Source organism: Streptomyces antimicrobicus, from assembly GCF_020532625.1.
Classification (GTDB): Bacteria; Actinomycetota; Actinomycetes; order Streptomycetales; family Streptomycetaceae; genus Streptomyces; species Streptomyces antimicrobicus.
Window position 1 is genome coordinate 1 of sequence record NZ_JAJAUY010000002.1, and the last position, 56092, is coordinate 56092.

At 71.5% G+C, this 56092-nt stretch carries 54 protein-coding genes and 3 pseudogenes (1 of these 57 cut by a window edge); 21 read left to right on the forward strand and 36 right to left on the reverse strand.

The features are described from left to right. The first annotated feature begins 378 nt into the window (after positions 1 to 378). Complete coding sequence (locus LG632_RS00685) at positions 379 to 633, forward strand: hypothetical protein (RefSeq protein ID WP_226724318.1); 255 nt, start codon at positions 379 to 381, stop codon at positions 631 to 633. A 1119-nt stretch (positions 634 to 1752) separates the two neighbouring features. On the opposite strand, the gene LG632_RS30070 is transcribed toward LG632_RS00685, so the two are convergent. From LG632_RS30070 to LG632_RS00710, 6 genes are all read right to left on the reverse strand, one after another. Next, complete coding sequence (locus LG632_RS30070) at positions 1753 to 1875, reverse strand: hypothetical protein (protein WP_264201253.1); 123 nt, start codon at positions 1873 to 1875, stop codon at positions 1753 to 1755. 29 nt (positions 1876 to 1904) lie between these two features. Continuing rightward, positions 1905 to 2162, reverse strand: coding sequence for a transposase family protein (locus LG632_RS00690; RefSeq protein WP_226724319.1), 258 nt, complete (start codon positions 2160 to 2162; stop codon positions 1905 to 1907). Then, the gene (locus tag LG632_RS00695) at positions 2159 to 2539 is read right to left on the reverse strand and encodes a hypothetical protein (RefSeq protein ID WP_226724320.1); all 381 of its coding nucleotides are present in this window, start codon (positions 2537 to 2539) and stop codon (positions 2159 to 2161) included. The genes LG632_RS00690 and LG632_RS00695 overlap by 4 nt, the downstream gene beginning before the upstream one ends. Before the next feature lie 319 nt (positions 2540 to 2858). Continuing rightward, entirely contained in the window at positions 2859 to 3239 is a 381-nt protein-coding gene (locus LG632_RS00700; protein WP_226724321.1) for a hypothetical protein, read from the reverse strand. 974 nt (positions 3240 to 4213) lie between these two features. Beyond that, positions 4214 to 6163 (reverse strand): serine/threonine-protein kinase, encoded by a 1950-nt coding sequence (locus tag LG632_RS00705; RefSeq protein ID WP_226724322.1) that lies wholly within the window; start codon positions 6161 to 6163, stop codon positions 4214 to 4216. Next, entirely contained in the window at positions 6124 to 6681 is a 558-nt protein-coding gene (locus LG632_RS00710; protein ID WP_226724323.1) for a helix-turn-helix domain-containing protein, read from the reverse strand. Before LG632_RS00710 ends, LG632_RS00705 begins: the two co-directional genes overlap by 40 nt. Between LG632_RS00710 and LG632_RS00715 the strand changes: the two genes are divergently transcribed. Continuing rightward, positions 6608 to 7279 (forward strand): hypothetical protein, encoded by a 672-nt coding sequence (locus LG632_RS00715; protein WP_226724324.1) that lies wholly within the window; start codon positions 6608 to 6610, stop codon positions 7277 to 7279. The genes LG632_RS00710 and LG632_RS00715 overlap by 74 nt on opposite strands. On the opposite strand, the gene LG632_RS00720 is transcribed toward LG632_RS00715, so the two are convergent. From LG632_RS00720 to LG632_RS00750, 8 genes and pseudogenes are all read right to left on the reverse strand, one after another. Next, positions 7260 to 7529: a DUF559 domain-containing protein gene (locus LG632_RS00720; RefSeq protein WP_226724325.1), complete on the reverse strand. Its 270-nt coding sequence runs from the start codon at positions 7527 to 7529 to the stop codon at positions 7260 to 7262. The two genes, LG632_RS00715 and LG632_RS00720, sit on opposite strands and share 20 nt — an antisense overlap. A gap of 827 nt (positions 7530 to 8356) precedes the next feature. After that, positions 8357 to 8986 (reverse strand): hypothetical protein, encoded by a 630-nt coding sequence (locus LG632_RS30670; protein WP_374203371.1) that lies wholly within the window; start codon positions 8984 to 8986, stop codon positions 8357 to 8359. Positions 8987 to 9056: 70 nt separating this feature from the next. Next, positions 9057 to 9398, reverse strand: coding sequence for an FAD-binding protein (locus LG632_RS00730; protein WP_226724326.1), 342 nt, complete (start codon positions 9396 to 9398; stop codon positions 9057 to 9059). Between the two features lie 17 nt (positions 9399 to 9415). Beyond that, entirely contained in the window at positions 9416 to 10447 is a 1032-nt protein-coding gene (locus LG632_RS00735; protein WP_226724327.1) for a serine hydrolase domain-containing protein, read from the reverse strand. Further along, positions 10444 to 10770 (reverse strand): carboxyvinyltransferase, encoded by a 327-nt coding sequence (locus LG632_RS30075; RefSeq protein ID WP_264201258.1) that lies wholly within the window; start codon positions 10768 to 10770, stop codon positions 10444 to 10446. Before LG632_RS30075 ends, LG632_RS00735 begins: the two co-directional genes overlap by 4 nt. Before the next feature lie 85 nt (positions 10771 to 10855). Then, positions 10856 to 11470 (reverse strand): annotated as a pseudogene (locus tag LG632_RS30675) (carboxyvinyltransferase); the annotation flags it as partial. Between the two features lie 363 nt (positions 11471 to 11833). Continuing rightward, on the reverse strand, positions 11834 to 12151 hold the full coding sequence (locus LG632_RS00745) for an NHLP-related RiPP peptide (RefSeq protein ID WP_226724328.1): 318 nt from the start codon (positions 12149 to 12151) through the stop codon (positions 11834 to 11836). 69 nt (positions 12152 to 12220) lie between these two features. Beyond that, positions 12221 to 12385: a hypothetical protein gene (locus LG632_RS00750; RefSeq protein ID WP_226724329.1), complete on the reverse strand. Its 165-nt coding sequence runs from the start codon at positions 12383 to 12385 to the stop codon at positions 12221 to 12223. Between the two features lie 42 nt (positions 12386 to 12427). Between LG632_RS00750 and LG632_RS00755 the strand changes: the two genes are divergently transcribed. Beyond that, the gene (locus LG632_RS00755; protein ID WP_226724330.1) at positions 12428 to 13633 is read left to right on the forward strand and encodes a putative peptide maturation dehydrogenase; all 1206 of its coding nucleotides are present in this window, start codon (positions 12428 to 12430) and stop codon (positions 13631 to 13633) included. A gap of 1036 nt (positions 13634 to 14669) precedes the next feature. On the opposite strand, the gene LG632_RS00760 is transcribed toward LG632_RS00755, so the two are convergent. Together LG632_RS00760 and LG632_RS00765 are read right to left on the reverse strand one after the other, a co-directional pair. Next, on the reverse strand, positions 14670 to 15188 hold the full coding sequence (locus LG632_RS00760; RefSeq protein ID WP_226724331.1) for a COG1361 family protein: 519 nt from the start codon (positions 15186 to 15188) through the stop codon (positions 14670 to 14672). Positions 15189 to 15475: 287 nt separating this feature from the next. Continuing rightward, positions 15476 to 16030 carry a hypothetical protein gene (locus tag LG632_RS00765; protein WP_226724332.1) on the reverse strand — a complete coding sequence of 185 codons (555 nt, stop codon included), beginning with the start codon at positions 16028 to 16030 and terminating at the stop codon, positions 15476 to 15478. A gap of 424 nt (positions 16031 to 16454) precedes the next feature. On the opposite strand from LG632_RS00765, the gene LG632_RS30420 reads away from it, so the two are divergent. The 3 genes and pseudogenes from LG632_RS30420 to istB all read left to right on the forward strand — a co-directional run bounded on the left by LG632_RS30420 (position 16455) and on the right by istB (position 20516). Continuing rightward, a complete protein-coding gene (locus LG632_RS30420) occupies positions 16455 to 18068 on the forward strand; it encodes an NACHT domain-containing protein (protein WP_226724333.1) in 1614 nt (537 codons plus the stop codon). Between the two features lie 126 nt (positions 18069 to 18194). Then, a pseudogene (istA, locus tag LG632_RS00775) lies at positions 18195 to 19728 on the forward strand (IS21 family transposase). Beyond that, positions 19725 to 20516: pseudogene (gene istB / locus LG632_RS00780) on the forward strand (IS21-like element helper ATPase IstB). Before istA ends, istB begins: the two co-directional pseudogenes overlap by 4 nt. Before the next feature lie 34 nt (positions 20517 to 20550). Here the strand turns inward: istB and LG632_RS00785 are convergent. Further along, positions 20551 to 20961 (reverse strand): hypothetical protein, encoded by a 411-nt coding sequence (locus LG632_RS00785; protein ID WP_226724334.1) that lies wholly within the window; start codon positions 20959 to 20961, stop codon positions 20551 to 20553. A gap of 297 nt (positions 20962 to 21258) precedes the next feature. On the opposite strand from LG632_RS00785, the gene LG632_RS00790 reads away from it, so the two are divergent. The 3 genes from LG632_RS00790 (at position 21259) to LG632_RS00800 (ending at position 25589) form a co-directional block, all read left to right on the forward strand. Beyond that, positions 21259 to 22128 (forward strand): hypothetical protein, encoded by an 870-nt coding sequence (locus LG632_RS00790; RefSeq protein WP_226724335.1) that lies wholly within the window; start codon positions 21259 to 21261, stop codon positions 22126 to 22128. A gap of 35 nt (positions 22129 to 22163) precedes the next feature. Further along, on the forward strand, positions 22164 to 23264 hold the full coding sequence (locus tag LG632_RS00795; protein WP_226724336.1) for a hypothetical protein: 1101 nt from the start codon (positions 22164 to 22166) through the stop codon (positions 23262 to 23264). A gap of 918 nt (positions 23265 to 24182) precedes the next feature. Further along, complete coding sequence (locus LG632_RS00800; RefSeq protein ID WP_226724408.1) at positions 24183 to 25589, forward strand: phospholipase D-like domain-containing protein; 1407 nt, start codon at positions 24183 to 24185, stop codon at positions 25587 to 25589. A gap of 463 nt (positions 25590 to 26052) precedes the next feature. On the opposite strand, the gene LG632_RS00805 is transcribed toward LG632_RS00800, so the two are convergent. The 5 genes from LG632_RS00805 to LG632_RS00825 all read right to left on the reverse strand — a co-directional run bounded on the left by LG632_RS00805 (position 26053) and on the right by LG632_RS00825 (position 29674). Then, a complete protein-coding gene (locus tag LG632_RS00805) occupies positions 26053 to 26358 on the reverse strand; it encodes a hypothetical protein (protein ID WP_226724337.1) in 306 nt (101 codons plus the stop codon). Positions 26359 to 26720: 362 nt separating this feature from the next. Beyond that, the gene (locus LG632_RS00810; protein WP_226724338.1) at positions 26721 to 27356 is read right to left on the reverse strand and encodes a hypothetical protein; all 636 of its coding nucleotides are present in this window, start codon (positions 27354 to 27356) and stop codon (positions 26721 to 26723) included. A gap of 256 nt (positions 27357 to 27612) precedes the next feature. Beyond that, complete coding sequence (locus LG632_RS00815) at positions 27613 to 28026, reverse strand: hypothetical protein (RefSeq protein WP_226724339.1); 414 nt, start codon at positions 28024 to 28026, stop codon at positions 27613 to 27615. A gap of 82 nt (positions 28027 to 28108) precedes the next feature. After that, positions 28109 to 28702, reverse strand: a complete 594-nt coding sequence (locus LG632_RS00820; protein WP_226724340.1) for a TetR/AcrR family transcriptional regulator — start codon at positions 28700 to 28702, stop codon at positions 28109 to 28111. 81 nt (positions 28703 to 28783) lie between these two features. Beyond that, on the reverse strand, positions 28784 to 29674 hold the full coding sequence (locus tag LG632_RS00825) for an SDR family NAD(P)-dependent oxidoreductase (RefSeq protein WP_226724341.1): 891 nt from the start codon (positions 29672 to 29674) through the stop codon (positions 28784 to 28786). Between the two features lie 998 nt (positions 29675 to 30672). On the opposite strand from LG632_RS00825, the gene LG632_RS00830 reads away from it, so the two are divergent. Continuing rightward, on the forward strand, positions 30673 to 30879 hold the full coding sequence (locus tag LG632_RS00830) for a hypothetical protein (RefSeq protein WP_226724342.1): 207 nt from the start codon (positions 30673 to 30675) through the stop codon (positions 30877 to 30879). A gap of 136 nt (positions 30880 to 31015) precedes the next feature. Next, complete coding sequence (locus tag LG632_RS00835; RefSeq protein ID WP_226724343.1) at positions 31016 to 31198, forward strand: hypothetical protein; 183 nt, start codon at positions 31016 to 31018, stop codon at positions 31196 to 31198. 285 nt (positions 31199 to 31483) lie between these two features. Here the strand turns inward: LG632_RS00835 and LG632_RS00840 are convergent, their stop codons facing one another. Next, the gene (locus LG632_RS00840) at positions 31484 to 31933 is read right to left on the reverse strand and encodes a hypothetical protein (protein WP_226724344.1); all 450 of its coding nucleotides are present in this window, start codon (positions 31931 to 31933) and stop codon (positions 31484 to 31486) included. Between the two features lie 781 nt (positions 31934 to 32714). Between LG632_RS00840 and LG632_RS00845 the strand changes: the two genes are divergently transcribed. From LG632_RS00845 to LG632_RS00855, 3 genes are all read left to right on the forward strand, one after another. Then, a complete protein-coding gene (locus LG632_RS00845; protein WP_226724345.1) occupies positions 32715 to 32945 on the forward strand; it encodes a DUF397 domain-containing protein in 231 nt (76 codons plus the stop codon). Positions 32946 to 33235: 290 nt separating this feature from the next. Beyond that, a complete protein-coding gene (locus LG632_RS00850; protein ID WP_226724346.1) occupies positions 33236 to 33610 on the forward strand; it encodes a hypothetical protein in 375 nt (124 codons plus the stop codon). A 777-nt stretch (positions 33611 to 34387) separates the two neighbouring features. Beyond that, complete coding sequence (locus LG632_RS00855; protein ID WP_226724347.1) at positions 34388 to 34909, forward strand: GNAT family N-acetyltransferase; 522 nt, start codon at positions 34388 to 34390, stop codon at positions 34907 to 34909. 209 nt (positions 34910 to 35118) lie between these two features. Here LG632_RS00855 and LG632_RS00860 read toward each other — a convergent pair whose 3' ends face one another. Continuing rightward, complete coding sequence (locus tag LG632_RS00860) at positions 35119 to 35736, reverse strand: TetR/AcrR family transcriptional regulator (protein WP_226724348.1); 618 nt, start codon at positions 35734 to 35736, stop codon at positions 35119 to 35121. Positions 35737 to 35831: 95 nt separating this feature from the next. Between LG632_RS00860 and LG632_RS00865 the strand changes: the two genes are divergently transcribed. Beyond that, on the forward strand, positions 35832 to 37325 hold the full coding sequence (locus tag LG632_RS00865) for a carboxylesterase/lipase family protein (RefSeq protein ID WP_226724349.1): 1494 nt from the start codon (positions 35832 to 35834) through the stop codon (positions 37323 to 37325). Between the two features lie 286 nt (positions 37326 to 37611). Here LG632_RS00865 and LG632_RS30775 read toward each other — a convergent pair whose 3' ends face one another. The 4 genes from LG632_RS30775 to LG632_RS00885 all read right to left on the reverse strand — a co-directional run bounded on the left by LG632_RS30775 (position 37612) and on the right by LG632_RS00885 (position 41115). Beyond that, positions 37612 to 37839: a 4Fe-4S binding protein gene (locus LG632_RS30775; RefSeq protein WP_308107722.1), complete on the reverse strand. Its 228-nt coding sequence runs from the start codon at positions 37837 to 37839 to the stop codon at positions 37612 to 37614. Between the two features lie 92 nt (positions 37840 to 37931). Continuing rightward, complete coding sequence (gene ctaC / locus LG632_RS00875; protein ID WP_226724350.1) at positions 37932 to 38900, reverse strand: aa3-type cytochrome oxidase subunit II; 969 nt, start codon at positions 38898 to 38900, stop codon at positions 37932 to 37934. Positions 38901 to 39290: 390 nt separating this feature from the next. Next, positions 39291 to 40484, reverse strand: a complete 1194-nt coding sequence (locus tag LG632_RS00880; RefSeq protein ID WP_226724351.1) for a hypothetical protein — start codon at positions 40482 to 40484, stop codon at positions 39291 to 39293. 142 nt (positions 40485 to 40626) lie between these two features. Then, positions 40627 to 41115: a hypothetical protein gene (locus LG632_RS00885; RefSeq protein WP_226724352.1), complete on the reverse strand. Its 489-nt coding sequence runs from the start codon at positions 41113 to 41115 to the stop codon at positions 40627 to 40629. 201 nt (positions 41116 to 41316) lie between these two features. On the opposite strand from LG632_RS00885, the gene LG632_RS30430 reads away from it, so the two are divergent. Further along, a complete protein-coding gene (locus LG632_RS30430; protein ID WP_308107724.1) occupies positions 41317 to 42186 on the forward strand; it encodes an ASCH domain-containing protein in 870 nt (289 codons plus the stop codon). A gap of 125 nt (positions 42187 to 42311) precedes the next feature. On the opposite strand, the gene LG632_RS00900 is transcribed toward LG632_RS30430, so the two are convergent. The 5 genes from LG632_RS00900 to LG632_RS00920 are packed head-to-tail and all read right to left on the reverse strand — an operon-like array spanning position 42312 to position 47965. Beyond that, complete coding sequence (locus LG632_RS00900; protein ID WP_226724353.1) at positions 42312 to 43514, reverse strand: 3-hydroxybenzoate 6-monooxygenase; 1203 nt, start codon at positions 43512 to 43514, stop codon at positions 42312 to 42314. A gap of 23 nt (positions 43515 to 43537) precedes the next feature. Beyond that, positions 43538 to 45499, reverse strand: a complete 1962-nt coding sequence (locus LG632_RS00905; protein ID WP_226724354.1) for an anthranilate synthase family protein — start codon at positions 45497 to 45499, stop codon at positions 43538 to 43540. Beyond that, complete coding sequence (locus LG632_RS00910) at positions 45496 to 46287, reverse strand: isochorismatase family protein (protein ID WP_308107726.1); 792 nt, start codon at positions 46285 to 46287, stop codon at positions 45496 to 45498. The genes LG632_RS00905 and LG632_RS00910 overlap by 4 nt, the downstream gene beginning before the upstream one ends. A gap of 38 nt (positions 46288 to 46325) precedes the next feature. After that, a complete protein-coding gene (locus LG632_RS00915; RefSeq protein WP_226724355.1) occupies positions 46326 to 47138 on the reverse strand; it encodes a 2,3-dihydro-2,3-dihydroxybenzoate dehydrogenase in 813 nt (270 codons plus the stop codon). After that, positions 47135 to 47965 (reverse strand): arylamine N-acetyltransferase family protein, encoded by an 831-nt coding sequence (locus LG632_RS00920; RefSeq protein WP_226724356.1) that lies wholly within the window; start codon positions 47963 to 47965, stop codon positions 47135 to 47137. Before LG632_RS00920 ends, LG632_RS00915 begins: the two co-directional genes overlap by 4 nt. Before the next feature lie 259 nt (positions 47966 to 48224). Between LG632_RS00920 and LG632_RS00925 the strand changes: the two genes are divergently transcribed. Continuing rightward, on the forward strand, positions 48225 to 48551 hold the full coding sequence (locus LG632_RS00925) for a hypothetical protein (RefSeq protein WP_226724357.1): 327 nt from the start codon (positions 48225 to 48227) through the stop codon (positions 48549 to 48551). Between the two features lie 388 nt (positions 48552 to 48939). On the opposite strand, the gene LG632_RS00930 is transcribed toward LG632_RS00925, so the two are convergent. Both LG632_RS00930 and LG632_RS00935 read right to left on the reverse strand, forming a co-directional pair. Further along, entirely contained in the window at positions 48940 to 49563 is a 624-nt protein-coding gene (locus LG632_RS00930) for an HAD family hydrolase (RefSeq protein WP_226724358.1), read from the reverse strand. Between the two features lie 58 nt (positions 49564 to 49621). Then, positions 49622 to 50884, reverse strand: a complete 1263-nt coding sequence (locus LG632_RS00935; RefSeq protein ID WP_226724359.1) for an MFS transporter — start codon at positions 50882 to 50884, stop codon at positions 49622 to 49624. A 71-nt stretch (positions 50885 to 50955) separates the two neighbouring features. On the opposite strand from LG632_RS00935, the gene LG632_RS00940 reads away from it, so the two are divergent. Both LG632_RS00940 and LG632_RS00945 read left to right on the forward strand, forming a co-directional pair. Beyond that, the gene (locus LG632_RS00940) at positions 50956 to 51717 is read left to right on the forward strand and encodes a DeoR/GlpR family DNA-binding transcription regulator (protein WP_226724360.1); all 762 of its coding nucleotides are present in this window, start codon (positions 50956 to 50958) and stop codon (positions 51715 to 51717) included. A gap of 206 nt (positions 51718 to 51923) precedes the next feature. Continuing rightward, positions 51924 to 52409 carry a septum formation family protein gene (locus LG632_RS00945; RefSeq protein ID WP_226724361.1) on the forward strand — a complete coding sequence of 162 codons (486 nt, stop codon included), beginning with the start codon at positions 51924 to 51926 and terminating at the stop codon, positions 52407 to 52409. Between the two features lie 139 nt (positions 52410 to 52548). On the opposite strand, the gene LG632_RS00950 is transcribed toward LG632_RS00945, so the two are convergent. Then, on the reverse strand, positions 52549 to 53478 hold the full coding sequence (locus tag LG632_RS00950) for an EamA family transporter (protein WP_226724362.1): 930 nt from the start codon (positions 53476 to 53478) through the stop codon (positions 52549 to 52551). A gap of 80 nt (positions 53479 to 53558) precedes the next feature. On the opposite strand from LG632_RS00950, the gene LG632_RS00955 reads away from it, so the two are divergent. After that, on the forward strand, positions 53559 to 54479 hold the full coding sequence (locus tag LG632_RS00955) for a LysR family transcriptional regulator (protein WP_226724363.1): 921 nt from the start codon (positions 53559 to 53561) through the stop codon (positions 54477 to 54479). A 134-nt stretch (positions 54480 to 54613) separates the two neighbouring features. After that, positions 54614 to 56092, forward strand: partial view of a chymotrypsin family serine protease gene (locus LG632_RS00960; protein WP_226724364.1) — the 5' portion only. It continues 138 nt past the right edge of the window; only the first 1479 of its 1617 coding nucleotides appear in the window; its start codon is at positions 54614 to 54616; its stop codon lies off the right edge, out of view.

The following is a 56092-nucleotide window of genomic DNA, read 5'->3' on the forward strand; positions in this document are numbered from 1 at the left end:
GGGGCTCGGCTTCGCCGAGCCAGGGCCGGCCTTCGGCCGGAGTCCTTCGCTTCGCTCCGGACAGGTTCGGGTTCCGCTGCGCTCCACCCGAACGGCCTCTCCGCAGGCCTGGGTGACCCCGTTTCACGGGGTCCGCGCCTACGGCCCGTTGGGTGGGTCCGCTCCGCTCCCCCGCCCAGGTCCTTCCGGCTCCGCCTCCAGGCCCAGCCCGCTTCGCGGGCCGCCGGCAGCGGGGCCAAGCTGAGCTGAGGATGGAAAGGGTCCTCGATCCACAGCGCAGGCTTACCCAGGCCTGTCCTCAAGCAAAGACAGTCCTCACGGAGCTTCCCTCACCGGCATGATGAGGTGCGCCACTGACATCAGGAGAGCGGGGGCACCGTGAGTCGGGTCAAGCGATGGGCACTCATCAGCGGGGGGCTGTGCCTGGTCACCTGGACGATCGCCGCAGCAATTGCACTCATCCCGGCCGCCCAGGACATCCAAGACGCCTTCGGTAAATGGCTTAAAGCCCTCGCTGCCACCCCCGCAATCATCGCGGTCATCGGCTTCTGGGTCCTCGGCGCAAGCGGCGGACCCCCAGACGGCACCTGGGGCAGCAATCCAGGCGGCTACCCAAACGGCATCGACATCTGACCAACTCCCGAAACGGGTAGTGCTTCAAAAGCCTGGCTCGATGAACTCTGGGATCCGCTGCGCATGGGCATCCCACGCCCCTGCCAGCTGCTGTCGCGGATCAGTGGGACTGCGCACTGAGGGGTGTCAGCTGCCCAGCTTGCTGAAGGCCCAGCGGAGCACCTCCTGGTCAGGGCAGTCGCGGCCTGTCCGTTCGAGCGCGGTCACAGTGGGGGGCTGTTAGCCGGGCCCAGTTACGGAAGTTGCCATGCGCCGCGTGGCGGTCGGCGAAGGCGACATCTACGGGATCGGTCCGTGCCCAGACGGGATGGGAGCGGGATGGCTTGCTGAACTTCCTCCAGGGTGAGCTTGGTGACGTGCTGCCAGATGAAGATGCGGGAGGAGAGCATCGGCTCCTTCCGCAACACCGTGTGCACTCCCTCGCCGCCGGCGAACATGATCGCGATCTGCGAGTATGGGTAATTCCAGACGAACCGGAAGTATTCGAACGTCTCTCGATTGAGCCACTGAGCTTCATCCACGACCAGCGGACGCGGGTGGGCCGCCAGCGAGTGCAGAAGCAGCCGATCGAACTCGGACGGACAACGCGGAGGTTCTCCGGCAGACCGAGCCCAGCGAAGAGCTCGTGGCGCACCGCTCGAGCTGTGGGGCGGGCGCGAAAGGCGACGCGGCAGACCTCCTCGCCACGGGTCCGCTCCAGCTCGCGCAGGCAGACGTTGGCGGCGAGGGTCGTGACGACCGCCGCGTCCGCGAGCTGGGTGTAGTGATCGGTCTCCCGCGGCGGCAGCTGGCTCGTCATCTCTTCTCCTCTCGGACGCGTGGCGCAGGGAGGCCGGGGTGTTCCAGTCACCGGGCGGCGGGGCGGGCGGGACGAGGTCCGGCAAGGCCAACTCCGGCCTGCCATCCACGCACCGAGGTAGGCCCGGCCGCGCCAACGCACGCCGTGGCTGCTCAGCTTCCGCATCCGGCCGTCGTCCTCCAGCATCAGCCCCCACAAGGCGGCCTCGGGAATGTCCGGGAGCTGACGTGGGGTCGGCCTGCCAGGCCTCCAAGGGAGTCCGGCCGGCCAGGTCTGCGGGACGGTGCTCGGTGTTCCACCACCGCGGCCACTCCAGCACCTCAAGCGGTGAACTCGGCGAAAGCCAGCGGTACCGGCTCCTCAGGGGCGGGCTTCTTCCTGGAGCGCCGGGGCTTGGGGGTGAGGGTGTAGCCGGGCAGGACGGCGAAGGGCATGCGGTCCACACACCGATCGAGGTTCTCCACCGTGCCCTTCAGATGCGGCTGTAGGCAGGGAGGTCCTCGGTTTCGGAGTTCAGGACGGCGCCGAACGCGCCCAGGACCGCCTTCGACAGGAAGTCCCGGCCGCGGTCGACCCGCACGTGCTCAGGAATGCCGCCCGCGGGCCCGTACGGGCCGGTGCGCAGCACCGCGGCGCGCAGAGCTGCCAGGATCGAGGCCCTCGAGGGATGGCCTGGAGTGACCGCCGTGCCGGTGATGGTCTTCGTCGCGACGTCGATGAACCACGTCACCCACGGCGCACCAGCACCCCGTCCGCGTCTACCACAAGCGGCGCCTGGACGTGGTCGGACTCCCAGGTCTGGTTCCGCCACAGCCTCGGCCTGCGCCCGAACACATCGTGAACCCGGGCCGCCTCCGGCCCCCAGGCCAGACCCGCGCGTTCACCCGCGGTCAGATCACGGCACACCCCAAGCAGGAACGTCGACAACGACGGCACCGGATCCAGCAGCGGCACCGACTCCGTCGGCGCCCCGCCCGGCACCGCGGTGACCGGCTCACCGGCAGCCGTCTTCGCACGGGCCACCAGCTGCCGGTGGACCGCCGAGGCGTTTCCCCGCCAGTACGCAAGCAGCACCCGCACCTGCGACGTCACCTCGAACCGGTCCACCGGTCTCGCCCCCAGGCGGGCCGCCGTACAGGGCTCGGCTTCGGCCTGCGCGAGCCACCGCCACACCGTCCGCTCCGACACCCCCAGGCACTCCCCTGCCAACCGCACATGCCCCCGTGAAAGCCGCCTCTGGGCCCGCAGCGGCAGCAGCCGCTGAACCGCAGGACCGCGCAACGCGGCGAGCCCCGGACCCCGGATCTCAGGCACCGGCTCTGGCACGTCCAACGGTGCCGACGCTCCCGCCTCGGATGAACTGATCACGGAACCGCTCCCTACCGCCCACTGTCGGTCTCCCTTTTCGATCCTGTGCCGCCAGCCGTTACGGACAGGGGCCAAGCCGGGCGCAGGCCTGCTCGATCACCGCACGGTCCACGCGTACGTCCCTGCCTCGCTTGGACAGGGCGTAGACGCGGGAGGTGATCTTCGCCCAGGTTCGGAAGGTGCCCCGCGCCACCGTCGCATCCGCCCATCCCACCTTCGCCGGATCGACGCCCTCCCACACGTCGTGGAACATCGCCAGCGTCTCCGAGAGCCGCTCCTGATCCAGCCCGGGGACCTGGTACCAGGTCAGCACCCGCGACCTCAACGCCGGCGCCCGCGCGACCACCCGCTCCGCACCCGCCCCGCACAGCAACAGCGCGGCAGCGGTCCCCGGCTCGTCCCACAGCAGCCGCAGGTAGCCTGGCAGCAGCGGGGACAAGCGTTGCGCGCCGTGGAGGAACAGCACCCCATGCCCGGCGCAGCGCCTCCCTCAGAGCGCGGTCGGCCGGCTGCGCGCGGTGCGAGAGAGAACCCGCCGCCAGTCCTAGCGCCTCCAGCAACGAAGCCCGCATCTGCGGCAGCCCCGGCTTCACCCCGACCACCGCCCGCCAGACCGGAACCCGATCAGGCAACAGGTGCAGCGCCTGCTGCACCGCCACCGTCTTCCCCACCCCCGGGCTCCCCGAACACACACCCAATCCCCCGCGCGGCAGCCGTGTGCCCCACCGCTTCCACCACCGCAGCAACGCCGGCCGTCGACACCACCCGGGCGCCCGGCACGAACAACCGCACCCCACCCCGCCACGGCCCGCGTCCTCCTCGCCGACCGTCCCAGGCCCCGGCGCGGGCACCGGTTCCGCGTCGACCACCGGCAAGCCCTCACCCGCCCGCTGCAACTTCAGCTCGGCCAAGACCCGGTCATAGCGGCTGGCCTTGGCCCGGTTCCTGGACGGCCTCGCCACCTCCAGCACCCGCCCCGCACGCAGATCCCGGAGCACCGCACGCTGCAACGTCCCCAACGACGGCACCCCCACAGCCGAAGACGAACCATCGGCCGTCATCCGCCGGTGCAACGCCGCGACGTTCCCACCACCTCCGCCAGGCCAGCCCACAACCCGTCATCCAACCGACGCACCACCACACCCCGCCCCAACCGACCCTCCTCACCCATACCCACCAGCACACCCGGCCACCACGGCAACAAACACTGGAATGAGCCAACCCATGACAGCCACCCGCCCTGCCGCTAAGCACCCCGCGGCAGCAACCTGGTCACGCAGTGGCAGCCAAGATCAGCATCAATCCCCGATGAGAACAGCGACGACCACGCGGACCCGGCTGACGCCCAACCAATGCCACCCACCCACCCATTCACACCCGGACAGGGCCGGTGGGGCGTACGCTGACGTGTGGTCAGGGGGTGGCGATCAGTCGGCTCGGGCGGTTCAGGAGTGTCCTGCCCACCGGTTCCGGCAGGGGTCGTCCCAGGCAGTCGGCGGCCAGGTCGAGCAGCCTGTGCGCACGTTCGCGGGGGTCCGGTGTGGCAGCGATCGTCGATGCCCGGGCGCGCGCGGTCGGGGCGTCCAGCGGTTCGGTCGTCCCGTCGGCCGTCGCGCCGGGGGCGGTCGCGATCGCCTGTTCCGCATCCTGCAGCTGACGGGCCAACTCGCGGGTGGAGTTCTGTTCCCCGCCGGAGATCATGTCCATGGCGTCGCTGAAATCGATGTCCGCGATGGCGATGCGGACTTGGACGGTGCGATGGTCGATGGGTCGCTGTGCGAGGCCGGCTGCCTCGTACCGTTCGAACTCCTCCCGGGCGGTGGCGAGGAAGTGGCGCCCGCCCCTGGGATCGCCGGCCGCCGCCAGGGCCTTGGCGACGCCGCACAGGGCGTCGATCCGCGTGTGCGGGGTGCCGATCTGCCCGAGCGCGCGCAGGACCGCGTTCATGTGGGCCGGGGCCATGGTCGTGGCAACCCGGCTCAGCGCCAGGTCGCGGGTTCCGGGCACGCCGATCTCGTCGGCCCAGGCGAGTGCGCGTTCCGGAACGCTGTGGGCGGCGGCCTCGGCGAGGCGCATCCAGGCGACATCGGCCCAGATGGCCGGGAGTCCACGGGCGATCTCTTCGGCGCGCGCGGATTCCACGGAGGCCATGGCCCCGGCGAGCCCAGCCCGCAGCTGGTCCCCGACCGGGAGTTCGGTGCCGGCCGAGTCCAGCGTCCGCAGCGCGTGTGCCAGGAGGCTCGCGACACGCAGGGGTGCCAACTCGGTCCACTCCCGGGTCAGGTGCAGGCAGGAGAGAACTCCTTCCGCGGTGTCGGAGGCGAGCAGGGCGAGGGCCCGGGTCTCGGACTCCTCGGCCAGTGTGAGGGCGAGGGCGGGGTCGATCCGGGCGGCCAGGGACACGGCACGGGACTGTGTCACGGCGTCGCCGGCGCGGGTGGCGCCCCACAGCAGCTCCTCCATCAGGACCCGGTCGACCGTGGGAGGGTGGGGACGGTCGGAGCGCGTGGACGTGGACCCGGGCCGCAGTGCGCCCCGCGCGTGCGCGTCGCGGAGCCGGACCACCTCGGCCGCCACCTCACGGGCCGTGCCCGGACGCCGTGCGGGCTGCTTCTCCAACAAGGCCTCGACGAGGAGCTCCAGATCCGGGGGCACGTCCGGACGCTGGGACCGCAACGGCTCCGGCACCTCCTCGACGTGGCGGCGCAGCAGCTCGTGGTACCCGCCCGAGAACGGTGGACGTCCCAGCAGCAGGGCATACAGGACGCACCCCAGCGCGTACAGATCGCAGCGCCCGTCGACGTGGTCGCCGCGCCACTGCTCGGGGGCCATGTACGCGGGAGTGCCGAACGGTCGTCCGGTGACAGTCAGGCCGGCCGTGGCCTCGGCGAAGCGCGCTATGCCGAAGTCGCAGACCTTGACCCGGCCGTCGGGGAGCAGGAAGAGGTTGCTCGGTTTGATGTCGCGGTGGACGATGCCCTGCCCTTCGGCGGCGGCCAGCACGTCGGCCGCCTGCGCGGCGATGCCGAGGACGTCACCGAGGGGCAGCCCCTCCGGGTGGTCGCGCAGGACGGTGCCGAGGTCGGATCCCTCCAGGAGTTCCATGACGAGGAAGAACCGACCGCCGTCGTGGCCGACGTCGTGCACGACCGTGACCCCCGGATGACGCAGGCGGGCGGTGATGATCGCCTCACGGCGGAACCTGCCGACGGCCTCGTCGCCCGCCGAGGAGTCGAGGAGGAGCTTCACGGCCACGGGGCGGCGCAGTGACAGGTCCTCGGCCTCCCACACTTCGCCCATCCCGCCCCGGCCGATCACCGTGTTCAGCCGGTACCTCCCGACGAGCCGGTCCCCCTGTCGCACTGCTCCCCCTCTGCACGGTGATGCGAACGGCTGTCATTGTGTCCCAAGTCGAACGGCGAACGGGCGCGGTTCGGTGCGCTCTGTACGGGGAGTTCGTCCTCCTCAGCCGCCGCGGCGTGCAAGGCCGGCGGGGGTCGGCTCTGGCGGCTGGTGGGGGGTCGTTCGGTTGCTCCGCCGGTGCGGGGCGGGGGCCGGCAGCGGTGGCGGCGCCCTTCTCGTGGCGTGAGGCCGTACGCCGCTCGGAACCGGCGGGTGAAGTGGCTGGGGCTGGTGAACCCGGAGCGTGCCGCCACGGCCGACACCGGGAGGGCCGCGTGCTGCGGGGAGGCGAGGAGGAGGCAGGCCGCTTCGAGACATTCGGAGATGGCCCACTGTTCGAGTCTGATCCCGGCCCGGCCGAGGATCTCGTACAGGCGGCGTCGGGAGATGCGGTGGGCGCGGGCGATGCTGTCCGCGTTCGTCCTGCAACTGCTGGTCAGCTGGTTCGCCTTCGGGGGCCGCGACGTGGTGGCCGCCACCCTGATGGCCCGTTTCTCGGGCCTGTGGCTGGCCTCCGCCCTGAACGCGGTGCTGGAGCTGCCGGGCGCGAGTCGGGTCCACACGGACACCGAGTACGACGGCGCCGGGCGCGTCACGGCCGTCATCGCCAAGCGGTTCGGCGACGAGACCAAGCGCACCACCACGCTGCACACCGACTACGAAGAGCTCGGCCGGAAGACCGCGCCGCCAGCGCATCGAGGACGCCCACTACACCTACGACCCGGCCGGCAACCTGACCGCGCTCTCGACGTCGTGCGGGCAGGACGCCGCGCGCACCACCGACACCCAGGGCCTGCGCCTGGACGGACTGCGCCGCGTCACCGAGGCCTGGACCGACCGGAACCCCGCCTGCTCGGCCGCACCATCGAAGACCCTGTGACCCTTCGGGCTGTACGGAGGGTCTCTCTCGGGCAGACCGGAGAGGTCAGTTTCACCAAGGCGGAGTTCGCCGCTGAAGCCCAGCTTCAGATCTCAGCAGGCCAGGGCCCCAGGCTGACTCCCGGCACTGCTGGCGACGGCACCCAATGGTCCGTGACGTCGCTGCGGAGTGATCTCGTCAGGCTGATCCAGCGCTGATCTCGAAGCGCTGGAACAGTGCCGGCAGGAACTGTTCCATGAGGGCTTGGGCGTCGCGGGCTTCTTCGAGTTCGTCATGGCCGAACCGGAGAACCTCGTACCCCCTGAGCTTGAGATCGCGGTCGGCGGCCACCATCTCGGCGTACTTCGCGGTGTCGGGGCGCCGACCTTCGTCGCGGGTGAAGTGCTGGGACCCGTCGACCTCCAGAACGATGCGCTGTCCGTGCGGAAGCAGGAGCAGGAAATCCATGCGGGAGCGGAGGAGGGCCTGGGGGCCGCGTTCGCGGACCGTGCGGGGATCCCAGTGGAGCCACACTTCGGGGAGCAGCACTGTCAGGTCGTGGACCCTGTCACTGAGGACATGGTGGTAGGCGCCGAAGAGGTTCCGCTGGCCCGGCGGGTTGGCAGGCAGACAGCGGTGCAGCCGCGACTGGGCAGCCCACGGGATTTCTGCTAGGGCACTCGATGGAGTGGAGCTGACCCAGGGCGAACCGGGCGACCCGAGCGGGGGTTCGCCGGTCATGGACGACGAAGGCCTGATCACGATCGAGATCCGCGGCAGCGAGAAGGCTACGGTCGAAGCAGCGCAGCGGATCGCGGACCTGTTCCTGTCGAGCGGGCCTTGTCGGCTGAAGCGGGTGCGCGTGTGTACGCGGACGTGGCCCGGGGGCCGATGGACGGCGGCTATCCCGACCCCGGGTGAGACCGCTCAGGCGGCCGGGTGCTGCTCCGTACCGACGCGGAGCACGAGCCGGAACGCAGATGTGGACGCGCGATCTCCCATCTCGCGGGGCGGACCTCGTCCTTCCACCTGGGGCGCATGTGGGAGCCCAGCTCGCTGTTGATCCACCGCCTGTTCGATCCGCCTTCAAAGGGCATCCACACCTGAAGCCGCTCGCCACCGCCCACAGGGCGTCGCACCCACGGAATCGTCAGCCGTTCCCCCCTCCGCGCCGTGTCTTCACACCTTTGATCACGATAGAACGCCGCTCGCTCAGTTTGTCGGCCAACCAGACAAGCCAAGGTCGAGATGCCGGTTGTGTCGGAGGAGCCGGACGCCGAGCCCGGACCAACCGGTCAGACGGCCACCGGCTCTGGGTGCAGGGCGATTCCCGAGGCCTCGTACACGCTCGCGGCCATCGTCTCCAGGGCGGCCCGGAATCCTGACGCGGTGGCTTCGGCCTGGGCGGTGAGGGCCAGGGTGCGGCGCGTCGAGCAGCGGACGCCGCGGGTGACCTCGGTGGCGGGCCGGTAGCCGCAGGCCTCCAGCAGCCAGGCCGCGCTGGCCCGCCAGGCCTGCGCGCGCGTGCGGTAGAGGGGGGCGCCCTGGCTGCGCAGGGTGCGGGCCTGGTGGTCGGTGACGGTGGGGTTGAGGAAGCAGGAGCCGGCCTGGCGGTGGTCGTGACCTGCCTCGGGCAGGAGGAGGCCCCGCTCGGCGCGGTCGTGCAGTACTGCGGCCGCAGCTTCTGCAAGTGGGGGCCTGCTGTCCAGTGGTGCCTGGAGTGCTGTGGCGAGGTGCTGGTAGGTGATGGGGGCCGCCGTGGTGGAGGGGGTCAGGTGGAGGGTGAGGGAGAGGATCGTCCACCTGCCGGGCTGCTGCTTGTACCGGCTGGTGCGGTAGGCGAACCCGCACTCGGCCGCGGGGATGCGGGTGGTGCGGCCGGTGGTCCAGTCGTGGGCGGTGACTGCCGTGAGGCGGTCGCCGATTTCCTGGCCGTACGCTCCGGCGTTCTGGACCGGCGCGGCGCCCGCGGTGCCGGTCCGTGCCCGTGGCCCGCTAGATGCCGCCGAGGTACTCGATGCCGGACAGGCCTTCGGCGACGGTGTGGGCGACGAGTTCGGCGAGCGGGTGCCCTGCGGCGACGGTGACCTCGACCCGCCCGTCGAGGCGGTGGCGGGTTCGGATGCCGCGGGTGGCCATGTGGATGACCAGCCGGGTGGTGCCCTGGTCGGGGGCGAGGGTGTTGCTGCCGCCGCCGAGGGTGAACGACGACTCGGCGTGCGCGGCGGCGGTGCGGGCGAGGTCGGGCCAGTCGGCGTCGGTGGTGTGGCTGAGCCAGAGCGGCGCGGGGCCGCCCAGGCGCAGCGTGGTGTGGTCGGACAGCTGGTGCTGTCCCATGGTGGGCCTCCCGGGTGTCAGGTGGCGGTGATGGTCTTGAGGGCGAGGGCGCGCAGCGGGGCGATCTTCTTGCGGGCTTCGCCGTGGTAGACCGCGTTGGTGCAGATGGTGAGGTAGCGGCCGGTGGTGGGGGCGAGGTAGAGGCTGGTGCCGGTGAAGCCGTGGTGGTAGGCCACGTTGCCGGGGGCGCAGATCCAGGACAGGCCTCGGTCGAGGCCGGGCTCGATCGGGGCGAAGGGCAGGGTGGAGGCGCGGATCCAGCCGTGGAGGCGGGTGGCGGGGTCGATGAGGTACTCGGCGTAGCGGGCGAGGTCGCGGGCGGTGGAGAAGGTTCCGGCGTGGCCGGCGACGCCGCCGAGGAGGGCGGCGTTGTCGTCGTGCGGGGTGCCCCAGATCCGGGGGGCGCCGGGGATCCGCTGCTCGGTGGGGGCGACCTGCGGGCCGCGCGCGACGGGTCCGTAGGTGGTGGTGGTCATGCCGAGGTCGTCCCACAGGGCGCGGGCGAGTTCGTCGAGGGGGCGGCCGTGGGCGTGGGCGAGGGCCAGGCCGAGGAGGATGTACCCGCGGTTGATGTACCGGTGGCTTCCGGGCTCGGCTTCGAGGGGCTCGCGGCAGAGGAGTTCGTGCAGGGGCGTTTCGGTGCCGCGGTAGTGGTCCAGGCGCGTGGAGGCCTTGAGCCCGGCGGTGTGGGTGAGGAGCTGCTCGATCGTGGCTTCGCCGCTGGGCGCCGGTCCGTCGATCGCGGGCAGGAAGTCGCGGACCGGGGCGGTCCGGGAGAGGACGTCTGCGTCGAAGGCCTGGCAGACGAGCGGCCAGGTGGCGACCACCTTCGTCAGGGACGCGATGTCGTAGACGGTGTCCGGGCCGGGGGCGGTGTCGCCGAGTTCGTCGGCGATCCGGCCGGCCTTCAGGAAGCGCGGGGGCTCGCCGAGGGTGCCCAGCGCGATGACGCCGCCGGGGGTGGCGCCGTCGGCGACGGCCTGGTCGAGGGCCTCGGCGAGGCGGGCGGTGTCGGCGGACGTGAACGGGACGAGCGTCATCGGCTTCATGCCTCCGCGGCGGTGGTGGTGATGTCGGCACCCAGCGCGGCCAGGTTGGGCAGCAGGCGGCCGTAGCCGCGGGCCAGGTGGTACATGCCGCCGATCGTAGAGGTGCCGTCGGCCACCAGGGCGGCAATCAGCAGGGCGGTCACCGCCCGGATGTCCGCCGCCTGCACGTCGGCCGCCCGCAGCCGGGCCGGGCCGTGGATGCGGATGTCCTGCCCGTCGGCGGTGACGTCGGCGCCGAAGGCGCGCAGCGGTACGACGTGGGTGTCGCGCTGGGGGTAGACGGCCTCGTAGACGTGGCTGGTGCCGGCTGCTTGGGTGAGCAGGGCGGCGAGTTGCGGGGCAGTGTCGGTCGGTGGGCAGGCCGGGGTGCGGGCCGGTACGGGCCAGCACCGCGCGGAGGCCGTCCGGTCCGACGGCGGCCCGGATGCCTCCGGCGTGGGAGGTGAGGGTGAGGCCGGCGTCGGCGAGGACCTGGCGCTGGCTCTCGGGGAGTTCGGGCAGGGTGATGCCGTCGAGGTCGATGCTGCCTCCGGTCGCGGCGGCGGCCATGATCATGGTCGCGGCCTCGATCCGGTCCCCGGCGACCGTGAACTCGCCGCCCTCGATCCGGTCGGTGCAGTGGAGGTGGAGGCCTTTGTCGTCCCAGGCGGCCCGCACGCCGCGCTCGGTGAGGAATCGCAGGGTTTCGGTGACCTCGGGCTCGATGCTCGCGCTGGTGATGAGGGACTCCCCCGGGATCCGGGCGGCCAGGAGCACGGCGGTGACCGTCGCGCCGAGGGAGGGCACGTAGGGGGTGGAGACGTCCACGCGGAACGGGTGCAGGCGGCGGCCGGGCGGGACAGCGGCGCAGATGGTGCGGCCGTGCTCGTCGACGCTGACCTCGGCGCCGGCGGCCTCCACCGCGGCGAGGTCGCGGTGGATCAGGCGGGGGCAGAAGGCGTCCCCGCCCGGAGTGGGGAAGTCGAACAGTCCGGCGCGGGCGAGGACAGCGGCGGCCAGGACCGCGGTAGTGCGGACCCTCACTCGCTCCTGAGCCGGGTTCGCGCCGTGCGGGGCGCGCGTCCGCAGTCCCCGCCGGGCGATCAGGGCGTGTCAACGGTGGCCGGCGCCCCCGGCCAGGCCGTAAACGCCTGACCGGGGCCCTCGGGACCGAACCCGCAGCGACCGAAGCGACAGGGCCTCCCGCACGGCCGCGGGGGAGCAAGCCGCCGCAGCCGTGCGGGACCGGGGCCCGGGCCGGGCGGCGGTGGGCCGCGGCGGCCCTCCCGGATCCGCCGAGTGGTGGCGCGCCCGCGCAGGCCGGCGGCACCGCCGGCGGCCCCCCGCACGGCCCCCGCACCCGGCCTGCGGTGCGCTCCGGGGCCGAGCGGTCGGGAGGGGGCACGGTCAGCCCGCGCGCAGCACCCTGTGCACCGGATCGGCGTCGAGGGCGAAGACCACGGTGTGCGTCCCGGCGCCCAGCAGGTAGCCGCGCAGCTGGTCGCGGGCTTCGGCGATGGCCTCCTTGTCGGCGAGCTGATCCACCATCAGGCAGGCGAACGACGAACCCGACCGCAGCTGCTCCTCGGACAGCTCGTGGCCGGCCCGGACCAGGGCCGCGTGGCGGTCGGCCACGAACAGCGCGCGGAACTCGTCGTCGGTGGCGAGCAGATCGAGCAGTCGGTCCACGACCTTCGGCGGGATCGGCATTTTGGTGTCGGGCACGGTCGACGGCATGGTGTCCCCCCGGACGGGTAGGTGCGGCGCGGCGCGCCGCGGCGTGGTCCGATGTGATCAGTGGCGCAGTACTGCGTTCCCGCCCCCGGCTTCGAAGGCGTGCGGCTTGCTGTACGCAGCGTCGGACGGAAGGTGCGTGCGCAGCTCCTCGCGGGCGGCCGCGATGGCGTCCTCGCCGGCCGGAAGGTGCAGTTTCTCTTCCCCCGCTGAATGAGTCTGCATGATAAGAACCCTAGCCGACTTTCACGTGAAACGGACGATCCCATGCGCATCCGCCGTTGTGCCGTGCTGTTCCTGGAGCCCCGCGAGGACGTGGCCTTCGATATGGAGTCGCTGCTCACCGGCGGTGCCGGCCTGAGCCGCACCCGACGCTGGCTGGCCCTGGCCGCCCACCTCGACGCCGAGGTCGAAGTCGATGCGCAGCAGCGCGAGTTGCTCGGACGGCTGAGCCCAGGCGAATGGCTGGACGCCGCATCGCTCGACCCCGGCGATGCGGCCCTGGTGGCCGAACTGGCCGACAGCGGGCTGGTGATCGCCGACGACGGCCGGCACGACGCCCACCGCGAACGCGACAACGCGCTGCGCGCCGCCCACTGGTGGCCGCCCGCGGCGATGGCGCACCGGCTCGCCCGCTGGCAGGGCATGGACAGCGTCACCAGCATGGAAGCCAACGAGCTGACCACCGCCGCCGACCTGCGACGCAAGCTCGGGCCGCCGCCCACGCACGCCCCCGAGCGCGGCGGCGCACCGGACCGGGTGCCCCTGCCGCGCATCGAGGGCAACGCGTTCGACGCGCTGCTCGCCCGCCGCGCGACCTGCCGCAACTTCGACGGCACGCGTCCGCTGCCGCTGGCGACCTGCGCCCACATGCTGCAACGCGTCTTCGCCGCGCAGGCGCTGGTGCGCGTCGACGAGGACACCGTGTTCCTCAAGAAGCACACGCCGTCCGGGGGCGGCCTGCACCCCACCGAGGCCTACCTGATCGTGCAGAACGTCGACGGCCTCGCCCCCGGCCTGTACCACTACCACGCGGTCGACCACGCCCTGGAGCCCCTGCCCGCCCCGGACGAACCGCTGGAGCAGTTCGCGCGCCGCGCCCTGGCCGGCCAGCACTGGTTCTCCAACGCCCCCGTGCTGGCGGTCCTCGCACCCCGCTACGCCCGCAGCTTCTGGAAGTACCGCCAGCACGCCAAGGCCTACCGCGCCCTGGTCCTCGACAGCGGACACCTGTCGCAGACCCTGTACCTGAGCGCGACCGAACTGGGCCTCGGCGCCTTCGTGACCTCGGCGGTCAACGAGGTCGACATCGAGCGGGGCTTCGGCCTGGATCCGCTGGCCGAAGGCCCCCTGGCCGTCTGCGGCTTCGGCCTGCGGGCCCCGGCGATGAACACGAGCGAATTCGATCCCGCCGAGGAGGTCTGGCTGCGGGCACCCGATCCGGCCGACGGGGAAGCCGCGGCTGCTCCGTGACGGGGGCGAAGCGCGCGGCCGGGACCTCGCCCGGGACGAAGCCGGAGTCGAGGCGGAGCCGGAGTCGAGGCGGAGCCGGAGCGTGACGGGCTGCCGGGCCGTGGTCGGCGCAAACTGCTGCTCGGCGGCCGCCACCAGGTCCGGCCAACGGTCCTGGACCAGCGACCCCCGCCGGGTCTGCACCAGCACCCGCCCACCCGGGCCGGCCGGGTGAACAGCAACGCCCGGTGGCCGTCCGGCTTCTGCTCGAACGCCGCCGCCGCGCAGCGCGGCCGGGCCCGGCAGCATCTCGGCGGCCTGCCCAGCATCGGCTCCAGCGGCGGTCCGAGCACCATCCCGGGACCTCCCCTCACGGCCCCCTCACCGCTCGTGCCTGCCCCTGCTGCTCGCCGCCCTGCTCACCGCGGCCGGGTGCCTCACCGTCCACCCCGGCTCCACCCGGCCCGCCGAGGCCTTGCCCGCCGTGGTCCCTGCCGTGCGTGCTGTTGCGGCGTCGCGGACGGCCCCGAGGCGGCGCTCGTGTTCCCGCCGCGCTGCTCGGCGGCCGCACCACGCGCACTCTTGCAGTGGCGTGGTGAGGCGGTCGTCTGTCAGTACTGGGCAAGGACTGCGCCGTCGCTGCCGTCCTGTCCGTCGGCTCCTTGGGGGGGCACCGACGGAGCCTGCTGCGCCACCGCTGCCGTAGGTCCTGCCGTCGATGGCGCCGCCACGGCCGCCGGAGCCCGCCCCTCCGCTGGTCGTCGTCGCGCCGTGCGAGCCGGGCGCGCCGTCGGCCCCCGCAGCGAGGGTGACGGTCGTGTCAGCCGAGATCTGGATGCACCGCGAATTCAGGCCCCTTCCTCCACCACCGGCGTCGGTGCGGTCGCCTGGGGGCGATCGCGTACCCGGGAAGGGGGTGACGGCGTGCATCGCGAGCACGTCCCCGCGCAGCCGAGGCCGGCAGCCGTCGAGCCGGGGCGAGGTCACCACGAGATCGCTGTGACCGGGTGCGCAGGATCGCCGGTGCGGCAAGGTTTGAGGGGCCGCAGCTCCACCGTCAGTGGTCGGGGACCTGGTCGATGACCCTGATCTCGAACTCCGTCCTGTTGTTCCGTGCGTTCCGGTCGTCCGCGCTGCGCACCGTGAACGTGCCCTTGTAGGTGCCCAGTTCTGCGGCGTAGTCGATGCGGAGCGGGATCAGGGCGGTGGCGGAGCGGTCCTTCCTGAGCCCCGCGCCGAACTCGCAGCGCACCCGGTGGTCGTCGGCGTACGGCTCGCAGGTGTCGGGGAAGAACGGCCTCTCGACCTTTACCTGGGGCGGCAGGGTGACCGTGATGAACAGTGAGGAGTTGGTCGTCTCCGGGCCGAGGTTGGCGACGAACGCGTGCAGATCGGTGCGGCCGCCCGGCGCCATGGGATCCGGGTCGATGCGCACCACTTCCAGATCGGAGTTCGACGGCGCGGCGGCCACGGCACGCGGCTGGGCCCAGGCGGGGCCGGCGACCAGCAGGGTCGCCGCGCCCACCCACGTTGCGACCCGGTACCGGGAAAGCCTCGTACGGGGAGTGTTCGCCATCCTTCACCACACCTTTCAGGTCGGGAGCGCCACATCCTGAGGGCGCACGCGTGCCATGATCGGTGAGGTCGCCGGGACAGCCCGGACATCATCCCGCCGAAGTCGCCGCCCACCACCCGTCCGGCGGTCACGGCTTCCCCTGTCTCCCCGAAACCCCCTGATCCCGCAAGCGGGGTTCGGGGCGGCGGACCGGGCGCCCGTCCGCCTCCGGACGCGCCCTTGGCAGGTGGGTGAGGAGACCCGCCTTCATGGGGCCGAGGCGGCGACCATGAGCGGGTAGGCCGGCGTCATGCGCTGGTCCGTGCCCGCGGCTCGGCCGTGTCCAGCAGCACCCAGACCCGCCGTCCATCGGCTACCGCGTCGGTGCCGCAGCTGACGGCGCCGGCGATGGCCGCGAGCTCGGCCAGGGCCTCGTCGACGGTGGGTGCGGGGTCGGGGCGGTGGCTGAGGGCGAGGATGAGCAGCCGGTCGTCCTGGTCGGCGAGGTGGAGGCTGAGCCGCTTGCCACCGTCGGCGAGGACGGCGGCGATGAGCCGCTGGACGGCCACGACGAGGGTCTCGTCCTGCGGGTATGTGTAGCCCCAGGAGCGGGTGGTCCCGGTGACGTGGCGAGCCGCCTTGCGGGCGGCCCACTTGTCGGCGGTGAGCGTCCAGTTCGCCGACCGCCGGTTGCGGACGCTCATCCGGGCCGGCCCGGGCACGGCGGGCAGCAGCCGAGCAGTGGCCAGCGGGGCGTCGCTGTGGGGCCGCTGCGGCTCCACCGGACGCTTGGGTGGGGGCGGCGACTTGGGCGGGTAGGTGGGCGGCAGCTTGAGCCCGCCCTCATGCATCGGCTCCGCCATGACGATCCGCCTCCCGCTGGTGTCCTGGGTGGGTGAAGGGAGCCTACCCCCGAAGCCGAGCGGCAGACTCCAGAAGCCCGACGCAGGAGCGGACACTCCCCGACCGAGCCGGCCCGTAGGTCCGTCGGCCCGGGGCGGCCACCTGAGGACGATGCAGGGCCCGATGCGGTCAGTACGTGGTCCTGCTCTCGCCCCGGGCGACGGTGACGCCGTCGACCTTGAGGATCGCGAAGTTGTTGTCACCCACCGCCCGAACTCCGCCAGGAGCACTACCGCCCCGGATCCGGACGGCGCCAGCCGGTCACCGGCATCCGCAGAGAGGTGAGCGCTGGGTGCCGCACGCAAGGGGTGGGGGCAGCCGTCAGTACCGCGCCGAACCGAAACGGCTGCGCGGCTTGTCAGAGGGGCGTGGAAGCATAAGGCTGTGAGCGGCGTAGACACGGTCCGAGGCATTGCGTACCAGCAGGCACAGGGTGTGCTCCAGGCAGTCGGGGTCCTGGAGGACCCCGACCTGGGCGGTCTGCGGGTCGAGGGCACCGACGACGCTGTCGACATCGAACTGCTCGGACGTGACGGAACGCTGCGCCACGCCATCCAAGTCAAGGTGCGCGCCACCGACTATACGTGGGGGGAGTCAGCACTGCTCACCGTGCTGAAACGCTGGGCAGTGCTCCCTGCGGCCGCGCATGCATCGTTCGAGTTCCTCACGGATGGACGACTCGGTCCGAGCGGCCAGCGCGTCCAGCAGGCCCTGAGATCTGCGGCGGAAGGGGATACCGATGACCTCGCCCGACTGCTCGGTGCAGGCATCGACGACCCTGTGTACACAGCGCTAGGCAAGGCGACGATCCGTCAGGACCCGTCCAACATCGGTGCTCTCCTGAAACGTGCCGAGAGTCAAGTCGCCGCGATGCTGCCCTCAGCTCACACGGACGAGGATCGGCAGGAACAAGCAACAAAGGCTGTCGACCGCTTGTTCCGTGCCCTGTTCGACTTCACCAGCAACCCCGAGCCACGCCATCGCGAGATGGATCGCCAGGTCATCGCGGCGCTTCTAGGCGTCCCCGCTGAACAGTCTCCTGCACACCGGTGGGCGACTGCACGGGCAAGCTACCTGGAGGCAGCTGCGCGCCGTGTTGTGCAGGAGGCGGTCGTGCCTTCGGTCGCCGACATCCAGGTGCAAGTCCCCTCGCTCTTTCGGCAGCACGAATGGGGAGAAGGGCAGAGGACGCACCTGGGCGAACTGCTCAGTGGGGCCGGCCCAGTGCTCCTTACTGGCCGGACGGGGACAGGGAAGTCAACCGCGCTACGCATTCTGCGTCAACAGGCCGCAGAATCCGGTGAAGTGGTGATCATGGTGCACGCCGAGAGCTACTTGCCCGGGCGTATGGCCGCTCTTGCCGCTGATGGCCTCGCTGCGGTGCTCGAAGAAGCGTTCCCCACGGCCACCGGCGCGCAGGCCCTGTCGGACAACACCGTTACCCTAGCCATCGACGGCGCCTCAGAGATCGCTGAACCGATGCGCCGAGCCCTGCACCAGGAGCTCCTGGCCCCCGTCTCCTCCGGCCGTGGGGCACGACTTGTCCTGGTGGGACGCGATGTGGCTGCACTGCGCGAGATCCTGCCCAGCAGTGTGTCTCCAGCCACGTACCAGATGGTGGGGTTCGGGCATGAGCAGCGCGTCGAGCTGGTGGAAAAGGCAACTGCGGCTGCCGGAAGGCCGTGCCCGCCTCAGTTGGCTCGCACTGTGGTAGTGCCTCTGGAACAGACGCTGGGTGATGCAGCGGCCAACCCTCTGCTGTTCTCCATGGCTCTGTCACTCCTTGACAACCAGTCGGCTCCGAAAGGCAGAGCAGACCTCTATCGGGCCTTCATCGAACAGCTGGCCGCGCGAAACGGAGCATCCGGCCTCTCAGCTGTGCGTACGGCGCTGGGCATCGTCTTCGCCCGCCTGCTCAATGAGGGTCGCCGCTACGCAGACGTCTACGAATGGCACCGCCGGCTCAGTCAAGCCACATCTGGCTTTGTTCATGGGTAGCGACAGCGGTTGTTCATGGGTTTGGGAGGCACCCCGATCCACGGACGGGTGATGTTCACGAGTTTTGACAGCACTGCGGTTCTTGCCAGGGCAGCATCGGGATGCTCCTGGTGAAAGGTGCTGGTCATGCCGCAGATGTCGAAGGTCGAGCTGTATGCGGCGATCCGGCGTGACCACCGCGCTGGTGAGTCGATGCGAGCCCTGGAGCGGAAGTACGGGGTGACGTACCGGACTGTGCGGAAGGCCATGAACTCCGCCTGGCCGGAGCCACGGAAGAAGCTCCCGCCGCGTGCGACCGCGATCGATCCGTACAAGTTCGTGATCGACCAGATGCTGCGGGCGGACCTGGATGCGCCGCGCAAGCAGCGGCACACAGTCACGCGGATCTTCCACCGGCTCATCGAGGAGAACGGGGCCGAGGACATCTCGTACCAGATGGTCCGTCGCTACGTCGCCGACGGGAAGCCCGAGATCCTGGCGGCGTCCGGGAAAGCGCCGGTGGAGGCTTTCGTCCCTCAGTCCCACCAGCCCGGCATGGAGGCTGAAGTCGACTTTGGCGACGTCAAGGTGTGGCTGGCCGGCGAACTGGTCACCTGCTACTTGTTCTCCTTCCGTCTGTCCTACTCAGGCAAGGCCGTCCACCGCGTCTTCGCCTCCTGCGGACAGGAAGCCTTCTTCGAAGGCCACGTGCACGCACTCCAAACGCTGGGAGGGGTCCCGCAGACCAAGGTCCGTTACGACAACCTGAAGTCCGCGGTCGCCCAGGTCCTGGGGCTCAGCCGGGCCCGGGTGGAGACGGACCGCTGGATTGCGTTCCGCTCCCATTTCGGCATCGAGAGCTTCTACTGCCGCCCCGGCATCGAGGGCGCCCACGAGAAGGGCGGGGTCTAGGGGCAGATCGGCTACTTCCGCCGCAACCACTTCACGCCCGTCCCGGAAGCCGGCTCGCTCGCCGAGCTGAACGAGCTGGTCGATCAGTGGGACCTGCACGACGGACGTCGTCGCATCGGGGCAAGGCCCCGGACGATCGACGAGTACTTCGCCGTCGAGCAGCCGCTGCTGGCGCCTCTGCCGGACGAACCGTTCGAAACGGGTCGGCTGTTCACGCCGCGAGTGGACCGCTACAGCCAGATCACCGTCCGCACCAACCGCTACTCGGTCCCCGTCCGCTTGATCGGCAAGAAGGTCCGGGTCATGCTGCACGCCTCTCACCTGGTGGTTTACGACCAGAACGTGGAAGTGGCCCGGCATGAGCGTCTGATCGCCAAGTGCGGAATCCGCCTGGAACTGGACCACTACCTGGAGGCTCTGGAGGGACGGCACCCGAGCACTGATCGAGGTGCTGCTGCTGGGCCGGCATATCGCGCACGAACACCTGGTCGCCGGGCTGGCCACAGCCCTGCGAGCCGGCGCTCTGACCGCGGACGCCGTCGCACTGGAGGCCCGCAAAGCCGCCCAGACCGAGGAAGAACCCGCCTCCGCCCCGCGTGATCCCCATCCGGCAAGCCAGCCGTCGGCGACCATCACGTCCCTGCACGAGTGGCGCCTCGCACACCTCCCGCCGGACACCAGGCCGCTGCCCTCGGTGACCCCCTATGACCAGTTGCTCCGCCGCCACCGCACCAGTGGCAGCACCCACCATGAGGGAGAAGCCCAGTGACCCTGCCCCGCCAACGGAACATGACCGAGCGGGCCGCCGACGCCGCCATCGACACCGCCTGCCGCCTCCTGCGGCTGCCCACGATCCGGGCCGAGTTCCCCGACATCGCATCCGCGGCGGCCAAGGACCAGATGACCTACCGCGGCTTCCTCGCCGAGCTGCTGATGGCCGAGTGCGACGACCGGGCTCGTCGCCGGTCGGAGAGGCGGATCAAGGCGGCCGGCTTCCCCCGGAGAAGTCCCTGCGATCCTTCGACTTCGACGCCAACCCCAACATCGACCCGGCAACCATCCACACCCTCGCCAGCTGCGAATGGATCAAGAAGAGCCAGCCGCTCTGCCTGATCGGCGACTCCGGCACCGGCAAGTCCCACATGCTCATCGCCCTGGGCACCGAGGCCGCCATGAAGGGCTACCGCGTCCGCTACACCCTGGCCACGAAGCTCGTCAACGAGCTGGTCGAAGCCGCCGACGAGAAGCAGCTGAACAAGACCAGCGCCCGCTACGGACGCGTCGACCTGCTCTGCATCGACGAACTCGGCTACATGGAACTCGACCGCCACGGCGCCGAACTCCTCTTCCAAGGTTCTGACCGAACGCGAGGAGAAGAACAGCGTCGCCATCGCCTCGAACGAGTCCTTCGGCGGCTGGACGAAGACCTTCACCGACCCCCGCCTCTGCGCGGCCATCGTCGACCGACTCACTTTCAACGGCACCATCATCGAGACCGGCACCGACTCCTACCGCCTCGCGTCCACCCGGGCCCGCGCCGAAGCCGAGGCCAGTTAGCTCCCGCCACGACAGTCGGCCACCTCACCAGACCTCATGGCGAGCTGGCCGGCGGTCCATCAGATCGCAGCAAGGACCGCATCTCATCGAGGGCCAGGGGTCCGGGATCACGAACAGGCTGACCGACCTCGGATGACCAATAGGGGCGGACGCGTCCCACGAAGTCTGTGAAGTCGCTCCGCAGATACCGTGAGTCGGACGGCTTCAGTCGGATCTGCTGACGACTGTCGGCCCACCAGATCTCGAAATCCGCAACGGTGCCTTCCGCCGGCCAGTCATCGCTCTGCTCCGGAAGCAGCAGGACGTCGACGAAGCCTCCGACGCTCAGGCCGATGTCCACGAAGATCCCGATCGCACCGGGCTGGGGAACCTGCACGACGGTGCCCTCGAAAACCTGCCCGAAACGCAGCCCACTCCGAATCCGAGCCCACTCGGCATCTGTCACCACGAACGCATCCTCGCACCCTCGTCCGGTTCAGGAGCAACTGCACCCGGGCGACAGGATCCCCGTCACGCCGTCTGGGAGACACAGCACTGCCGTCACTTCTCGTGAACATTCACCAACAGGCGGACGCTCAACTGCTGCTGAATTTCATCGACAAACGCTGTCGCTGAACGTGAACGAAGCCACACATCCGCCCTTCACAGCGTGGGATTGCCAGCCGACACGTCAGCCCTCCACGAGGCGGCCCGTCGCTGCGGGCTGATCACTGCATTGGGATGGGACCAGACGGTGGCCGCCATGCACGACTCGTTCGCGGACTACCTCGCCGGAGCTGCGCACGCCAACGGCGCCGAACCCCTTCCCGAACGGCTCCTCGCCGGCGACGACCAGCGCATGCTGTTCTACGCAGAGATTGGAGGCGTGAACGAGGAAGCCGCAGGGTTGGTTGCCCGTGACCTGCCATTCACCACAGTGGCGTTGGCCCGCTATGACCGCAGACCGCTCGGCCAGGAGGCGCCCGCCGAGGTCGCCTCTCTGCTCCACTACCTTTCCTCGGCCCAAGAGCCATCCGTCGTAATGAGCCGGCTGAGGGACGGAAGGGTGCTGGCAATGCTCGCTCCCCGTGCTGGATCAGGTTGGATCGACGAGGCCTCCGGTATCGAACTCGCGCACACCTGTCATGCAGCCGTCGCCGACCAGAAGGCCGGCCCCCTGGCAATTGCGACAAGGTTGTGGCGCCAGGAACTACGCGCCTGCCTTGACCACCGCACAGGCTCCCCGCTGCGCCCGGTGAAAGGCTTGAGTCCCCAAGAGGTGCTGGCCCAGCACACCGAACAGACCGCCACGGCGGCAAACCAGATGATCGAGCGCATCGCGCCCCCCGGTCACGTCACACGCCTGAGAGCCCAGGTGGGCCCGCTCGGCCTTCACGCTGTCATCGGTCAGCCGAGGCAGGACGCACTGGGCGTGCACACACCCGTCGACTATCAACGTGCGATCGGCGTCTCCATTGCCGAAGCGCCGGCTGGCCCCAGCCTTCCGCAAGGAGAGCACGGGGGCTCCACGACCCTGGAGTACCTGCTCGACACCCCACCGGCCGCCACGGCTGCTCAGCGAATCCGGGAAGCCATCGAAGCTCTCACGAAAAAATCGTGGCTTGTGCCCTGATACCCCCTGCCCGGTTCACCGAACGGAAGCACACCATGACCGACCCAGATGTCTGGCAAGCCGTGACGCAACAAGCCGACGCCTGGGCAGCCCTGCCAGTCGTGCAGGAGTTCGCCCGCCAACTGCCCCGCAACTCGCCTGGCCGGACCGGCGGAGTGGCGGGCAGGCTGCAGCACCTGCAAGCCGCTGGCGCCGACATCGCCGGAACGCCCATGCGCCTGACCCGGGAAACGCGCATGTTCGAATCAGTCCCCCATCTGGGCCCAGACACCCCGGTCGACCCGAACCAGTGGAACGCCTGGCTACAGGCAGCTGCACGGATCGAGTCTGCACACCGCACCACCATTGCCTGGCTGCGTTCGCGCATGCCCGGCTATCCGCAGCTGCCCGCTCCGCAGCTCGCTCCTGGTACCGCGCTCACCACCACCGAGTACACGCGCCGCCTTACCTGGCAACCCGGCGAGCGCGCCGCCGGCCTCCAAATGCAGAATCTGCCTCCACATGCCACCCTCCCGCTGCAGGCGGCATCCAGCCAAGTGCGCGCGCTCGGAGAAAGCGCCCGCGCCCTGGCCACCGCGCTGCAGGCAAGCCAGCCGTGGCAGCAGCTCGCAGCAGCCCGCCAGGCGTTGGACGAGAAAAGCCGCAAGGAGCTGACTCAAACACGCGCGCGCCTCAGGCAACGCCTCTCCGACGCAGCCGTCGATGCCCACGAACCCAACCGTGTGCTGCTGCGGCACCACTACCGCTGCACCGTGCTGGACGAAGAGATCGAAAAGCTCACCGGACCAGCCCGGGAGTTCGCCCATGCCTTCGACGCCGCCGACCAGCTCGTGGAACTCGCCGCCAGCGATGTCTTCGGGCAACTCGCCCTCTACGGAAACCCGCTCCTCCTGCAGAACGTCACTGACATCGACCTCGACCCCGGAACTCCGCGGAAAGTCCACTTCAGCGTCAACGACGACTACTGGCTCAGCACCGGCGAGCTCATCCAGATCGACGACCCTCTCCTTGCGGACACATGCCGTCTGATCGCCACCACGGTCAGCTTCGGCTCGGGATCCGCCCTCGCCGTCCGCCTGACCGCCCAGGTCCTGCCCGGAACATCCTCCCTGTGGCAGGCCACCCCTCCTGGCTGAATTGATGCCCGGCCTCCGCGCATGCCGGCGCCCCGACTTCCCAGCAGCACAGCCACGACCGCTCACACAGATTTACCAACAATCAATGAACCTGATCATTGATCACTGATCACCTCAAAGGATCCGACCTGACCACCCGGCCCGCAGCCTGACGAACCCCAGCCCAGACCTCGACAGCAGAATCCAGCCCTGTTACCAAGACAGCCGTGCTGCGGGGGTTGGGGGCGTGGGAGTGGGCGTGACCGCTCCTGGAGCAGGACCGCATCCGAGGGCCCCGGGCGTGACGGGCGGGGCCTTTCCCGTAGCTTCCCACCAGCCCGGACCCGCGATCGCCGAGGGACCAGCGAACGGCGCATGCGCCGGCAGGAGGACACGACGCAGCGCACCGGCGCCCGCCGGATGCCGACCTCCGAAGCGGCACTCGCCCGGCGGACGCCGCCGTCGTCGGGCCACCTCCCGCAACCGGGCCTCCCTCGCATCCGGCCGCATCGTCTGCGAAGACGAGCGCCAGCGGCGGGTGCCGTTCACCGTCCGGGGCGCCCCGGACGGTGGGCCACCAGCGCCACCTCCCGCCCGGCCTCGTGGGTAGTGGATCATGTGGCGGCGTGAGTCGTCGAGTGAAGACGACGAGGTCCGGCTCGGCCAGGCCTGTCGGGCCTGCGCGGACATCGCCCGCGCCCGGAGATCGTGCGGCGGTTCACCGACGGCCACCGGCCGCGTGCTGATGGGCCCGGCAGACCAGGGAGTCGAGGTTGGCCTCCCAGGCGATGAGCCCGGCCGCATCGCTTTCACCTGCAGCAGCGTCAGCAGCGCTGCGCGGTCCCCACGCAGGGTGGTGCGGATTGCCGACCGTCCAAGACTGGTCCAGCCCCCTCGCCGCCGATCATGTGTTCGGTATTAACTAGGCTGCACCCTGTGATGAAGATCAATATCGTCCGCGCCGCCACGGCTGCCGTCGCTGTCGCCGTCCTCGGTGCTTCCGCCCCGCTCCCGGCGGTGGCAGCCGACCCCCCGCCCCTCCCTCCCCTGTCGACAGGCCCGGTGTTCAACAACCCCGCCGGTAGCTGGGCCGAGCAGTCCCGGATCCTGATGCATCTGGAACGGCTCATCAACGGCACCCCGCAGGGCGAGACCATTCGAATCTCCCTGTACTTGTACGAGTCCGGCTATCTGCTCCCCACTCTCAAGGCCGCGCACGACCGGGGCGTCGCGGTCCAGGTGGTCCTCGACGGCGAGAGCTTGGAGGGGCCGGGGCCGGACGAAAGCCCGACCACCTCGTACGCTCGACTGCTTGCCGATCACCTGAACGCGAACGCTGCCGACGGTTCATGGCTGCGGTTCTGCAACAAGGGAGACGCCTGCCTCGCCAAGGACGAGGCGGGCGTCGCCAACGTCAACCACAACAAGTTCTTCCTCTTCTCCCGCACCACGGGCGGCGGGCCCGAGCTGAAGCAGAACGTGGTGGTGCAGTCCTCCGGGAACCTCACGGCCGTTGACAACACGAAGTGGTGGAACGATGCCATGACGGTCGTCGACAATGCGGCGCTCTACGACGCATACGTGAGGTACTTCGACCGGCAGGCCAAGGCCGCAGAGGGCGGACCACAGGACACAGACGTTCGGGAGCAGGACGCGGCGGCGGGCAACGCCAAGGTCTACTTCTTCCCGAGGCAGGAACAGGACGTGATCGTCGGCATCCTGCAGACCGTGGGGAGGGCGGCACCGGGCCAGGACACGGGCCAGCTCGACTGCGGAGGCAACACCCCGGGCGTCGCCGGCACCAAGGACGGCCGGACGAAAATCCGTGTCGCACAAGGACACTTCAACCGTCCCAGAGTCGCCGAAATGCTCTGGAAGCTGGCCGACGCCGGCTGTCACGTCGAAGTCGTCTACCGGCAGCTCGACAACACCTGGAACGTAGCCAAAACCCCTCCGTCGACGCAGCCGGGGACCGTCGTCCCGGACGATGACACCAAGCCGCGTCCTCCTCGCGTGTCGGACTGGCTGACCAGGACGACCGGCAAGGGCCGGATCGCCCTGCACCAGCTGGACAACGACGGCCGCTATGGAATCGACCCGCTCACCAAGCGGCCTTTGGGCACCAGCACCCACAACAAGATCCTTCTCGTGGAGGGCAGCTACGACGGCATCAAGGACAAGAAGATCGTCTATACGGGGAGCCACACCTACACGCAGTCCGCGCTCACACTCAATGACGAGGCACTGCTCAAGTACGACGACACGGCACCCAAGGCTCCGGTCTTCAGCGCCTACGTGACGTACTTCGATCAGCTCCGCAAGGCAGCCGCCGACGAGGGACAGTAGGCCGCAAGGCCAGGGCCGAGCACAGACCGAGGACATCTCTTCGACCAGCCGGCCCGCCGGGCAAGTCCGCCTGGCGGGTCAGCCACATCTGTAACAGATAAAACGGGGCATCATCGACATGAACAAGACGGGGCGGCAAGAGCAGCGGCTTCTAGGGCTCCGAGCGCGTCCTGAACGGTGACCTCTTCCGGGTCCTCATCGGCAAGCAATGAGCGGAGAACAGCGGGGTGGGGCCCACTTGGCGCCGCACCCCGCCCCCGCCCACGCGCCACACCCGCCGCCCCGACGGCATCCACCCGAACCAACGGCGGCCCGGTAGGTCCGGGCCTCAGCGAGCTCGTCGCAGGAGTTCGAACTTCGGGGCCGACGTTACCCACACGCTTGACGAAGAACATGGAGGCCCCCTGCGGCGGGAAGCCCCGGCGAGGGAGGCGGGCGGGATGAGGGACCAAGGAGCCGGCCGTCAAGCCGTGGGGGGTCGGCCGCCCCATCGCCCACGCAGAACCTCGGCCCAGTCGCCGGCTTCCGGACCCGGATCCTCCCACGGCGGCACCGGATCGGGAGCCGTCTCGATCAGGTGCACGAGCGTCCAGACGGCGCCGTAGCAGTCGTCGGGGCCGAAGCACGTGGCCAGAGCCGCGGCCTCTTCGGACGTGACAGGGCGGGAGATCGCCGTCAGCTGGCGTTCACGCCGGTCGATCTCTTCCTCGCTCGCGTCCCAGTCGGGAAGCGGTCCGTCCGCAACGAACGCCTGCACTTCGGGCCTCATGACCGAATGGTCCTCTCCCCCGGCGCCCCAGGACAAGCTGCGCCGTTCTGCTCCACGCGGTGCGTGTTCGTGCTTGGTGGGGCGCTGTCGGGAAGCGGCCGCTTCATCGAACAGGACCCGTGCCAAGAGGCAGTGATGGAGTTGGCCGAGCATCGGGTTGAACAGGTGTCGCAGAGATACGATGTGCGGCCTCGACCACCGCGCTCACCAAGCCCCGGCGACCTCGCCGCGGCGGAGTGGAGAGCCCGCCACCGGTTCCGCTCCGGACGCCTTGGGCTCCGCGAGTCGACTCACAGAGCCCAAAGGCGTCCCACGGCTCACGAGGCCACCCGCTCACCCATCACGTAGCGCGCAGGTGGCTCCTAGCGGCTCCTGCTCACGCACCGCTCCAGCAGTTCGTCGGCGGCGTCTTCGTCGAGGCCGAGCCCGGCTGCCACCTCTGCCGGATCGAGGCGCTGTGCGTCCCGGGCAGGCCGGTACGCGCTGCGCCGAGCCATGATCTCCAGGGTGCGGGCGGCCTTCAGGGCGGCGAGGGGTGAGGTGTCGGCGAGGTCTTCGAGGTGGGTGTTCAGGGTCTGCAGGAGGGTGTCGAGTTCGGCGGGGAGGGGGATGGTGGACTCGGTGACGGTGGCGATGTGGGCGTCCCAGTCCTCGCGGCAGTCCTCCGCCTGCTGCATGCCCGCTTCGCGGAACGCACGCCCGTCGTCGTCCTGGTCCTCGTCTTCATCGCCGAAGGCGGCGGGGGCGGGGTCCAGGGTGCGGGGAGTGCCGGTCCACCCGCAGGAGCACTCCCCGCGCAGGGAGTGCGCCCGCGGCCGGGGGGTGTAGGGGCCCTGGCCGTCGTAGACGCTCCAGTGCGTCACCTCCCAACCGGACCCGCCGGAGTTGGAGTCGAAGTACACCGGCCTCGGGACCGTACCGTCGGCCAGGAGTACCCCTACACGGCCCTCATGCGCACGCCCGTACTCCTCGGCGGTCCACGTCTCGTCCCTCTTCACAGCCGCTCCACCTGCCTGGGCCGCCAGGCGCGGACCCTCGGCGACGAGCGTGCCGTACCAGTCGAGGAGGCCGGGTGGCAATCGGCGAAACCAGGCCCATTCGGGGGAGATGGTTCTCAGGTCCGGTTCGGCATGCGGAAGGTCGCCACCCTCGCCGTCCCCGGCTTCGCTGCCGGGCACGCTGACGACCTGCCGGGGCCGCAGGCGCAGGCCGACGGCGGGCAGTTGTGCACCGTCGGCAGGAGTTGGCGCTCTGCTACGGTGCGGACGTTTTGGTGAGCTTCGGCAAGGGCTTTCCGTCCGGATCCGGACGGAACTCCACCGCTCCTCGTCCGACCGGGTAGAGCTGGACGCCGGCCACCTTGCGGAGCCCGTCGCCGTCGATCGACAAGTAGATGAAGTCGCTCGACGCCTGGTCATCGAGGAACTCCCATCGGCCACTGAAATCGGCGGGGTCGGAGTTCAGGTCCGTTGACACGGCGGTGGCGGAGAACCTGCCGTCGGGCTGGAGCACGAGCTCGGCCCCCGTCTTGGCGTTGCGGTACGTCCCGGGCAGCTCGTCGGGATCGACGGAGGCTGCACACCCTGAGACGAGCAGCGCAGAAGCCGTCAGGGCGGCGCAGAGCCACCATCCGGCCGCTCTCCTGGTCGCCGCAGTTCCCGTACGCATGTTCACAGAGATCCCCCCCAGAGGTTGCACGTCCGGCCCTGCGGCCGCACCCCCTCATTTGAACATGCTCAAAAATGTGGGCTCACCTCGGGTCCCCCTTCACGTTCGCCGGGGTGGCCCGCATGCCGCCGAGCAGCGTGGTCAGGTAGCGGCGGGCGGTGTCGATCCGGTCGGCGGACGTGCCGCCGTGGACGTCGACAGCGTGGGCGATGCCGCACATGAGCGGAACGAGGTCGGCGGCGACGACGTCGGGGCGGACCGCTCCGGCCTCGCGGGCCCGGTCCAAGAGCGTACCGCCGGCCGACCGGAGCGACTTCTTGAGTTCGGTGGTCCGCGGGAGTGCGTCTGTGTCGGTGGCGGTCACCGGCGCGAGGGAGGCGTCGGTGACCTGTGCTTCGACGACACGCAGCAGGAAGCCCTCGAACGCGCGCCACGCATCGGTGTCGGCCAGCGCCTGCTCACCGTGCGCGGCGAGGCCTTCCAGGCAGGGAGTGGCGACGACCTCCAGCAGCGCCTCGGGGGTGGCGAAATGCCGGTAGACGGTGCCGACTCCCAGGCCGGCGCGGCGCGCGACGTCGTTGAGTTGCAGCGGCGCGCCCTGGTCGACCAGGGCGCGGGCGACGGCGACGATCCGGTCCCGGTTGCGGGCCGCGTCCTTGCGTAGGGCTGTCGTCATGAGGGGCATCCTAATCGGATGGCTCATCCGGATGGTCGGGGCGCCCGCGCCCGCGCCCTGCGCCGCTCGCGGCGCCGGAGGTCAGGGGGCGGTGAGCGGTGCGTGGCGTTCGCTGAGCAGGCGGACGGCTTCGGCGACGCGGGGGTCGGCCGCCGTGCGGAGCGGCTCGACGGGGCGCGCCCGGGGGCCGATGACGATGCCGGTGCGGCCGGTGAGTGCGTCGTCGGTGGCAGCGGTGATCGAGGGCCGGGCGGCCACGGCCGCGGGGCCCGAGGTCGAGCGGGCGAACGTGCGGCGCACCAGCGGCCACAGCAGCCGCAGGGCGGGCGAGACGATCCGGGGGTCGGTCAGGGTGCCGTTCGTCATGTCGGTCGCCGCTCCTCCGGGGTCGGCTGCGAAGACCGAGACGCCGGTGCCGTCCAGCCGCTCGGCCAGGTCCAGGGTGTAGGCGAGGTTGGCGAGCTTGGCGCGGCCGTACCAGTGGAAGCCGTAGTAGCCGCCGGGCGGCTCCACGGCGTCGAACACCCGCTTGGCGAGGGCTACCGCGCCCGAGGTGACGTTCACGATCCTGCTCGGCGCCCCGGCCGTCAGCGTGGGCAGCAGGAGTTCTGTCAGCAGGTACGGCGAAAGGTGGTTGACGACGAACGACGCCTCGACCCCGTCTACGGCCTGGCGGACCGGGAACATGGCCCCGACGTTGTTGACCAGTACCGTCAGCGGTTCACCCGCGGCGGCGCGGTCGGAGGCGATGCGGTCGGCGAGCGCGCGTACCTCCTGCAGCGAGGCGAGGTCGGCCCGGAGGAACCGGGCTCGGCGGCTCGGGTTCTGCGCGTCGATGCGGTCGACCGCTCGGGCGCCCCGCTCCGCGTCGCGCCCGACCACGGTGACCGAGAACCCGGCAGCGGCCAGCCCCAGCGCCGTCTCCAGACCGATGCCGGCCGTTCCGGCCGTCACGACAGCTGTCTTCCCCATGCGCGTTCCTCCACCCCGAGCAGACATTCGGATACTTCATCCGCTTGAGGGGAACGGTAACACGATCGGATTACCTATCCGGTTGAGGTGGCGAGCGAGTGCGGGTGGCCCACGCCGTGCGGACCCGCTGCAGGCTCGCCCGGGAAGACCTGGCCACGTGCGCCGGCGGACGTCGACCGCGCCCTTCCCGGCCCCCGTGCGGCCTCAGCGCGGCCGCGGCCGCGGCGGCAAGGCCGAACGGGATCTGCGCCGACGAGCACCACCCGCTCCCCCGCAGCCCAGGAGCGGGCCGCGGCCCAGGTCCTGCCGATCGGCGCGCCGCGGTGAACACGCTGCCGATCGTGGTCGAGGACGTACCGGCCATCAGCGCACCTCGTTCAAGTACCGGGACGCCGGTGTCCTGTCCGACGACGGCTGCGACGCGCGCGCCGAGGTGCTGCTGACCGAGATGTCCGAGGCTGGGGAGTATCTGGGGGTCGGGGCCATTGCGTTCCAGCAGCGACGGGATCGGGCCCGGCGGCAGCCGGGCGGCTGCGGGACCGGATCAGGCTTCGGGGCCGGAGCCGAAGCCAAATCCGGGCGGGCATGCGCCGGGGCAGCCATCGATCGTGCCCGCGTCCACGCAGACCTCGTCTCCGGCGCGCAGCGGGACGCCGCCTGCCTGGTCCCCACCGAGCTCGTCACCAACGCCGTCCGGCACGCCCCGGACCCCGCCCCCTCGACGTCGGCTGGTCACAGGACGGGGGCGACATCGAGGTCAGCGACACCAGCCACGCCCCACCGCACCCATGCCCGGAGTCGGGAAGTCGTCGGGGCGAGGGGTGAGCGGCGCCCCGCCGCGGCCGTGCGCACGGCCCGCCAGGCCACCGACGGGCGCGCCACCTCATGACGTCCCTGCCGTCGAGTTGCTCGCCGCCGTGCGCCACCTGGTGCGCCACCCTGCGCCGGAACGGCAGAACGAGGCCGACCGCGTCCGGGACGCGTGCGGTATCCCCGTCATGCCTGGCGAAAGCCTGCGTGAGTTCCTCGACACCCGCCCCGCAGTCCTGGACGTCACCGACTCCCTCCACGGCGCCGCCATCGCCCTCACCGCGCTCCCCGCCACCGGCGACATGTCGAACAGCAGCGCCCGGTGCCCGTCGGCAGGCACATCCCCCGAGCGGCCGCCCGACCCGAACCCCAGGCCGCCGACCGGCTCGACGTAGACATGCGCCGGTCTCGGACCCGGCGCGGGGTCGTCCTGGTCGACCGGCCGGCGTTGGACTTTCATGATCACTGCCCGATCCGTAGGCTGGCCCGACACGGAAGCAGATCGATCAACGAGGGGGTCACATGGGCAACTTGAGCAACAGCATCGCATCGAAGTACAGCGACCTGGCGTGGCGGCACAGCGAGAAGGCCAACGAGGCCTTCCAGAACTGGACGCTCCGCAAGGAGCAGAAGGACCACGCCGAGGCGATGCTCCACGCCCAGATGGCCACCATGTACGCGGGCATGGCCACCGCCGCGAAACTGGGCAACTAGGCACCGCGCACTGCGGACGCACCGGGCCGGCGGGCAGCGCCCGGCACGTCCCCTGCTTGTACAGAAGCCCTTTCCGCTGTGGGGCGGTGCCGCCGAAGGAGGCAACCCCCGACCCCGATCCGGGTTCCGGAGCGGCGCAGCGTACACGGCCCTTCCTCGGCCGGCCTCGGGCGCCCCCACATCACCGGCTCGGCACGCGGCGGCCGCCGCCCCCACAGGAGCGACGGCCCGACGGAGGCCGAGGGAACCGGCCGCTGTCGCGTTCAGATGGTGGTGCGAGCGGCTTCAGGCGAGGTGGACGGTGTGGCCGCTTTCCCGGCCGAGCCAGATCGTGGCCTCGCCGTCCAGCGCCACAGCGTGCAGGCGCAGGGGCTTGCCGGAGGCTTCGACGACGACCTCGGCGCGCTCCAGGCACCAGTTGTCGTCGTCGTAGGGGTGGGGCTCGAAGCGGATGTAGACCGGGTGGGGCTTGACCTCGGCCAGCGGGATGTTCTGCGGGTCGTTGATGGGTGCGTCCAGGACGTTGGGGTCGCCTCCGAAGACGAAGGTGTTGCTGTCGCCGGGCTGGAAGGGCACCTTGTTGCCGGCCAGGCGGCAGGAGAACTCCCGGCCGGCGATGCCGAGGTAGACCTTGCTGTCTCCCTCCACCCCGACCCGCCGCTTGAAGGTCCGCTCCCCGCGCTCCTGCGTCGCCGTCTGGAGCGTCACGGTGATCTTCTTGATCGTCTCTGACATGACAGTTCCTCCTGTAGGGGGTTGCTGCGCACCTGGGGACGTGGGCCGCCGGGACCGCTTCACCGGGCGGGCCGTCATCCAGCCCTGGGCAGGTGTGCGCATAACTCGGCGGGCTCACGGCGGTGGCAGGCCGCCGGTCACTGGGCCGGTGTGTAGGTCAGGGTGGTGTTCGGGCAGCCTGCAGGCGTGGCGAGGCAGGGTCTCCCGCTTCGGGTTCCGGGCCCCTGCCGGTACGCGCCGCACCAGGGGCAGGACCGGCAGGGCCCCGGCGGCTGCCGTCGGACCACGCCGAACACTCCTGATCACGCCACCGGTTCTACCGGGCGCACCCGCTCCGACCCGAACACCGTTACCGGCCACTCACCCCGCCGGAGGACCCGGTCCACCGCAGAAACGCCACTTCACACCCCCACACAGCCCTCACCGCGAGCAGACGTCGGCTCTGCGGTTCAACCGCTCCGGCGAGAACGACCCTCAGCCGGCCGCCGCCGGGTGCCCTACCCCAACCGGGGCATCCCACCGACGGCGCGCAGCGAAGCCCATGGCCACACGCAGGAAGGTGAAGTGGCGTCACGTCCGCACCGTGCGTACGCCCTCGATCATCTCCGAGGCGAACGGCGATGCCAGCACCCGCGGCCCCCGTTCTCGCGGCCCGGACACCCCCGGCACCCGGCGTCGCCCTGTGGCGGGTGCGGTCGCACGAGCGGCCCCTGCCACCTGGCACGGCAGGGCGCCCGCGGCGAGGCTGGGCCGGGGGCCCGCTTCCGAAGGAGACCTGATCATGGCCGCTGACACCCCGGACATCTACCGTCGCACGGACCTGAGCCGCGCCGTTTGGCACAAGAGCAGCCGCAGCAACGCGGGAGAGATGTGCCTGGAGGTCGCATTCCTGGACGAAGGTACCGTCGCTCTGCGCGACTCCAAGGACCACAGCCGTCCCGCGCTGCTGTTCAGCCAGGGCGAATGGGCCGCTTTCACGGCCGGGGTCCGAGACGGCGAGTTCGACCGGTAGACGCACTGCGCCCGCCGATGCGGCCCGCGGTCATCCACCGGGTGACCGCGGGCCTCTGCGGAGGGCCCGCCGCCGCCGTCCGGGGTTGGGGAAGGTCACGGCCGTGACCGCTGGCCGGCCGAGCCACCTCCTGCTTGGCTGCCGACCAGGCGGAACTCATGCGGAGGGCATTCACTCCTGCGTGTGAACGGCTTTTCGAGTGTCGTGCCGTTGAACGCTGCCGCGCACCGGGCGCCTGCATCATGAGCGCGAAAAACCCGGCCACCGGCCCCCACTGAATGGAGTTCCCCATGCGCGCACGCACCGCGCTGCTGGCTGTCGCGAGTGCCTTCGCTCTCGGTCTGTCCGGCCCCGTCTCCGTGTCCGCGGCCACGCACATGGACGTCGACGGCGCCTTCCACTACTACTACAACGACGCCGGATCCGGTGTGAGGATGCTCGGCACCCTGAACGAACCGCCCCAGGCCGAATGCGTCAGCCTCTTCGACGGGCAATGGGAGCTCTACGGGTACGCCCCGCACAACAGCACCAACGCGGTCGCCGAGATCTGGGCCGACAGCACGGAATGCCAGGGACTCCCGAGCCGCGTCCTCCTGCCGAACGGTGAACAGCAGCCGGACTCGGTCCAGGTCAAGTCGGTGAAGTTCAGGCTGCCCCTTCCGTAGGCGACGCCCCGGCCGCCCCGGTACAAGCAAGGCCGAGACCGCTGTACCGGGGCCGGCCGGCGCGACAGCACCGCGACCCGATGCTCTGACGCCGTGTCCCCCCTGGAGGACCGTCCCCGCCGGCGGCGGGTTCACGAAGGGCTACCGGCTCGCGCGGAGTCGGCGTGGGGAGCGCAGTGCCGCGCTCGCGGGCCAGGTGTCGGGGTGGCAGCGGTCCGGGTGGGTGAGGAGCAGAGCCGCTGGAGGGGGACGTGTTCGAGGGCGGTGGAGAAGGTGCCGCTCGCGTCCCGCACGACGGTGTCGATGTCACGGTGGCTGGTGACGACCCAGACGTCGAGTTCCGGGTCGTGGTGGACGGGGTGCTCGCGGTGCAGGTGCGTGTAGAGGCCGCCCGGCTCGCCGCCCCCCTGTGCAGTGATCGCGCCCGGGGTGACGGCCGTCGTTGAAGCGGTCGGTGCCGGTGGCGACGGGGGCGCGCAGGGCGGGCAGCAGCGCCTGGCGCAGCTCGGCGAGCCGCGGGTGTCCGGTGTTCCAGAACTCGGCGAGCAACTCGGCGGGCGTCCATGCCGAGCCAGCCCTTCCGGCTCAGCTCGTGCGGGTCCCGGTAGGCGGCGGGCAGCGGGTAGGGGCCGGCCGGCGCGTGGGCGGGTACGGCGGGGCCGCCGGGCTTGAGCGCGTACAGGAACAGTGCTCCTCGGTCGTCAACCGGAGGTGGGGCGTGGTCCGGTCGGATAATCCGCGTGCGGTCCGGCGTCCCGCGTGATAATCCTCCCTGCCATGGACGATCTTGTAACAGCGCGGCTCGTGCTTCACCCGATGACCGTCGACGACGCTGAGCGCGTGGTGGCGGGCGAGTCGGACAGCGGTGCCCCTTGGGCGCCCGGCTACCCCACCGACGGGGATGTGTCCGCCGCCAGGCGCTACCTGGACACCTGCGCGAACACCGGTGACCCCCAGCCGTTCGGCAACTACGAGATCCGTCTGCGCGAGGACGGCCTGGCGATCGGCGGCGTGGGCTTCCACGGACCTGCGGACGCCAACGGCAGCGTCACGATCGGCTACGGCCTCGTCCCGTCGGTGCGGGGCAAGGGGTACGCCGCCGAAGCCCTCCGCGGACTGCTGTCGTTTGCGCGCTCACGCGGCGTGACCTGTGTGAAGGGCGACGCCGACCACGACAACATCGCGTCCCAGCACGTCATGTCGGCAGCCGGGATGCGGCCGGCCGGACAGGACGAACGCGTCAGGTATTTCGAGATCGCCTGGACCGACACGGCGACAGAGGCTGACCCACGCTCCTAGGCGCCACTTTCGCGGCCTCTCCCCCGCGCGCGGCCACGGGTCACCGCGGGCAGCTCGGGCCGGTCCCGTCCTGATGGGGCGGACGGCTGGACGGCTGGGTGGCTCGGGGGCGCAGTCGCGTCGGCATCCGCGGGCCGGGCACGGCGCCGGGCGAGTGGTTGCCCGTGGCCGGCTACCGCCGACGCCGTTGCGTCGTGCTTGCCTCGGTGTCAGTCGCGGCCCGGCCCGTCCTCGGTTTCGAAGAGCCGGTCCAGGTAGCGCTCCACGGCTTCGAGCGCGGCGGCGGGGGTGACCGCATCGAGTTCCAGCAGTGTGGTGAAACCGGTGAGGGCCAGCAGGAGGTTCGTCTCCAGCACCGGGTCGCGGTCCGGCTCGATGTACCCGTCGGCGATCGCCTGCCGCACCACCTGCTCGACCATTGCGCGGCCCTGGAGGAGTCCGTCGCGGGCCCGCGCGTGGAGCTCCTCGTCGTGCAGCGCTTCCAGTACGTACGCGGCGCTCATCCGGCTCTGGGCGCGTGCATCGGCGTGCAGGGGCAGGAGCTCGACCAGCATCACCCGCAGCACCTGCCGGGGGTGCGGGGGCTCGGGCAGCTCCGCCAGTGCCCGGCCGACTCGCAGCGCGGTCTGTTCGCCGGCGAAGTCCATGGCGAAGGAAAGCATCGCCGCTCGGGAGCGGAAGTAGTGCTGGAGCTGGCCGAGCGAGATGCCGGCTTCCTGGGCCACGTCACGCATGGTCAGGTGCCTGACGCCCTGCTGTTCCACGACCCTCCACAGCGCTCGCGCGATGGTCTCACGACGCTGCCGGTGATCGACCTGCTTGGGCATGGGCTCGGCTGCTCCTTCGGTCTCTCCCTTTTCCAATACAGTTGACATAATACATCTGACTTACAAAGCTGGGATGCCCGAAGGGGAGTACGCGCGTGTTCGAGCAGCAGCCCGTCGTCCGCACCACTGGAGGAATCGTCCGCGGCTTCGTGGACCGGACAGCCGCGGTCTTCCGCGGCATCCCCTACGCCCGACCGCCGGTCGGGGCGCTCCGCTTCGCCGCTCCCGCGCCGCCCGAGCGTTGGGAGGGCGTACGCGCGACGTGCGAGTTCGGCCCCCGTGTCCCGCAGTCCGGTCCGCTGCCGGCGGACCCCTCACCTCAGGGGACCGACTGGCTCACGCTGAACGTCTGCACCCCGGATCCCGGCCGGGCCGGGCTGCCGGTGCTGGTCTGGATCCATGGCGGCGGGTACATCTCGGGGAACTCCGGCGACCCGCTGTACGACCCGGTCGCTCTCGCCCGGGCAGGACTGGTCGTCGTGAGCGTGAACTACCGTGTCGGTGCGGAGGGGTTCGCTCACTTGGACGGCGCCCCGGCCAACCGGGCGTTCCTCGACCAGATCGCGGCCCTGCGGTGGGTGCGGCGCAACATCGCCCGGTTCGGCGGCGACCCCGACCGGGTGACCGTCGCCGGACAGTCCGCCGGTGCGGGGTCTGTCGCCGCACTGCTGACCATGGACACGGCACGCGGTCTGTTCCGCCGGGCCATCGCCCACAGCGTCCCGGGCAACCTCTGCACCCCGGCCCTGGCCGCCGAGGTCAGCGTCGAGCTCGCCCGGCTGCTGGGTACCGGATCCACCGCCGCCGCCCTGGCCGAGACGGACCCGTGGCACCTGGCCGCGGCGGTCACCGACCTGGGGGCGGCCCTGCCGCAGCACCTCCCGCGCTGGGGCCGGCTCGCGGCGAGCGGCATCGCGACCGTTCCCGTCGTCGACGGCGACGTCCTCTCCGCTCCGCCCTGGTCCGCCTTGGCTTCCCGGCGAGCCGAGGGCGTCGACCTGCTCGTCGGTCACACCCGCGACGAGTTCCGGTTGTTCAGTGTCCTCAGCGGACGGCACGGCACCTTCACCGGCGAGGAGGCCAGCCATCACCTGGAGCTGTTCGCACCCCCGTCCGGGCCGGCCGGCTACCGCGCCGCGCACCCGGAGGCCACCCCCTCGGACCTGCTCGAAGCTGTCAGCTCCGACGCACTGTTCCGCATACCCTCGCTCCACCTGGCAGAGGCCAACACCACGGCCGGCGGCACCTTGTACCTCTTCGAACTCGCGCTGCCCGCCCCGGCGATGAACGGCGCTCTCGGCGCCTGCCACGGCCTGGACCTCCCTCTGGCGTTCGGCACCCTGAGCAGCCCCATGGGCGAGCAGTTCCTCGGCACACCACCCGCGCCGGAGGTCGTCCAGGCCTCGCGCGAGTTGCAGGAAGCCTGGGTCCGCTTCACCACTACCGGCGATCCCGGATGGCCCGCTTTCACCCCCCGGCATCAGCTCACCCGGGTCCTGGACGTCCACTCCACCACCACCCGCTATCCCGAGCAGAGCTCCCGCGACATCTGGGCCGGCCACCCCCTGACCGCTTACGACATCCTCTGACAAAGGCCCGGCAGACCTCCGCGGAGGCCGCCCCGTGCTCCCCCGCCACGCAGGCCCCGGCCGGCTTCCCGCTCCTGGCCGGCTGCGGGACCGGCGGAGCGCGGGTCCGGCGGAGCGCGGTCGACACCCGACACCATGACATCGGGCAGCGGCACTTCATCATGTTGAGGGGTGGGCCGGGTCGCCGCGGCGCGGGGCTCGGATACGAGGCTCGGGACACTCCGCTGACCGAAAGGGGTCGGTCCGCTACTTCCGTGCACGACTTCCAGCGCGACGCCCGGGCCTGTCACGTACCCGACCGTGCCGCCCTGGAGCGCATGCAGGCCGCTCTGGTCTGGCACGCGAGACGGTCGTAGAAGCCCACACACTCCGAGCAGGCACTCGGATTGGTCACATAGATCTCGTCCTCCTCCGAAATCGCCTCGTTCGGGCACTCCGGCTCGCAGGCGCCGCAGTTGATGCAGTCCTCGGTGATCACCCGGCGGCGCCCACGACAGAACCGCTCGCCCGTCACGACCGTGCGTCCGCCGTGCCCGGGTCGGCGAGGGCCTCACCCCCGGCACTTGTGGGACATGACTGCGCTGCGGCAGGGACCGGAAACGGGAGTTACAGCTTGCGGGGTTCGTTGTTCCGGGCCGGGTCCGTGATGCTGATGCCCGCGGGGATGAAGCCGCGCTGGCCCCTGGCGGCCAGTCCTCTCAGGTGCTGCCGGTAGCGCTCGGGGGAGACGACCTTCACGTTGAAGAGCATCCGGGAGTGGTCGACGCCGCAGAGTTCGGCGCACTTGCCCCTGAAGGTGCCCTCCTCGCTGGGTGTCACCTCGAAGACGTTGACGTTGTGGCCGGGGAAGACGTCCTGCTTCATCAGGAACGGCAACACCCAGAAGGAGTGGATCACGTCGGTGGACGTCAGGATGAACCGGACCTTCTCGCCCTTGGGCAGCCACAGGGTGGGACCCGGGTTGCCGGTCTGCGGGTTGCGGATGCCGGGGACCCCCACGTCGTGGACGCCCTCGGCCCCTGCCGGGAAGGTGTTGATGTGCCGGTCCGGAACGATCTGAAGGTTCCGGTCGGCCTTCGCGTCACCGGTGGCGGCGTTGCCGTCCACGTCCTCGATGTAGTTGAAGCCCCAGCTCCACTGGAACCCGACCACGTTGATGGTGTGGGCCGGCTTCTTGCTGAGCTCCAGGAGCTGGGCCTCGTCGCGGGCGGTGAAGTAGAAGAGGACCGAGACGATGATCAGGGGAACCACGGTGTACAGCGCCTCGATGGGCATGTTGTACCGGGTCTGCGGGGGAATCTCGACATTCGTCCTGGTACGCCGGTGGAAGATGACCGCCCACATGACCAGCCCCCACACCAGCAGGCCGACGACGAGCGCGGCCGCCCACGAGCCCTGCCACAGGGAGAGGATCCGAGGAGCCTCTTCCGTGACCGGGGTCGGCATCCCCAGACGGGGGAAGTCCCGCCATGTGCAACCGGAAGCGGTCGCCAGGACCAGGACAGCGGCCAGCACCCGCACCGGCCTGCGCCGCAGGAGACCCCGCAGAGGGCGGTCACAGCGGTTGAGATTCATGTAGCGCCTTCCCGAGGCTTCTGCCGGTGGAGCGGACGTCGACGGCGGCCGACTCGCGCGCGGTCGCCGACCCGACGCCGGCAGGACGTACGGAGCCTTATGCCGACAAAACACTACTGGTCACGCTCGGCCGTCGCATGGAACGCGCCGCTGCGGTTGGTCTGGCTGGCCCAGGGCCCTTGACCAGGCCACTGGTCGGGCAGCCCGCCATCGGCCGCTGGCAGCAGGACGGGAGGCGGCACGAGTGTGCGCCCTCCCCCGGACGCTGAGAGCGGCCTGGCGAAGTGCGGACGGCCGACGGCCGGGCGGGGGCGGGCGTGGTCCGGGTCGAGGAGGAGGGGGCGTACGGGGGGGGCGGCCCGGATGGTCGGTCGGCGAGCGCGGGCGTCTTTAGAACGGGAGTTCCAGGGAGTAGCCGTTCTCGTCCCGGGTGACGGCGGTCGGCTTCGGTCGGGCGGTGCGCTGTTCGACCACGGTGGGGTGGACGGCGATCGCTTCGTCGACGCGGCCGGGGCCGGCGAGGGCACAGGCCCGCCAGTGGTGCTGGAACTCCTCGTGACCGTGGTGCGGCACGACGCTGGGGTGCTCGACCAGGTAGAGCACGTCCTGGGGGCGGTCGAGGAGCGAGACGAGTGGTGCCAGGAGGTTGGAGCAGTCGTACCAGCCGAAGCCTGGTTCGGCCACGGTGATCGCGTCGTCCAGCCGCCCGTCGCGCAGCAGGGTCGCGGAGAGCCAGGCGCGGTGGCCGACCCAGTCGTCGGCGGCGATGGCCTCCCGCACCGCCGCCTCGGCCTCTTCTGCCCTTCCCCGGTCGCGCAGGGCTTGAGCGTAGACGGCCAGGACGACACGCGCGTCGCCTCCGGCGGCCAGCTCGCGCAGGGCGTCGAGCCGGCCGTGGCGTGCCAGCAGCTCGGCGTAGGCGGTCAGGGTGTCCTGCCCGAGGAAGTGACGACCGGCTATGTCCCGGCCGAGGAGCCGGATCGCCTCGTCGACCCGGCCCGCGCGCTCGAGCACCCGGGCCTGGAGGCCTTGCGCCTGCGAGAACGGGTGGTTCCACCGGCCTTGGCCGCGTGCCCCGCGCGCGCTTCGCGCGCGGGGGGCGATCAGCTGGAGCATCCGCTCGTCACGGTCCCGGCCCTCTGTGATCTCCACCAGGACCGGCAGGATCCACGGTTCGTCCAGGTGCGGGACGAGCAGGTCGATGGCCTCGTCGATGCGTCCCGCTGCGGCGAGCAGCTCGGCGAACGCGCGACATGTGGTCGCCGAGGCGCGGCCGGCCTCGTCCGGACGGACCAGATCCAGGGCCTCCTCCGTCCGGCCGGCCCGGAGCAGGATGTCGGCCTGCGCCCACAGGGCGTCGCGCCACCCGGTCGCGACGAAGGGCTCCATCACCCGCAGCGCCCGACCGAACTCCTCCGTCCGGCACAGCGCCTGCGCCGCGCCCTGCGCGCAGAACCACTCACCGCGCTCCACCGCCGCCCGGATCACCAGGTCCAGGTGGCCCTGCTCCAGCAGCAGGTCCACCATGCGCGGCGGAAGACCGCCGAAGTGGCGCGCCTGCCATTCAAGATCGTCCACGTTCACGGGGGCGAGCGTAAGGGTGCCCCCTGACATCCCGTGGGCGGAAGCCTCATGGACGGCCTGTGCGTCGGCGCATGCCGGCGGGGGGCTTGCGGCTGCCCGGCAGCTGAGGCCCTCGGAAGGTGCCCGACATGCGGAGGGCCTGCTACTCAGCGACCTCCTGAGCACTCCCCTGGCGTGTGGCGCCGGCTGCGGCCACCACCCAGCCTGCCACCCACAGCGCGCCCACGGCGAGTGCCGCGGCAGCCGCTCCGGCATCGGGGGGCGGGGCGCCCAGGCCGGGAGCCAAGCCCGTTGCCCGCGCGGCGAAGCCGATGACGCCGGACCCGACCATCAGGATGCCGGCCCAGGAGACCAGCAACACGCCCCGCCGGATCCATCGGCCGGCCGGTGGACGGACCAGCAGCAGGGCGACCAGCGCCATCAGCAGGCCGAGAGCGGCGTTGCCCAGTTGCGCCGCCGTGACATCGCCGATGGACGCGTACGCCTCGGGCGGGGCGGGGAATCCCGGCATGCCCAGTTCACCGGACCGCGCGAGGTCGACCTTGCTGAGGGTGTAGGCGAGCGCACCCGCGCACGCAGTGAGGGCGCCGGCCCGCTGCGCCCGCGTCCGCTTGCTCGTTGCCGTGTTCATGACTCCATCCTGGTAGGGAGCCCGCAGTGCCGCGTCCCCCGGCCGAACCGTCCGCCTCCCCCGTCCGGGGGAGGGACCACGAACCGGTGCCGTCCGCGTGGCTCAGGTGGCGTGTGGCGAAGGTGGCGTGTTCCGACTGCGGCGCCCGCCGGGGACGCGGCTCGCACGTGAGCGTCCCTGGGGCGGGCAAGCCGAAATCCCGTGGAGGTCACCTGGGTGGCGTGGAATGATCTTCGGCGACTGTTGACGGAAGGAAAGGCCGACAGCGTGTACGTACCGCCCTCCGCGCGAGCTCTCGACGACGACGAGCGTGAGCTCGTGGAGCTGGCGCGCCGCACCATAGACGCGCATACCGACGCCGGGCCCGACGAGGACGGGATCCACACGATGGGCGCCGCGGTCATGGCCGCCGACCACCGGATGTTCGCCGGGGTGAACCTCTACCACTTCACCGGCGGTCCCTGCGCCGAACTCGTGGCTCTGGGCGCCGCGCGAGCCCAGGGCGCCCGCCAGATGCGCTGCATCGTGGCCGTGGGAAACCACGGCCGGGGGGTCATCGGCCCGTGCGGGCGCGATCGGCAGGTCTTTGCGGACTACTACCCCACCATGCGCGTCATCGTGCCCACGCCCGCGGGGCCAAGGTCGGTTCTCGCCGCCGACCTGATGCCGCTGACCCAGCGATGGACCCCGGACGGCATGGCCGGTCTCGATCCCTCGCTCTACCAAGACCCCGAGGCGGCCGGCCCCCCGATCATCCGGTTCAACCCCCGCTACCTCGAAGACGTCCGCTCCGGCGCCAAGACCAGGACCACCCGCTTCCGGGACCCGGCCCGGCTCGGGCCGGCCCGGCTGGTGTTCGAGAGCGACCCCGAAGTCGTCCTGCCGGCAGAGGTGACCGGCATCAGGCACTGCCTGGTCGACGAGCTCACCGACCAGGACGCCCGGGCCGAGGCACTCACGACCGCAGACGAACTCCGGGAAGTCCTCAAGCGCCACTACCCGGATCTGGCTGGCACCGACGAAGTCGACGTCGTCACCTTCCGGATCGACGGCGGGACAGGCGCTGTTTGAATCGCGCCGGCACCGGCCCGGCACCACAGCGGAACGCGGGCGTTCCGGCGTGTTCCCGGCGACAGGAGCGCTTCCCTGGCGGGACCCGTCACAGCCGGCGAGGCCGGCTGTGACCGTCGTCCCGCTCAGGACGCACCCACCGGTCGCAGCGCCCGCGAGAACCCCCGGTCGTCGTGCAGCCACGACACCTTCTCGTACAGCGCGTCGTCGGAGAGGCCGGAGAGCATCGCGTTCCTGGCTGCGGCCTCCTGCCCGGCCGGGTGGTAGAGGCTCCGGCCCATCTCCCTCGCCACCCACTGGGCGTCAGCCGTGCGCCGGCGCCGTCTGCTCTCGTACTCCGCCCACGCCAGGGCGAAGCCGCCCTCCGCGCAGGCGAGCACCTCACCGAGGACGACCGCGTCCTCCAGAGCCATGCAGGCCCCCTGGGCCGCGTACTGGAGCATCGGGTGGGCGGCGTCGCCGAGCAGGGTCACCCGCCGGTCCGTCCAACTGCCCACCGGGTCCCGGTCGCACAGCACCCATTCCCTCCACTGCGCGCCGAGCTCCAGCAACTCCCGGGCGGTCCTCCCCAGGTCGGCGAAGGCCCCTAGGACCCGGTCGCGCCCGGTCGGCCTGCCGACGACCACCTGCCGCGCGCCGTCGTCGCGGGTCGCCGCGAGGTTGAGGTACTTGCCCTCGCCGATCGGGTAGTGCACGAAGTGCCAGCGCGGTCCGGCCCACAAGGTCACGCAGTTCCACCGCAGATGCGGCGGGACCTCGTCCATCGGGATGACCGAGCGGAAGATCGTGTGGCCCGAGACCCGCGGCTCGCCGTCGCCGACGAGCTGCGCCCGCACGGCGGAGCGGATGCCGTCGGCGCCGACCAGCGCCGCCCCGCGCACCCGCTGCCCCGACTCCAGGACGGCGGTCACCGACGCCGCGTCCTGCTCGTAGGCGGTGACGCGGCTGTCGGTGCGCAGGTCGACGGCGTCGCAGGCGCGGCACGCGGCGAGCAGCGGCTCGTACAGGTCCGCGCGGCGGACCACCGCGTACGGGTTGCCGAAGCGCTTCCGGTAGCGCTCGGTCAGCGGCATGCTGCGCACGCGCTCGTCGGTCGTGCCGTCCATGAACCGCAGTTCGTCGACGTACACGGCCAGCGCGCGCACCGCGTCCCCGACGCCGAGCCGGTCCAGGGCGTGGAAGCCGTTGGGCCCGATCTGGATGCCCGCGCCCAGTTCGGTGAAGGCGCCGCGGCGCTCCAGGACCACCGCCCGGTGGCCCGCTTGCGCGACGCTCAAAGCGGCGGCGAGGCCGCCGATGCCGCCCCCGGCGACGAGTACGGTCGACATGGTGTCCCTTCCGTGGTGGTGACTCAGACGAGGGCGGCGGCGGGGGCGGGGGCGCCGGCGAGCACGTGGACGAGGGCGTCTCGGAGGATGCCGGTTCCGTCCTCGGTGAGCACAGACTCGGGGTGGAACTGCATCGAGCAGAAGCCCGTCCCGCGCAGCGCGTGGACCTCGCCGGTCGCCGGATCGCGGCTGACCTCGACGACCCCCGGGACGGTCGGCGCCTCGGCCTTGTCCTCGTCGCAGCGGGCGACGAAGGTGTTGTAGAAGCCGACGCGCACCTGGCGGCCGAAGAGGTCGATCTCGCGCTGCACCCCTTGGTGGGGCACGTCCCGGCGCACCAGTTCGAGGCCGAGCAGCCCGCTGAGGACCTGGTGGCTCAGGCACACCGCCACGAAGGGCCGTCCGGTGTCGAGCAGTCGCCGCAGGTCTGCGCGCAGGTGGGCGATCTTGGCCAGTGCGTCGTCGCGGGGGTCGCCGGGGCCCGGTCCCATGACCACCAGGTCATGGCCGTCCAGGCAGTACGGCTCGTCGAAGCGGCGCACCGTCACCGCCATCCCCATCGAGCGCAGCAGATGGGCGATCATCGAGGTGAAGGTGTCCTCGGCGTCCACCACCAGGGCCGTGCGGCCGGCCAGTGCCGGTCCCCGGCCGCGGGCCGGGGCGTCCGCCGCGGCCTGCGCGCTGCGCCGCTGTGCCGCCGCCTCGTCGCGGAGCCAGAAGCCGGCGATGTCCTCGTTGCGGCTCTCCAACGCCCTGCGCACGTCGGGGTGGTCGGCGAACCGGCGCGGGCGTGGGCTGAGCGCCGCCAGCAGCCCCTCGGCCTTCGCGCGCGTCTCCGCCACCTCGGACCACGGGTCGGAGCCGCGGACCAGTGTCGCGCCGACGCCGATGCTGAGGCGTCCGGAGCGGTCGATGTCCGCGGTGCGGATGAGGATGGAGGAGTCGAGCCGGCGGGCGCCGTCGGTGTCCCTGCCGATCAGGGCCGCCACGCCGCTGTAGTAGCCGCGCCCGCCCGCCTCGTGGCGGCGGATGACCCGGCAGGCGCTCTCCAGCGGGCTGCCGGTCACCGTGGGGGCGAACAGCGTCTCGCGCAGGACCTCCCGTACGTCGCGCACGGTGCGGCCCTCGATGAAGTACTCGGTGTGGGCGAGCCGCGCCATCTCCTTCAGCCGGGGGCCGATGACGCGCCCCCCGCTCTCGCAGATGCGGGCCATCATCTTCAGCTCCTCGTCGAGGACCATGTACAGCTCGTCGGACTCCTTGCGGTCGGCGAGGAACTCCAGGAGCGTCTGCAGGGTCGGTCCCGAGGGCGGGTAGCGGTAGGTGCCGCTGATGGGGTTCATCACGGCTGTGCCGCCTGCCACGCTGATGTGCCGCTCCGGGGTGGCGCCGACCAGGGTCCGGTCGCCGGTGTGGACGATGAAGGTCCAGTAGGCGCCCTGCTCCCGCTCCACGAGCCGCCGGAAGAACGCGAGCGCGACGGCGGGGGTGTACCCGCCGATGTCGGCCACGAAGGAGCGTCTGATGACGAAGTTCGCCCCCTCTCCCCGGCCGATCTCCTCCTCGACCACGCGCCGCACCGTCCGGGCATACGTCTCGTCGTCCACGTCGAAACGGGCACCGTGCAGCGGAGCGGGGACGTCGGGGATGCGGCGCAGTGCCTCCGCCAGCGGTACCGAGTCCTGCTCGCGTACGGTCATGGCCAGCAGCGGGGTTCCGTCGTCGACGGCGGCGTAGCCGCGTTCGGCGATCTGCCGGTAGGGGATGAGCGCCAGGACCTCGTGCCGGCCGGGTGCGCCGTCCGGGGCCTCGGGGAGCGGCAGGTCGTCCAGGGCCGCCACCTCCACGACCTCGCCCAGCAGGACCTCGAGCTGCTCGGCCGCCCCGGACTCGGGGCGGTGCAGCAGCGCGAAGGGGGGCGGGTCCGCGGCCAGGACGCGGTCGAGCGGGGCGGGGGCCGGGGCCGACGGCCGGTCCGCGGTCATGCGCAGGCCCCTTCCTCGACGCGCGGGGCGGCGGACACGGGAGCCGCGGTGGCGGCCGGCGGGAGAGCGGTCGCGGGAGCGGCCGAGGATGCGGTCGGGAGAGCGGCCGCGGGAGCAGCCGAGGATGCGGTCGCGGGAGCGGTCGCGGCGGCTGTCAGCTCCGCCGCGAGCCGCCGCGTGGTGGCGACCACGGCGCAGCGCCCGGCCGCGTAGTCCAGCGCCATCCGGTGCTCGGCGGCGGAGAAGTCCGCCATCGCGTCCGCGGCGAGGAAGGCCTGGATGTCCTGGGTGAAGGCGTCGCCGGCCGTCATGAGGATGCCGATGTGCGCGTACACGCCGCAGATGATGAGCTGGTCGCGTCCGGCGAGCCGCATCTTCGCCAGCAGGTCGGTCCTGTGGAAGGCGCTGTAGCGCCACTTGGTGAGGACCCAGTCCCGGGGCCGCGGGCCGAGGCCCTCCGCGACGCCGCGGTGGGCGGGGTCGATGGTCATGCCCGGCCCCCAGAAGTCCTTCAGCAGCCCCCGCCGCTCGGGGCTCATGCCGCCCGGCTGCACGGTGTAGGCCACCGGGACGCCGAGCTGCGCGCACACCTCGCGGAGCCGGATGGCGTTGCGGGTGAGTTCGGTGAGTGGTGAACGGCCCTGCGCGAAGGGCCGCAGGAAGTACTTCTGCATGTCGTGGACGAGCAGGACCGCGCGTTGCGGATCCGGCGTCCACGTGGCCGTGTTCTGCGGCAAGTCGTCGCAGCCCGGCATCGGGTACGCCGCTGTGTCTGGAATGCCTGCCATCGTCTCCCCCTGTGTCCGGCAGTGTGGTGGTAGTGGTGTCAGACCCCGAGGGTCGCGCCGCCGTCGACGGTGAGCGTCTGCAGCGTGATGTGGCCCGCGCGGTCGGAGAGCAGGAACGCCGTGGCGTCCGCGACGTCCTCGGGTGTGGCGATCTTGCCCAGCGGGATGCCCGTGCGGTACTCGGACGGGGTCCCGTCGATGGAGCTCTGCGGCCCCTGCCCCTCCGACCACAGGGCGGTCAGCATCGGGGTGTCGGTCGAGCCCGGGGCGACGACGTTGCACCGGACGCCGAAGCGGGCGACCTCCAGTCCGAGGGACTTGGTGAACATCGCCACGGCGGCCTTGGAGGCGCCGTAGGCACTCATCCCGGTGCGCGGGGTGCCGGCGGCGTTCGACGCGATCGTGACGACCGCACCCGAGCGGCGCTCCACCATCCGGCCCACCACGGCGCGCGAGACGAAGAAGAGGCCGTGGACGTTGACGGCGAAGGTGTCCGTCCAGTCTCGGTCGGACAGGGCGCAGCCCGGGCCGAGGCGGAGGATGCCCGCCGCGTTCACCAGCTGGTCGATGGGGCCCAGGCTCCGCTCGACCTCGGTCACGACGGACGCCACGTCCGCGCTGGAGGTCACGTCGAGCGGGAAGGGCACGACGGGGAACCCGTCCGCGTCGTGTTCCTTGGCGAGCTGCTCCAGGGCCGCCGTGTCGTTGTCCAGTGCGGCCACGGTCGCGCCGCGGACGGCCAGGGCGCGCACGGTGGCGGCTCCGATACCGCCCGCCGCGCCCGTGACGACGGCGATCCGGCCGGCGAACTCCCCCGTGCCCGCCTGCGCGGTCGCGTGCAGCGTGATCACAGCCGTGCCCCCTGCGGAAGGTCGACGCCGATGTCGGCGAGGACGCCTCGGATCTCCTCCGGGCCGTTCAGCTCCCGCTCCTTGCGGCTGCCGTCGGCGTACCGCTCCACGACCTTGGTCCCGTACAGGCCGAGGTGGACGTCGGGCCGCGTGATCGACGCGTAGAGGGTGTGGACGGCGGGGGACCGCGGGTTGGTCGCGATGTGCCAGTTGATCATCGCGATGTCGACGTCCTCGAACGGCTCGAGGGTGAAGGCGTACTGCACCCCCCAAGCCCCGTTCTCGTACGCCTCCAGAGCCCACATGTCCGAGGGGCCGGTGGAAGGCTGCCGGGTGAACCGCAGTCGCCGGCCGAACCCGGCGGTCTCGACGCCCTCCTGCAGCGGCATGGCCTCCACCGGCGCGTTGTGGGAGCCGAAGCCCACGTCGGCGATGAACGGCAGCTCCTCGCCGGGGACGTCCACGAGCATCATCATGTGGGTGCGCGGCAGCATGGGCCGCCGGGCGCCGGCCACAACCCGCGCCGTCAGGGTGGTGACGCCGAAGCCCACCTCCCGCAGGGCGGCGCTCAGCAGCGTGTTGTGCTCGTAGCAGTAACCGCCGCGGCGCGCGTGCAGCACCTTCGCCTCGAGGTCGGGCAGGGCCAGGGAGGGCACCGAGCGGAGCAGGGCCACGTCCACGTTCTCGAACGGGATGCTCATCGCGTGCGCGCGGTGCAGCGCGCGCAGCGTCCCGACGTCGGCCCGCGGGAACTCCCCCTGCCACCCGATGCGACGGAGGTAGCCCTGGAGGCCGAACCGCCGGTCGCCGTCGTGTGTTCTGGTCATGCCGGTCATCCTCGGGAAGCGACCGAGATGCCAGCAATGCGCATGACAACAAGCTGCCTCCGCGGGCGATTCGTACCACCGAGACGCAGGTGCCGCCGCCTCGTCGCTGCCCCCCTTCCGGTGGGGCCTGCCGCTGGACGTCGTTCGCCGCTGGTTCCCTCCGCTGGGTGCGCCGGCATCGTCACCACCCCGGAGGCCGATGTCGCGGCGAGCGGCGTGTGTGCTCGTCTCGGCCCGCAGCCTGCGCAACCATGGCCGTATGCCGGTGTGGATCCGCGTGTACGACGAAGACCGTGATCTGTGGCAGTACTTCGAGGGCGACGAGGCGGGGCAGGTGACGCGCCAGGTGGAGCTGCGGGGCGATGACGGCACACCGGTGACCGCCGCTTCCCTGGAGGAAGTGCTGCGGTTCCAGGAATGCTCCGATGTCGACACGATGAGCCGCTACCAGCGGCGATACGGCACGATCGCCGAGGGCAGGATCACCGACCGGAACGGCGCAGGGCGGGCCGGTGAGATTTCCGCGGAGGAGTTCGAGCGGATCTGGTTGGACGCCCGACGCACACTCGGCTCCGCTACGCCCTGAGGGACGGCCGGGCGGAGTTGACCTGACGGCGCGTCACCCTCCCGCGCCCAGGATCCCCGTCTCGGCCACCGGGCGTTGCGGGTCGGCGCGTCCAGTCGTGGGCCGCGACGGCGACCGGCGAGGTGGCCCGGTGCGTCACCGCGTGGGTGACGGACCTGTCGGCGGGTCGAGTCCGGGTCGCCGTCGTGGGGATCGAAGACCTGTGTGCGGGCGCCGAGTTCCCTGGTCTCGGTCAGATCGGCCGTGATCCGGCCTTGACGCTCGGCTGGAGGATGGCCCGATGTGAGCAGCCCGCAGGCCCAGGCCTGACGTCGGCGCGCCCTCCCGTGCCCGGTCGCCCCGAGCACGTCCTCGGGCTGCCGACCGTGGACCGGGAGAGCGACGTCGGTCACGCGGCGCGCGGGGGCAGCCAGGCGTCGATCGCCGCTGTCAGCGGATGGAGTGCCGTAAACAGGTGTGCGTTCATGCCGAGGGCCTGCGCTGCGCGCACGTTCTCCTCGCGGTCGTCGACGAAGAGGAAGTCGGCCGGTGCGGCCCGCAGGGCGGTGACGCAGTGGTGGAACGCCGCCGGGTCCGGCTTCGCCGCCTTGATCTTCCCGGAGAAGGCGACGTGGTCGAGGTGTTGCAGCCAGGGCTGCGCGGCGAGGAAGGCGTCCGCGTGGTCGGAGGGGATGTTGGACAGCAGGGCGACCTCGGCGCGGTCCCGCAGGCTCTGCACGTAGGCGACGACGCGGTCGTCGACCCGGGACCAGCTGTCGATGTCGGCGAGTCGCAGTTGTTCGATCGTGTCGGTGGCGACGGGACGCGACAGCTTTCGCAGGACGGTGGTCCAGTACGCGGCCGCGGTCTGCTGGGCGGCGTCGTAGGGCGGGCGGGAGGCCCAGTACGCGTCGGTGAAGGCGTCGACGGGTGCGCCGCAGAGGGTGGCCATCTGCTCCAGGGCGCCGGGGCGTTGGTGGCGGGCGACGACCCCGAAGAGGTCGAACAGCACGATGCGGCGGTCGGTGGACATGGCGGTGGTGTCTCGTCTCCTGGTCGGGGCGGCGGCGGGGGGCCTGCCGCGTCGGGGGTCAGTGGCTGGGGGACGCCGGCTCAGGCTCCGGGTCCGGCTCCGGCTTCCGCTCGGGCACGGCGCCGGAGCCGTTGCGCAGGACGCCGGCGGCCAGGGCGGTGGTGGCGCAGAGCAGGGACAGCAGCAGGAAAGTGTGGTTCAGCGCGGTCAGGTGGGTCAGCCAGCCGATGACGGCGGGTCCGGCGAGCATGCCGAGGTAGCCGAGTCCGGCGACCCGGGAGACGTTCGCGCCCGCCGCGGCCGGGTCGGCGTGCCCGGCGGCGCTGAACAGCTGGGGGATGCAGCCCGACAGGCCCAGGCCGAACGCCGCCCAGCCCACGAACGCGACCCAAGGCGACGGGGCGAATGCGGCGATCGTGATCCCGACGGCGGCCGTGGCCGAGCCGTGGCGCAGGACGGCCGTCGGCCCGAACCGCGCGGCGATCCGGTCCGCGAGCAGGCGGCCGGTGGTCATCGCCGCGGCGAACGTGCCGTAGCCGAAGGCGGCGGTGCTGGCGGGAGCACCGAGAACGTCCTTGAGGTGCAGGGTGCTCCAGTCGTTGGCGGCTCCCTCGCACAACATCGTCGTCAACGCCAACGCGGCCAGGATCCGGATCCGCCTGGTGGTTGCGGGGCGCCGGGCGGTGCCGCGCCGGTCGGTGGCTGGCGCCTGTCCGGCAGGGGTGGCGGCGACCGGGGCGGGTGCGCCGGGCAGCAGGCTGCGCGCCATGGCCAGGGCGATCACGACGCCGAGGGAGGCGAAGGCGCCGAGCGTGGCGGCCGGGCTCATGCCGGCGCCGAGGGCGCCCGCCGCGGCGAGGGCGGCGATGACGCCGCCGACGGAGAAGGCGGCGTGGAAGGCCGACATGACGGGGCGGCCGTAGGCCTTCTCCACGTGGACGGCGTGGGCGTTCACGCTCACGTCCAGGCAGCCGTTGCAGAAGCCGAAGAGCAGGAGGGCCCCTGCCAGCGTCCATGGACCGCGGGCCAGGCCGGGCAGCACCAGGGTGGCGCCGGCCAGGACACCGGTGACGGGGACCACGAGGCGCGGGCCGAGGCGGTCGGTCAGCGGGCCGGCCGCCTGCATACCCGCGAAGGCCCCGAGCCCGAGCAGCACCAGCAGACTTCCCAGGGTGGCGTGGCTGATGCCGACCCGTGTCTCGATCGCGGGGATGTGCACCACCCAGGCTCCCATCAGGGTCCCGGCCAGGACGAAGTAGACGAAGGTGGCCGCGCGGGCGGCTCGAAGCGAAGGGTTCACACCGCCCACCGTAACGAACATATGTGATGTTCGAAAGGTGCCCTTACGAACACGCTGCATGTTCATTGCCAGGTGGTGTTCAATTCGCTGGTATGAGCAACGCAGACCGTCACTCCGTGATCGCCCAGGCCGTGAGGGAGTCGGGCCATGTCACGGTCCAGGACCTCGCCGCGCTGACCGGCGCATCGGAGATGACCATCCGGCGTGATCTCGACGTGCTCGCGGGGCAGGGCGTGCTCGAGCGCGTCCGCGGCGGCGCGCGGACCCTGCTGCTGCGGGGCGAGGAGCCGCCGTTCGCGCTGCGTGTGCGCGCGGCCGTCGACGCCAAGCGCCGGATCGCCGCCGAGGTCTCCTCGCTCATCGCCGACGGCGAGAGCGTGCTGCTGGACAGCGGCACGACCTGCCTGGAGGTCGCCCGCCTCCTGCGCGAGCGGCCCGTCACCGTCATGCCCCTGTCCCTCCAGGCCATCCACGCCCTCAGCGACCCCCCGGGCCGGGCCGTGCTGATGGTGCCCGGCGGACGGCCCCGCGCCGCCGAAGGAGCCCTGACCGGCCCCCTCACCCTCGCCTCCCTGACCGCGCTGCGCTTCGACACCGCGGTCATCGGCTGCTGCGGCCTGAGCGCAGCGGAGGGTCTGACCGCCTACGACCTCGACGACGCCGCGGTGAAGAAGGCGGGCATCGCCTCGGCCCGGCGCATCGTCGTCGCCACGGACGGCGGCAAACTCGGCCGCACCGCCTACGCCCACGTCGGGCCCGCCACGCTCCTGCACACCCTCGTCACCGACACCAGCGCACCCGGCGACGAGCTCGCCGCACTCGAAGGGGCCGGAACCGTCGTCAGGGCCGTCTGACGAAACCGCCGAGCCGCACCCCGCGGGCACCGGAGGTCCGCGCCGGTCCCGGTCGTGGTCGCGATCGCCCCCGGTGGGGTCCGCGTCCACCGGGTCCGGACACGTCACCGCACCGACGTGCTCCGTGGCCGCGCAAGCGGTCCCGGCGTAGCGTGGAAGTGGAACGACCGCCGCGTCTCGCGCCCCGCACAAGGAGAGCCGCGCGTATGTCCAGACTCCCCCGAACCCCGCATTCCCGTGCTGTCCACGGCGCAGCCCTCGCGTTCGCGCTCTTCCTCGGACTCTCCGGGACCGGCCCGGCCTTCGGGGCGTTCGCCGTCGACACCGACGACATCGAAGTGGGGGACTGCTTCAACACCGGTGCCGACATAAAGGGGGCAGCCCCAGCGCCCTTGTCGGTGGACGTAGTCCCCTGCGAGGAACCGCACCAGTCGGAGGCGTTCGCCGTCTTCGATCTGCCCGACGGCCCGCACCCGGGCGAGGAGAAGGTCATCGCCACGGCCGACGAGAAGTGCGGGGGCGAAGAGCTCTCCGACTACGTGGGCGCCGACGCGAAGCTGCCGGACACGATACGGGGTTATTACTACTACCCGCATTCCGTCAACTGGACCGAGGGCGATCGGAGCATCACCTGCTTCCTCGCCGACTCGGCCGGCCCGAGCACCGGCTCGCTTCGCACCAGCGCTCCCTGAGTACGCGTGCGGGGGGCACTGCGGTGCGCAGCTCCGCTCCTGCAACGATGTCCGGGAACCCCGCTTCCGGGCGACCCCGCCGTACCCAGCCCAGCCCATCCCACAGTCCCGTGGTCCAGGACCTGGTCACCGTGTCCGGTCAGGGCCCTCCGGGTCCTGACCGTCGAGGGGTCCCACAGGCGTACGGTCTTGTCCGCTCCGGTGCCGGCCTCCCGGGGGCCGGGAGTTGGCCGCCGACGATGGCGGCGAGGGCGAGGGCGAAGCCCAGCAGTTGGACCGGGCCCAGCGTCTGGTCGAGTACGGCGGCGCCGAGGACCGCGGCGACCAGGGGTGAGAGCAGGACGAGGACGGCGACGGCGCCGACGGGCAGCGCGCCGATGCCGCGGAACCACAGGACGTAGGCGAGCAGGCCGCCGACGAGGCCCAGCCACAGGTGGCCCAGGACCGCGGGCGGGTCGACCGCGGGCGGCGGGCCTTCGAGGGCTGCGGTCAGGGGAGCCAGGAACAGGCCCCCCGCCGCCAGTTGCCATCCCGCGAAAGCGGTGGGGCCGACCCCGGCGGGACGCCCCCAGCGCTTGGTGAGTGTCACCCCGAGGGCCATGGAAGCCGCGCTCGCCAGTCCTGCCGCGATGCCGACGACGTCGAACGCGGCGTCCGGCGTGATCACGACCAGGCCGACTCCGACGACCCCGGCCACGCCCCACAGCAGCCGCCAGGCCGTCATCCGCTCGTGCAGGACGGACACCGCGAGGACGGCGACGACCAGCGGCTGGGCCGCGGCCAAGGTGGCGGCGACACCGCCCGGCAGGCGTTCGGCGGCGACGAACAGCAGCGGGAACAGCAGCCCGATGTTGAGGACGCCGAGCACCGCGGCCCGGCCCCACCACACGCCGCGCGGCAGGGTCCGGGTGAGCGCGAGCGCGAACAGGCCGCCGGGCAGGGCGCGCAGGAGCCCGGCGAAGAGGGGGTGCCCCGGTGGGAGGAGTTCGGTCGTGACGACGTAGGTGGTGCCCCACGCCAGGGGCGCGAGCGCGGTCGAGGCGGTGCGGATCAGCGGGACGGCGGTCATGACGGAAGTCTCGTGCGGCGGTGATCGATGAGTCCAACACATGTTTTTCACTTGATCCATCTCGATGCACGATGGATCGCATGGATCTCCAACAGATGCGCTACGTCGTCGCGGTCGCCGAGACCGACAGCTTCACCCGCGCCGCCGCCCGCTGCCTCGTCGTCCAGTCCGCCCTCAGCCACCAGATCGCCCGCCTGGAGAAGGAGCTCGGTGCGCGGCTCTTCGAGCGCACCAGCCGCCGGGTCCGGCTGACACCGGCCGGCGCCGCGTTCCTGCCGGCGGCCCGGCAGTGCCTGGAGGCGGCCGACCGGGCGGCCGCCGAGGTCGCCGCGGCCGTGGGCGAGGTGCGCGGACGGCTCGTCGTGGGCCTGATCCCCACGGTCGCGGCCGTCGACATCCCCACCGCCCTGGGGGACTTCCGCCGGCGCTTCCCGCACGTGCGCATCGCCCTGCGGGTGGGCGGCAGCGACCACCTCGTGGAGCAGGTCCGGCAAGGCGCCCTGGACGTGGCCTTCCTGGGGCTGCCGGTCACCGCCCGGCCGCACGGGGTCGCGGCCCACGAACTGTCCCGCGACCGGCTCGTCGCCGTGGTCGCACCGGACCATCCGCTGGCCGACGAGCCGGTGGTCGACCTGGACCGGCTCTCCCGCGAGGTCTTCGTCGACCTTCCCGCCGGCACCGCCGGGCGGGCCCAGTCCGACCAGGCCTTCGCGGCCGCCGGTCTCCGGCGGGACGTGGCGTTCGAAGTGTCCACCGTGGACTTCGTCATGACCGGGCTGGTCGCCCAGGGCCTCGCCGTCGCCCTGCTGCCGTCCGCCTACGTGCACCGGCTCAGCGGTGTCACCACGATCGAGGTCGTCGACGCCCCGGTGCGCGTCGAGCACGTCATCTGGAGCGACGCGACCCGTACGCCCGCCGCGACGGCCTTCCTCGACACGCTGGGCGTCCCGGACACCCCGTCAGGTGCGAATCAGGGCTTTTCATCCCATGGAGTGGTTTGACCGCCGGGGCATTGAGGTCACATTCCGCGTTTCGCCAGAATTCCGTTCGAACGTTCACCAATTGCGGTGTGAGCGGTGTCCCGGCGACGTGCCGGGCATCGGCCGACGGGGCGACGGCAGGAAGGCGGGGGATCGTGGTGCTGCACGGGGACGACGCGCTGCGCGGTGGCGGGCGGTGCGCGGCGGTCATGGGCCGCGCCCTCGACCGGCTGCTCGCCGTGCCCGGAGTGCTGGCCGTGGGCATCGGCGGTCGGGCGCGACGCGGCCGGCCGACGCGGGAGCGGACCATCCGGGTCTTCGTCGCCCGCAAGCGCCCGGCGGGTGAGCTGGCGCCGGAACACCTCGTCCCGGCCGAGATCGACGGGATCGGCACCGACGTGGTGGACCTGGGGAACCCGCCGCCCGACCCGCCACCGGGGGAATGCGAGGTCCGGGGGCCGACCGGCAGCCCGCCGGGGAGTCCCAGCCGGCTCGACCTGCGCAGGTGGAAGCAGCTGATCGGTGGGGCGATGATCGCCTCGGACGTGGACCCGAGGGCGCCCGGAACCATCGGCGGATTCCTGGAGCACACCAGCGACCCCGGCAAGGTCTACGTGCTCAGCAACCAGCACGTGCTCGGCGAGACCCTCGACCGCTCGAGGAAGGCCGATGCCGACACCCGGGTCCATCACCCGATCGAGGCGCAGTTCCCGCTGGACCGGCTCTTCTCCTCCACCTCCGTGGGCACGTACGAGACGGGCGAGCGCAGCACGACCGTCGACGCGGCCGTGGCCCGCCTGGACCCGGGCGTGAAGTGGTACGCCGACATCCTGGAGATCGGCCCGGTCACCGGCACGTACGTCCCGACGGGCCCGGAGGTGGACTCGCACTGCTTCGAGGTCCGCAAGCGCGGGGTCGCCACCGGGCTCACCGGCGGCACCGTCCAGGCCGTCGGCGCGGCCTACGACGTGGACGGCATCCGCTACACCAACCTCATCATCGTCCGGCCCAACCCCAACCGGGGGCTGCCGACCACCGTCCGCAACCACTTCTCCGACCACGGCGACTCCGGCGCCCTGGTCGTCGACGCCTACAACCGGGCCGTCGGCATGGTGCTCGCCGGCTTCGGCCCCGACGAGCCGAAGGAGATGCGCGGCTGGGGGAAGGTCCTCCCCATCGGGGTGGTGCTCGACCACTTCGTGACGACCAAGCACATGCCCGTCAAGCTGGCGACGGCGACCCGCGCCAGGATCCCGCGCGTCGTGGGCCGGCCTCCCCCGCCTCCCGCTCCGTCCCCGCCGTCCCGTGCGCCCGCGTCGTCTGCCCCGCACGCGTCCGTGCTCCCACCGTCCCCGCTCCCGCCGTCGTCGCTCGGCTCCGCCGCGGTCGTGCTGCGCGCCGACCTGGGCCGTACGGTCGCCGGTCGGCGTCTGCTCCGCCTCTGGCACGACCACGGCGAGGAGCTCGTCCGGCTCACCGCCGGTCGGCCCGACCTGGCCGGCCTCTGGAGCGCCGACGGCGGACCGGGCCTCGTCCGGCACCTCGCCGAGACGGTCACCGACCCCGCACGCGCACTGCCGACCACCATCGGGGCCGTCCCCCTGGGCGAGTACGTCGACCAGGTCCACGCCGCC

Excerpts from the sequence above, each read along its gene's own strand:
- LG632_RS00715 (WP_226724324.1), top strand. The coding sequence starts at position 6,608 with ATGCTGTCCGCGTTCGTCCTGCAACTGCTGGTCAGCTGGTTCGCCTTC.
- LG632_RS00720 (WP_226724325.1), bottom strand. The coding sequence starts at position 7,529 with ATGGATTTCCTGCTCCTGCTTCCGCACGGACAGCGCATCGTTCTGGAG.
- LG632_RS00730 (WP_226724326.1), bottom strand. The coding sequence starts at position 9,398 with ATGGGACAGCACCAGCTGTCCGACCACACCACGCTGCGCCTGGGCGGC.
- LG632_RS00735 (WP_226724327.1), bottom strand. The coding sequence starts at position 10,447 with ATGAAGCCGATGACGCTCGTCCCGTTCACGTCCGCCGACACCGCCCGC.
- LG632_RS00750 (WP_226724329.1), bottom strand. The coding sequence starts at position 12,385 with ATGCAGACTCATTCAGCGGGGGAAGAGAAACTGCACCTTCCGGCCGGC.
- LG632_RS00755 (WP_226724330.1), top strand. The coding sequence starts at position 12,428 with ATGCGCATCCGCCGTTGTGCCGTGCTGTTCCTGGAGCCCCGCGAGGAC.
- LG632_RS00760 (WP_226724331.1), bottom strand. The coding sequence starts at position 15,188 with ATGGCGAACACTCCCCGTACGAGGCTTTCCCGGTACCGGGTCGCAACG.
- LG632_RS00765 (WP_226724332.1), bottom strand. The coding sequence starts at position 16,030 with ATGGCGGAGCCGATGCATGAGGGCGGGCTCAAGCTGCCGCCCACCTAC.
- LG632_RS00790 (WP_226724335.1), top strand. The coding sequence starts at position 21,259 with ATGCACGACTCGTTCGCGGACTACCTCGCCGGAGCTGCGCACGCCAAC.
- LG632_RS00795 (WP_226724336.1), top strand. The coding sequence starts at position 22,164 with ATGACCGACCCAGATGTCTGGCAAGCCGTGACGCAACAAGCCGACGCC.
- LG632_RS00800 (WP_226724408.1), top strand. The coding sequence starts at position 24,183 with ATGAAGATCAATATCGTCCGCGCCGCCACGGCTGCCGTCGCTGTCGCC.
- LG632_RS00805 (WP_226724337.1), bottom strand. The coding sequence starts at position 26,358 with ATGAGGCCCGAAGTGCAGGCGTTCGTTGCGGACGGACCGCTTCCCGAC.
- LG632_RS00815 (WP_226724339.1), bottom strand. The coding sequence starts at position 28,026 with ATGCGTACGGGAACTGCGGCGACCAGGAGAGCGGCCGGATGGTGGCTC.
- LG632_RS00820 (WP_226724340.1), bottom strand. The coding sequence starts at position 28,702 with ATGACGACAGCCCTACGCAAGGACGCGGCCCGCAACCGGGACCGGATC.
- LG632_RS00825 (WP_226724341.1), bottom strand. The coding sequence starts at position 29,674 with ATGGGGAAGACAGCTGTCGTGACGGCCGGAACGGCCGGCATCGGTCTG.
- LG632_RS00830 (WP_226724342.1), top strand. The coding sequence starts at position 30,673 with ATGCCTGGCGAAAGCCTGCGTGAGTTCCTCGACACCCGCCCCGCAGTC.
- LG632_RS00840 (WP_226724344.1), bottom strand. The coding sequence starts at position 31,933 with ATGTCAGAGACGATCAAGAAGATCACCGTGACGCTCCAGACGGCGACG.
- LG632_RS00845 (WP_226724345.1), top strand. The coding sequence starts at position 32,715 with ATGGCCGCTGACACCCCGGACATCTACCGTCGCACGGACCTGAGCCGC.
- LG632_RS00850 (WP_226724346.1), top strand. The coding sequence starts at position 33,236 with ATGCGCGCACGCACCGCGCTGCTGGCTGTCGCGAGTGCCTTCGCTCTC.
- LG632_RS00855 (WP_226724347.1), top strand. The coding sequence starts at position 34,388 with ATGGACGATCTTGTAACAGCGCGGCTCGTGCTTCACCCGATGACCGTC.
- LG632_RS00860 (WP_226724348.1), bottom strand. The coding sequence starts at position 35,736 with ATGCCCAAGCAGGTCGATCACCGGCAGCGTCGTGAGACCATCGCGCGA.
- ctaC (WP_226724350.1), bottom strand. The coding sequence starts at position 38,900 with ATGAATCTCAACCGCTGTGACCGCCCTCTGCGGGGTCTCCTGCGGCGC.
- LG632_RS00885 (WP_226724352.1), bottom strand. The coding sequence starts at position 41,115 with ATGAACACGGCAACGAGCAAGCGGACGCGGGCGCAGCGGGCCGGCGCC.
- LG632_RS00900 (WP_226724353.1), bottom strand. The coding sequence starts at position 43,514 with ATGTCGACCGTACTCGTCGCCGGGGGCGGCATCGGCGGCCTCGCCGCC.
- LG632_RS00905 (WP_226724354.1), bottom strand. The coding sequence starts at position 45,499 with ATGACCGCGGACCGGCCGTCGGCCCCGGCCCCCGCCCCGCTCGACCGC.
- LG632_RS00910 (WP_308107726.1), bottom strand. The coding sequence starts at position 46,287 with ATGGCAGGCATTCCAGACACAGCGGCGTACCCGATGCCGGGCTGCGAC.
- LG632_RS00920 (WP_226724356.1), bottom strand. The coding sequence starts at position 47,965 with ATGACCAGAACACACGACGGCGACCGGCGGTTCGGCCTCCAGGGCTAC.
- LG632_RS00925 (WP_226724357.1), top strand. The coding sequence starts at position 48,225 with ATGCCGGTGTGGATCCGCGTGTACGACGAAGACCGTGATCTGTGGCAG.
- LG632_RS00930 (WP_226724358.1), bottom strand. The coding sequence starts at position 49,563 with ATGTCCACCGACCGCCGCATCGTGCTGTTCGACCTCTTCGGGGTCGTC.
- LG632_RS00935 (WP_226724359.1), bottom strand. The coding sequence starts at position 50,884 with ATGTTCGTTACGGTGGGCGGTGTGAACCCTTCGCTTCGAGCCGCCCGC.
- LG632_RS00940 (WP_226724360.1), top strand. The coding sequence starts at position 50,956 with ATGAGCAACGCAGACCGTCACTCCGTGATCGCCCAGGCCGTGAGGGAG.
- LG632_RS00945 (WP_226724361.1), top strand. The coding sequence starts at position 51,924 with ATGTCCAGACTCCCCCGAACCCCGCATTCCCGTGCTGTCCACGGCGCA.
- LG632_RS00950 (WP_226724362.1), bottom strand. The coding sequence starts at position 53,478 with ATGACCGCCGTCCCGCTGATCCGCACCGCCTCGACCGCGCTCGCGCCC.
- LG632_RS00955 (WP_226724363.1), top strand. The coding sequence starts at position 53,559 with ATGGATCTCCAACAGATGCGCTACGTCGTCGCGGTCGCCGAGACCGAC.